The 52588-nt window shown below is 37.0% G+C and carries 88 protein-coding genes and 1 tRNA gene (2 of these 89 running past the window's edge); 5 read left to right on the top strand and 84 right to left on the bottom strand.

The window, feature by feature from the left end:
* The 49 genes from IGI87_RS01245 to IGI87_RS01005 all read right to left on the bottom strand — a co-directional run.
* Positions 1–290: the 5' portion of a LysM peptidoglycan-binding domain-containing protein gene (locus tag IGI87_RS01245; protein ID WP_438736082.1), read on the bottom strand. Its footprint begins 952 nt before the window's first position; 290 of the gene's 1242 nt are visible here — the first part of the coding sequence; the start codon lies at positions 288–290; its stop codon lies off the left edge, out of view.
* Complete coding sequence (locus IGI87_RS01240; protein WP_002417568.1) at positions 291–524, bottom strand: phage holin; 234 nt, start codon at positions 522–524, stop codon at positions 291–293.
* Positions 517–738, bottom strand: a complete 222-nt coding sequence (locus IGI87_RS01235) for a hypothetical protein (protein WP_002374005.1) — start codon at positions 736–738, stop codon at positions 517–519. Before IGI87_RS01235 ends, IGI87_RS01240 begins: the two co-directional genes overlap by 8 nt.
* 33 nt (positions 739–771) lie before the next feature.
* The gene (locus IGI87_RS01230) at positions 772–909 is read right to left on the bottom strand and encodes an XkdX family protein (protein ID WP_438736081.1); all 138 of its coding nucleotides are present in this window, start codon (positions 907–909) and stop codon (positions 772–774) included.
* The gene (locus IGI87_RS01225; RefSeq protein ID WP_002414602.1) at positions 909–1283 is read right to left on the bottom strand and encodes a hypothetical protein; all 375 of its coding nucleotides are present in this window, start codon (positions 1281–1283) and stop codon (positions 909–911) included. The genes IGI87_RS01230 and IGI87_RS01225 overlap by 1 nt, the downstream gene beginning before the upstream one ends.
* Before the next feature lie 14 nt (positions 1284–1297).
* Positions 1298–1822, bottom strand: a complete 525-nt coding sequence (locus IGI87_RS01220; protein WP_438736080.1) for a hypothetical protein — start codon at positions 1820–1822, stop codon at positions 1298–1300.
* Positions 1822–2139, bottom strand: coding sequence for a hypothetical protein (locus tag IGI87_RS01215; protein WP_002369975.1), 318 nt, complete (start codon positions 2137–2139; stop codon positions 1822–1824). The genes IGI87_RS01220 and IGI87_RS01215 overlap by 1 nt, the downstream gene beginning before the upstream one ends.
* On the bottom strand, positions 2132–2449 hold the full coding sequence (locus IGI87_RS01210; RefSeq protein ID WP_002414600.1) for a hypothetical protein: 318 nt from the start codon (positions 2447–2449) through the stop codon (positions 2132–2134). Before IGI87_RS01210 ends, IGI87_RS01215 begins: the two co-directional genes overlap by 8 nt.
* On the bottom strand, positions 2442–3350 hold the full coding sequence (locus tag IGI87_RS01205) for a phage baseplate upper protein (protein ID WP_438736079.1): 909 nt from the start codon (positions 3348–3350) through the stop codon (positions 2442–2444). Before IGI87_RS01205 ends, IGI87_RS01210 begins: the two co-directional genes overlap by 8 nt.
* Before the next feature lie 16 nt (positions 3351–3366).
* A complete protein-coding gene (locus tag IGI87_RS01200; RefSeq protein ID WP_438736078.1) occupies positions 3367–6177 on the bottom strand; it encodes a phage tail tip lysozyme in 2811 nt (936 codons plus the stop codon).
* The gene (locus tag IGI87_RS01195; protein ID WP_438736077.1) at positions 6174–6899 is read right to left on the bottom strand and encodes a phage tail protein; all 726 of its coding nucleotides are present in this window, start codon (positions 6897–6899) and stop codon (positions 6174–6176) included. Before IGI87_RS01195 ends, IGI87_RS01200 begins: the two co-directional genes overlap by 4 nt.
* Positions 6899–10834 carry a phage tail tape measure protein gene (locus IGI87_RS01190; protein ID WP_438736076.1) on the bottom strand — a complete coding sequence of 1312 codons (3936 nt, stop codon included), beginning with the start codon at positions 10832–10834 and terminating at the stop codon, positions 6899–6901. Before IGI87_RS01190 ends, IGI87_RS01195 begins: the two co-directional genes overlap by 1 nt.
* Positions 10835–11017: 183 nt before the next feature.
* Positions 11018–11368, bottom strand: coding sequence for a hypothetical protein (locus IGI87_RS01185; protein WP_010783998.1), 351 nt, complete (start codon positions 11366–11368; stop codon positions 11018–11020).
* Positions 11369–11417: 49 nt separating this feature from the next.
* Positions 11418–11675, bottom strand: a complete 258-nt coding sequence (locus IGI87_RS01180; protein WP_105208536.1) for a collagen-like triple helix repeat-containing protein — start codon at positions 11673–11675, stop codon at positions 11418–11420.
* Between the two features lie 74 nt (positions 11676–11749).
* Complete coding sequence (locus IGI87_RS01175) at positions 11750–12325, bottom strand: hypothetical protein (protein ID WP_010783996.1); 576 nt, start codon at positions 12323–12325, stop codon at positions 11750–11752.
* A gap of 2 nt (positions 12326–12327) precedes the next feature.
* Positions 12328–12768: a hypothetical protein gene (locus IGI87_RS01170; RefSeq protein WP_105208535.1), complete on the bottom strand. Its 441-nt coding sequence runs from the start codon at positions 12766–12768 to the stop codon at positions 12328–12330.
* Positions 12752–13123, bottom strand: coding sequence for a hypothetical protein (locus IGI87_RS01165; protein WP_198999150.1), 372 nt, complete (start codon positions 13121–13123; stop codon positions 12752–12754). The genes IGI87_RS01170 and IGI87_RS01165 overlap by 17 nt, the downstream gene beginning before the upstream one ends.
* 4 nt (positions 13124–13127) lie before the next feature.
* Entirely contained in the window at positions 13128–13505 is a 378-nt protein-coding gene (locus tag IGI87_RS01160; protein WP_105208534.1) for a phage head closure protein, read from the bottom strand.
* Entirely contained in the window at positions 13492–13803 is a 312-nt protein-coding gene (locus tag IGI87_RS01155; RefSeq protein WP_438736075.1) for a hypothetical protein, read from the bottom strand. The genes IGI87_RS01160 and IGI87_RS01155 overlap by 14 nt, the downstream gene beginning before the upstream one ends.
* A gap of 47 nt (positions 13804–13850) precedes the next feature.
* Entirely contained in the window at positions 13851–15047 is a 1197-nt protein-coding gene (locus IGI87_RS01150; protein WP_438736074.1) for a phage major capsid protein, read from the bottom strand.
* An 11-nt stretch (positions 15048–15058) separates the two neighbouring features.
* Positions 15059–15721: a head maturation protease, ClpP-related gene (locus tag IGI87_RS01145; RefSeq protein WP_010828492.1), complete on the bottom strand. Its 663-nt coding sequence runs from the start codon at positions 15719–15721 to the stop codon at positions 15059–15061.
* Complete coding sequence (locus IGI87_RS01140) at positions 15690–16883, bottom strand: phage portal protein (protein ID WP_438736072.1); 1194 nt, start codon at positions 16881–16883, stop codon at positions 15690–15692. The genes IGI87_RS01145 and IGI87_RS01140 overlap by 32 nt, the downstream gene beginning before the upstream one ends.
* Before the next feature lie 15 nt (positions 16884–16898).
* Positions 16899–18557, bottom strand: coding sequence for a terminase TerL endonuclease subunit (locus IGI87_RS01135; RefSeq protein WP_010783988.1), 1659 nt, complete (start codon positions 18555–18557; stop codon positions 16899–16901).
* Positions 18550–18873 carry a P27 family phage terminase small subunit gene (locus IGI87_RS01130; protein ID WP_010783987.1) on the bottom strand — a complete coding sequence of 108 codons (324 nt, stop codon included), beginning with the start codon at positions 18871–18873 and terminating at the stop codon, positions 18550–18552. Before IGI87_RS01130 ends, IGI87_RS01135 begins: the two co-directional genes overlap by 8 nt.
* Positions 18874–18976: 103 nt before the next feature.
* Entirely contained in the window at positions 18977–19273 is a 297-nt protein-coding gene (locus IGI87_RS01125) for a hypothetical protein (RefSeq protein ID WP_010783986.1), read from the bottom strand.
* The gene (locus IGI87_RS01120; protein ID WP_010783985.1) at positions 19273–19611 is read right to left on the bottom strand and encodes an HNH endonuclease; all 339 of its coding nucleotides are present in this window, start codon (positions 19609–19611) and stop codon (positions 19273–19275) included. Before IGI87_RS01120 ends, IGI87_RS01125 begins: the two co-directional genes overlap by 1 nt.
* Positions 19592–19855: a hypothetical protein gene (locus IGI87_RS01115; protein WP_438736070.1), complete on the bottom strand. Its 264-nt coding sequence runs from the start codon at positions 19853–19855 to the stop codon at positions 19592–19594. The genes IGI87_RS01120 and IGI87_RS01115 overlap by 20 nt, the downstream gene beginning before the upstream one ends.
* A complete protein-coding gene (locus IGI87_RS01110; RefSeq protein ID WP_139926640.1) occupies positions 19848–20168 on the bottom strand; it encodes a hypothetical protein in 321 nt (106 codons plus the stop codon). Before IGI87_RS01110 ends, IGI87_RS01115 begins: the two co-directional genes overlap by 8 nt.
* Positions 20161–20394, bottom strand: a complete 234-nt coding sequence (locus tag IGI87_RS01105) for a hypothetical protein (RefSeq protein ID WP_438736069.1) — start codon at positions 20392–20394, stop codon at positions 20161–20163. Before IGI87_RS01105 ends, IGI87_RS01110 begins: the two co-directional genes overlap by 8 nt.
* A gap of 654 nt (positions 20395–21048) precedes the next feature.
* Positions 21049–21121: transfer RNA gene (locus IGI87_RS01100), tRNA-Asn, on the bottom strand.
* Positions 21122–21399: 278 nt separating this feature from the next.
* Positions 21400–21609 (bottom strand): hypothetical protein, encoded by a 210-nt coding sequence (locus IGI87_RS01095; protein ID WP_438736068.1) that lies wholly within the window; start codon positions 21607–21609, stop codon positions 21400–21402.
* A 99-nt stretch (positions 21610–21708) separates the two neighbouring features.
* The gene (locus tag IGI87_RS01090; RefSeq protein ID WP_438736066.1) at positions 21709–22209 is read right to left on the bottom strand and encodes a peptidoglycan recognition protein family protein; all 501 of its coding nucleotides are present in this window, start codon (positions 22207–22209) and stop codon (positions 21709–21711) included.
* Positions 22210–22504: 295 nt separating this feature from the next.
* Complete coding sequence (locus IGI87_RS01085) at positions 22505–22996, bottom strand: ArpU family phage packaging/lysis transcriptional regulator (protein ID WP_438736065.1); 492 nt, start codon at positions 22994–22996, stop codon at positions 22505–22507.
* Positions 22997–23068: 72 nt separating this feature from the next.
* Entirely contained in the window at positions 23069–23545 is a 477-nt protein-coding gene (locus IGI87_RS01080) for a DUF1642 domain-containing protein (RefSeq protein ID WP_438736064.1), read from the bottom strand.
* An 11-nt stretch (positions 23546–23556) separates the two neighbouring features.
* The gene (locus tag IGI87_RS01075) at positions 23557–24015 is read right to left on the bottom strand and encodes a hypothetical protein (RefSeq protein ID WP_438736063.1); all 459 of its coding nucleotides are present in this window, start codon (positions 24013–24015) and stop codon (positions 23557–23559) included.
* A 16-nt stretch (positions 24016–24031) separates the two neighbouring features.
* Positions 24032–24280, bottom strand: coding sequence for a hypothetical protein (locus IGI87_RS01070; protein WP_438736061.1), 249 nt, complete (start codon positions 24278–24280; stop codon positions 24032–24034).
* Positions 24281–24748 (bottom strand): class I SAM-dependent methyltransferase, encoded by a 468-nt coding sequence (locus tag IGI87_RS01065; RefSeq protein WP_438736060.1) that lies wholly within the window; start codon positions 24746–24748, stop codon positions 24281–24283.
* A gap of 144 nt (positions 24749–24892) precedes the next feature.
* Positions 24893–25036, bottom strand: coding sequence for a hypothetical protein (locus tag IGI87_RS01060; RefSeq protein ID WP_438736059.1), 144 nt, complete (start codon positions 25034–25036; stop codon positions 24893–24895).
* Positions 25036–25791, bottom strand: a complete 756-nt coding sequence (locus IGI87_RS01055) for a hypothetical protein (RefSeq protein ID WP_438736058.1) — start codon at positions 25789–25791, stop codon at positions 25036–25038. Before IGI87_RS01055 ends, IGI87_RS01060 begins: the two co-directional genes overlap by 1 nt.
* Positions 25791–26222 carry a RusA family crossover junction endodeoxyribonuclease gene (locus IGI87_RS01050; RefSeq protein WP_438736056.1) on the bottom strand — a complete coding sequence of 144 codons (432 nt, stop codon included), beginning with the start codon at positions 26220–26222 and terminating at the stop codon, positions 25791–25793. The genes IGI87_RS01055 and IGI87_RS01050 overlap by 1 nt, the downstream gene beginning before the upstream one ends.
* A gap of 7 nt (positions 26223–26229) precedes the next feature.
* Entirely contained in the window at positions 26230–26529 is a 300-nt protein-coding gene (locus tag IGI87_RS01045) for a MazG-like family protein (protein ID WP_173973544.1), read from the bottom strand.
* Between the two features lie 4 nt (positions 26530–26533).
* The gene (locus tag IGI87_RS01040) at positions 26534–27421 is read right to left on the bottom strand and encodes a DnaD domain protein (protein ID WP_438736055.1); all 888 of its coding nucleotides are present in this window, start codon (positions 27419–27421) and stop codon (positions 26534–26536) included.
* Positions 27422–27473: 52 nt separating this feature from the next.
* Positions 27474–28460: a hypothetical protein gene (locus tag IGI87_RS01035; protein WP_074653926.1), complete on the bottom strand. Its 987-nt coding sequence runs from the start codon at positions 28458–28460 to the stop codon at positions 27474–27476.
* Positions 28457–28957, bottom strand: a complete 501-nt coding sequence (locus IGI87_RS01030) for a hypothetical protein (protein ID WP_438736054.1) — start codon at positions 28955–28957, stop codon at positions 28457–28459. Before IGI87_RS01030 ends, IGI87_RS01035 begins: the two co-directional genes overlap by 4 nt.
* Before the next feature lie 96 nt (positions 28958–29053).
* Entirely contained in the window at positions 29054–29281 is a 228-nt protein-coding gene (locus IGI87_RS01025) for a hypothetical protein (protein ID WP_142666252.1), read from the bottom strand.
* A gap of 94 nt (positions 29282–29375) precedes the next feature.
* Positions 29376–30119, bottom strand: a complete 744-nt coding sequence (locus IGI87_RS01020; RefSeq protein WP_438736053.1) for a hypothetical protein — start codon at positions 30117–30119, stop codon at positions 29376–29378.
* A 12-nt stretch (positions 30120–30131) separates the two neighbouring features.
* Positions 30132–30533: a hypothetical protein gene (locus tag IGI87_RS01015; protein WP_438736052.1), complete on the bottom strand. Its 402-nt coding sequence runs from the start codon at positions 30531–30533 to the stop codon at positions 30132–30134.
* A 243-nt stretch (positions 30534–30776) separates the two neighbouring features.
* Complete coding sequence (locus IGI87_RS01010; protein WP_438736051.1) at positions 30777–30965, bottom strand: hypothetical protein; 189 nt, start codon at positions 30963–30965, stop codon at positions 30777–30779.
* Between the two features lie 10 nt (positions 30966–30975).
* Entirely contained in the window at positions 30976–31689 is a 714-nt protein-coding gene (locus tag IGI87_RS01005) for a Rha family transcriptional regulator (RefSeq protein ID WP_438736050.1), read from the bottom strand.
* Positions 31690–31739: 50 nt separating this feature from the next.
* On the opposite strand from IGI87_RS01005, the gene IGI87_RS01000 reads away from it, so the two are divergent.
* Positions 31740–31916 (top strand): hypothetical protein, encoded by a 177-nt coding sequence (locus IGI87_RS01000; RefSeq protein ID WP_438736049.1) that lies wholly within the window; start codon positions 31740–31742, stop codon positions 31914–31916.
* Here IGI87_RS01000 and IGI87_RS00995 read toward each other — a convergent pair.
* Both IGI87_RS00995 and IGI87_RS00990 read right to left on the bottom strand, forming a co-directional pair.
* Positions 31909–32037 carry a hypothetical protein gene (locus IGI87_RS00995; RefSeq protein WP_438736048.1) on the bottom strand — a complete coding sequence of 43 codons (129 nt, stop codon included), beginning with the start codon at positions 32035–32037 and terminating at the stop codon, positions 31909–31911. The two genes, IGI87_RS01000 and IGI87_RS00995, sit on opposite strands and share 8 nt — an antisense overlap.
* A 36-nt stretch (positions 32038–32073) precedes the next feature.
* Positions 32074–32409: a MarR family transcriptional regulator gene (locus IGI87_RS00990; RefSeq protein WP_438736047.1), complete on the bottom strand. Its 336-nt coding sequence runs from the start codon at positions 32407–32409 to the stop codon at positions 32074–32076.
* Between the two features lie 61 nt (positions 32410–32470).
* Here IGI87_RS00990 and IGI87_RS00985 point away from each other — a divergent pair, with 61 nt between their 5' ends.
* The gene (locus IGI87_RS00985) at positions 32471–32731 is read left to right on the top strand and encodes a hypothetical protein (protein WP_438736045.1); all 261 of its coding nucleotides are present in this window, start codon (positions 32471–32473) and stop codon (positions 32729–32731) included.
* 149 nt (positions 32732–32880) lie between these two features.
* Here IGI87_RS00985 and IGI87_RS00980 read toward each other — a convergent pair whose 3' ends face one another.
* Entirely contained in the window at positions 32881–33099 is a 219-nt protein-coding gene (locus tag IGI87_RS00980) for a helix-turn-helix transcriptional regulator (protein WP_438736044.1), read from the bottom strand.
* Between the two features lie 139 nt (positions 33100–33238).
* Here IGI87_RS00980 and IGI87_RS00975 point away from each other — a divergent pair, with 139 nt between their 5' ends.
* The 3 genes from IGI87_RS00975 (at position 33239) to IGI87_RS00965 (ending at position 35745) form a co-directional block, all read left to right on the top strand.
* Positions 33239–33958: an XRE family transcriptional regulator gene (locus IGI87_RS00975; RefSeq protein ID WP_438736043.1), complete on the top strand. Its 720-nt coding sequence runs from the start codon at positions 33239–33241 to the stop codon at positions 33956–33958.
* Between the two features lie 207 nt (positions 33959–34165).
* Positions 34166–34552: a hypothetical protein gene (locus IGI87_RS00970; RefSeq protein ID WP_438736042.1), complete on the top strand. Its 387-nt coding sequence runs from the start codon at positions 34166–34168 to the stop codon at positions 34550–34552.
* A gap of 56 nt (positions 34553–34608) precedes the next feature.
* A complete protein-coding gene (locus IGI87_RS00965) occupies positions 34609–35745 on the top strand; it encodes a tyrosine-type recombinase/integrase (RefSeq protein ID WP_438736041.1) in 1137 nt (378 codons plus the stop codon).
* A 114-nt stretch (positions 35746–35859) separates the two neighbouring features.
* Here IGI87_RS00965 and IGI87_RS00960 read toward each other — a convergent pair whose 3' ends face one another.
* The 32 genes from IGI87_RS00960 to rpsJ all read right to left on the bottom strand — a co-directional run.
* Entirely contained in the window at positions 35860–37035 is a 1176-nt protein-coding gene (locus IGI87_RS00960) for an amidohydrolase (protein WP_438736039.1), read from the bottom strand.
* A 15-nt stretch (positions 37036–37050) separates the two neighbouring features.
* On the bottom strand, positions 37051–38250 hold the full coding sequence (locus IGI87_RS00955; protein WP_438736038.1) for a hypothetical protein: 1200 nt from the start codon (positions 38248–38250) through the stop codon (positions 37051–37053).
* Positions 38247–38480: a hypothetical protein gene (locus IGI87_RS00950; RefSeq protein WP_104855118.1), complete on the bottom strand. Its 234-nt coding sequence runs from the start codon at positions 38478–38480 to the stop codon at positions 38247–38249. The genes IGI87_RS00955 and IGI87_RS00950 overlap by 4 nt, the downstream gene beginning before the upstream one ends.
* Positions 38481–38525: 45 nt before the next feature.
* Complete coding sequence (gene rplQ / locus IGI87_RS00945) at positions 38526–38909, bottom strand: 50S ribosomal protein L17 (protein ID WP_002356228.1); 384 nt, start codon at positions 38907–38909, stop codon at positions 38526–38528.
* A gap of 73 nt (positions 38910–38982) precedes the next feature.
* Entirely contained in the window at positions 38983–39921 is a 939-nt protein-coding gene (locus tag IGI87_RS00940; protein ID WP_002356227.1) for a DNA-directed RNA polymerase subunit alpha, read from the bottom strand.
* 80 nt (positions 39922–40001) lie between these two features.
* Positions 40002–40391, bottom strand: a complete 390-nt coding sequence (rpsK, locus tag IGI87_RS00935) for a 30S ribosomal protein S11 (protein ID WP_002356226.1) — start codon at positions 40389–40391, stop codon at positions 40002–40004.
* Positions 40392–40418: 27 nt separating this feature from the next.
* Positions 40419–40784, bottom strand: coding sequence for a 30S ribosomal protein S13 (gene rpsM, locus IGI87_RS00930; protein WP_002356225.1), 366 nt, complete (start codon positions 40782–40784; stop codon positions 40419–40421).
* Between the two features lie 19 nt (positions 40785–40803).
* On the bottom strand, positions 40804–40920 hold the full coding sequence (gene rpmJ / locus IGI87_RS00925) for a 50S ribosomal protein L36 (protein ID WP_002288710.1): 117 nt from the start codon (positions 40918–40920) through the stop codon (positions 40804–40806).
* A 32-nt stretch (positions 40921–40952) separates the two neighbouring features.
* The gene (gene infA, locus IGI87_RS00920; protein ID WP_002356224.1) at positions 40953–41171 is read right to left on the bottom strand and encodes a translation initiation factor IF-1; all 219 of its coding nucleotides are present in this window, start codon (positions 41169–41171) and stop codon (positions 40953–40955) included.
* A gap of 210 nt (positions 41172–41381) precedes the next feature.
* The gene (locus tag IGI87_RS00915) at positions 41382–42032 is read right to left on the bottom strand and encodes an adenylate kinase (RefSeq protein WP_002356223.1); all 651 of its coding nucleotides are present in this window, start codon (positions 42030–42032) and stop codon (positions 41382–41384) included.
* Between the two features lie 86 nt (positions 42033–42118).
* Positions 42119–43417, bottom strand: coding sequence for a preprotein translocase subunit SecY (secY, locus tag IGI87_RS00910; protein ID WP_104855117.1), 1299 nt, complete (start codon positions 43415–43417; stop codon positions 42119–42121).
* On the bottom strand, positions 43418–43858 hold the full coding sequence (gene rplO / locus IGI87_RS00905) for a 50S ribosomal protein L15 (RefSeq protein WP_002356221.1): 441 nt from the start codon (positions 43856–43858) through the stop codon (positions 43418–43420).
* 47 nt (positions 43859–43905) lie between these two features.
* The gene (rpmD, locus tag IGI87_RS00900) at positions 43906–44085 is read right to left on the bottom strand and encodes a 50S ribosomal protein L30 (RefSeq protein ID WP_002356220.1); all 180 of its coding nucleotides are present in this window, start codon (positions 44083–44085) and stop codon (positions 43906–43908) included.
* A gap of 14 nt (positions 44086–44099) precedes the next feature.
* Complete coding sequence (gene rpsE / locus IGI87_RS00895; RefSeq protein WP_002356219.1) at positions 44100–44600, bottom strand: 30S ribosomal protein S5; 501 nt, start codon at positions 44598–44600, stop codon at positions 44100–44102.
* Between the two features lie 20 nt (positions 44601–44620).
* Positions 44621–44977, bottom strand: coding sequence for a 50S ribosomal protein L18 (rplR, locus tag IGI87_RS00890; protein WP_002356218.1), 357 nt, complete (start codon positions 44975–44977; stop codon positions 44621–44623).
* Between the two features lie 160 nt (positions 44978–45137).
* Entirely contained in the window at positions 45138–45674 is a 537-nt protein-coding gene (gene rplF, locus IGI87_RS00885; protein WP_002356217.1) for a 50S ribosomal protein L6, read from the bottom strand.
* Between the two features lie 31 nt (positions 45675–45705).
* Positions 45706–46104 carry a 30S ribosomal protein S8 gene (rpsH, locus tag IGI87_RS00880; RefSeq protein ID WP_104855116.1) on the bottom strand — a complete coding sequence of 133 codons (399 nt, stop codon included), beginning with the start codon at positions 46102–46104 and terminating at the stop codon, positions 45706–45708.
* A gap of 35 nt (positions 46105–46139) precedes the next feature.
* Positions 46140–46325: a type Z 30S ribosomal protein S14 gene (locus IGI87_RS00875; RefSeq protein ID WP_002356214.1), complete on the bottom strand. Its 186-nt coding sequence runs from the start codon at positions 46323–46325 to the stop codon at positions 46140–46142.
* Positions 46326–46343: 18 nt separating this feature from the next.
* Positions 46344–46883, bottom strand: coding sequence for a 50S ribosomal protein L5 (gene rplE / locus IGI87_RS00870; RefSeq protein ID WP_002356213.1), 540 nt, complete (start codon positions 46881–46883; stop codon positions 46344–46346).
* A gap of 25 nt (positions 46884–46908) precedes the next feature.
* The gene (gene rplX / locus IGI87_RS00865) at positions 46909–47220 is read right to left on the bottom strand and encodes a 50S ribosomal protein L24 (RefSeq protein WP_002356212.1); all 312 of its coding nucleotides are present in this window, start codon (positions 47218–47220) and stop codon (positions 46909–46911) included.
* Between the two features lie 35 nt (positions 47221–47255).
* Complete coding sequence (rplN, locus tag IGI87_RS00860) at positions 47256–47624, bottom strand: 50S ribosomal protein L14 (RefSeq protein WP_002356211.1); 369 nt, start codon at positions 47622–47624, stop codon at positions 47256–47258.
* 57 nt (positions 47625–47681) lie between these two features.
* Positions 47682–47948, bottom strand: a complete 267-nt coding sequence (rpsQ, locus tag IGI87_RS00855) for a 30S ribosomal protein S17 (protein WP_002359348.1) — start codon at positions 47946–47948, stop codon at positions 47682–47684.
* Positions 47949–47971: 23 nt separating this feature from the next.
* On the bottom strand, positions 47972–48160 hold the full coding sequence (gene rpmC, locus IGI87_RS00850; RefSeq protein ID WP_002383858.1) for a 50S ribosomal protein L29: 189 nt from the start codon (positions 48158–48160) through the stop codon (positions 47972–47974).
* Positions 48150–48584 carry a 50S ribosomal protein L16 gene (gene rplP / locus IGI87_RS00845; protein ID WP_002356208.1) on the bottom strand — a complete coding sequence of 145 codons (435 nt, stop codon included), beginning with the start codon at positions 48582–48584 and terminating at the stop codon, positions 48150–48152. The genes rpmC and rplP overlap by 11 nt, the downstream gene beginning before the upstream one ends.
* Positions 48585–48586: 2 nt before the next feature.
* The gene (gene rpsC / locus IGI87_RS00840) at positions 48587–49243 is read right to left on the bottom strand and encodes a 30S ribosomal protein S3 (protein WP_002356207.1); all 657 of its coding nucleotides are present in this window, start codon (positions 49241–49243) and stop codon (positions 48587–48589) included.
* 66 nt (positions 49244–49309) lie between these two features.
* Complete coding sequence (rplV, locus tag IGI87_RS00835; protein ID WP_002356206.1) at positions 49310–49657, bottom strand: 50S ribosomal protein L22; 348 nt, start codon at positions 49655–49657, stop codon at positions 49310–49312.
* Between the two features lie 21 nt (positions 49658–49678).
* A complete protein-coding gene (gene rpsS, locus IGI87_RS00830; RefSeq protein ID WP_002356205.1) occupies positions 49679–49957 on the bottom strand; it encodes a 30S ribosomal protein S19 in 279 nt (92 codons plus the stop codon).
* Positions 49958–49999: 42 nt separating this feature from the next.
* Positions 50000–50830, bottom strand: coding sequence for a 50S ribosomal protein L2 (gene rplB, locus IGI87_RS00825; RefSeq protein ID WP_002356204.1), 831 nt, complete (start codon positions 50828–50830; stop codon positions 50000–50002).
* Between the two features lie 39 nt (positions 50831–50869).
* On the bottom strand, positions 50870–51160 hold the full coding sequence (locus IGI87_RS00820) for a 50S ribosomal protein L23 (RefSeq protein WP_002356203.1): 291 nt from the start codon (positions 51158–51160) through the stop codon (positions 50870–50872).
* Positions 51160–51783: a 50S ribosomal protein L4 gene (gene rplD, locus IGI87_RS00815; RefSeq protein WP_002356200.1), complete on the bottom strand. Its 624-nt coding sequence runs from the start codon at positions 51781–51783 to the stop codon at positions 51160–51162. Before rplD ends, IGI87_RS00820 begins: the two co-directional genes overlap by 1 nt.
* A 25-nt stretch (positions 51784–51808) precedes the next feature.
* Complete coding sequence (rplC, locus tag IGI87_RS00810) at positions 51809–52438, bottom strand: 50S ribosomal protein L3 (protein WP_002356199.1); 630 nt, start codon at positions 52436–52438, stop codon at positions 51809–51811.
* A 21-nt stretch (positions 52439–52459) separates the two neighbouring features.
* On the bottom strand, positions 52460–52588 hold the end of the coding sequence (rpsJ, locus tag IGI87_RS00805; protein ID WP_002389727.1) for a 30S ribosomal protein S10. The gene runs 180 nt beyond the window's last position; the window shows 129 of its 309 coding nt (coding positions 181–309); its start codon lies off the right edge, out of view — the gene reads right to left on this strand; it ends in the stop codon at positions 52460–52462.

Raw genomic sequence — 52588 nt, 5'->3', positions numbered from 1 at the left:
GCATTTTCGTAGGTAAGGACATTTTGCCACCATACATACGTATGCGCGCGTTTACCTTGAGCAATCGTACTAGCTACTTGACTAGAATAAGTAACTTGATCATAAATTCCATAGTTATTTTGCCCACCAATTTGTGAAATTGAGAATTTATCATGTGAATAACCAAATGTTGCTTGATATCCATTCCAAATAGACAAATCAACGCCTTGGTCTCCTTTTGCAGCAAATGTACTAACTGGCGCTAAAAAAAACAGGCCTACCAATAATGTTACTAATAGTTTCTTTTTCATCTATTTGTCTCCTTTTCTATCTGATAATCCAGGTGTTGTATGGTCTGTCACAATTCCTAAAATAGTTAATACAACAAACACTGCATTGATAACATCTAGCAATTGCTGATTAATCACATCAATTTGAAATTTATACCCAAAAGGAACTGCAACTACTTGAATAAGTAACAAAACTGCAGGAATAAGAGACAACCAGAATTGTTTATTTTTTATTCTTGATTTCCAATCAATCATTTTTATTTCCTCCAATTCCTCGAAAGAGGGTTTTATTTTGTTCTTCCAATCGACTAATGCGCACCTCATGGTTATTTAATCGGTCAACAGCTTGTTTTAGTTCTTTCATGCTATCCTCTAATTGAGAAAAGACATGATAAAATTTCATTAATGCGAAGATAATTCCGCCTAAAAATGTAATCAGCGCTAACCATTGTTCTAGTGTTAAGTTCATCCTGCACCTACTTTCTACTCACAATAAAACCGCTTAGCTTTTGCTAAACGGTTCACCTGTCATTTTAGTAAATTCATCTTCTGTAATACAACTAGGCACAAATTCTGCAACCTGATCTGGAGTAAACAGGCCCCAGTCATACATTAGCTTGATGTCATCGTATGAATACATTATTTTGCACCTCCGATTTGCTCTTTAATCGCATCAATTTCTTTAGTATTTTGAAGCGACGTAAGCATAGTCTTAGAATTGATTTGTGCAAGCGATTCTGCTTTAGCAGTTAGTTTTTCATTTGCTTGTTTTAACTCGCTATTTGAAACTTCTAAGCTATTCGCAAGATTTTCTAATAAGTTTAATTTTTTAGAATAATCTTGCGTGACTGCTTCTTCCCATTTTTGTTCTGAAAAATTAAAGAATTGTGACTGTTCATTGCCCAAACCTCCAAGCGGTTCAATCTCTACAAAAGGTAAAGACGTTGGAAAATTATCCTCCACTTCGTGTTTTTCAAACCCCATTGGATATAATACTTTGTATATTACTTTCATTTGCAATTTCCTCCTTATACTGGCCACGCATCTGGTGTTATCCACATTCCTGACACGTAAGAACTTCCGTTACCAGACTTTACTTGCACAACACTTGATTGATCAATATAAGCACGGGCATCGGCTGGTTGATTTGCGTTTCTAACAAGCGAAAGTGCTGTTTGCGCAGGATACCCTTGATCACGTTTGTAACCTTTCGGAATGTTAATGATCCAACGTGTCTCTGTTCCGCTTGGCCAAGTATCACATTTAAAGTTAAATGTTAGAAACACTATATTTCCAATTCGAGTCAATTTTCCGTTTACATCTGTGATATTTGTTGTATCACTTCTATCAGCCATTGTTATCGCACGCTCAATCATGCCAGCTTGGACGGTTAATCCTTTAAATTGTAAACCATCTTGAAAATTCTTTGTTCCTAAAATTGTTTCATTTCCAGTCGCTTTAACAAGTTTTCCGTCAATTCCATCCAACCCATCAACGTGTGTTTTCATATATTTAGCATTACCATTTTCTTTTAACTGAACGATATCTGCCATTATGCGTCACCTACCTTTTCAAATGTAAAAACTGGTAATGCATCCAGTTTTTCTTTATCCATTTTAGACATTAAACCATCTTTTTCAGCAGTAGCATTGCCAGGAAGTGTTGGAATGATGGTTGTGTCAGGCAACGCTTTTACATCTGAAGCAGTTAAAACAACTTCACCTGTATGACCATTTACAGACGAAACAGTCCCTGCTCCAGTACCACTAATCTTTCCATCTACAAATTCATTCAATCCAACAACGCCAGCTGTACTAGTCTGTACGTCAATAGCTACGCCATCTTTTTTCACTACGTATAAATCAGGCATTTAATTCTTCATCTCCTTTTACTTTTTCAAACTCAACACCAGAACCACCTAGTTTTCCAGCTTCATAATCGGCTAAAATTAGTTTGAATTTTTCATATTCTTCTTGAGAAATCATAATCCCATCGTTAGGTAAATCTAAGTCTGCACGCGTAATAATAACTGCTCCAGTTTTTCCGTTAACAGATAAAACTTTTGCCTGTCCGCTCATTATCTCTGATAAACCAAGGATTGCTGAAAAATGTGTAATAGGAAAAAACTGACGTTTAATACCATTTTCATCAGTTTCCATCATTCTTTTAGCATCAACCATTATTTACACCTTCAATCGTAAAAACATTTTGTTTTGGATCATCAACTGTCGCTATGATTAACGCCCCTTCTTCTATTGGAAAATTGACTGTTCCGACAACTTCTGCTTCATGATTCTTAGAAAATGAATCATCCTCTAAAATTTCTAACGTGTTTACATTGCCGAATTTGATGGTGTATAGCCGTTCTTCTAATCTCTGATACAAATAATCCATATCAGCCAATAAACGTTCAGAAATTGAATTATGGCGCACTCCTTGTATGTCTACACGTGCATCCATTAATTCGGCTAGCATTGTTCCGCCTGGATCAACAGTTTTTAAAATATCTTTGATTGATTCGAACCATTTTAGATAATCTTTTTCTTGGCCGTTCCGCCAAGCTTCGAATGTATCTTGTTGATTTTTGCGCCACTTTTCAAACTCTTCTTTTCTAGCGTTCATCCATGCTGTGAAGTCGCCTTTATTTTCATTGATAAAAGCGGTCATATCAGCTATCAGATCCTCGATTGACTGCCAATACGAACCCATTTCACCTTCTGTTTTAGAAGCAGCATTCACAACAAAGTAAGAAAAGTTCTGCGTTGAGCCAATTAGATTGTCGCCTTTATGAATACTGAAGTATGCTTCCTGTCTGTGCAATGACTGCATAGAATATTCATCAAAGGTATACTGGATAATCCCTTTTTTGGCATTCACAATTTTTGCTGCTCGTTGAATCGGATATTTATTATCAATAACTGATTCAAAAAATACTTCGCAACCTGTTAAATCAAGTGGCAAAGCATTTTCAACTAATATAGCTTCTAAAACTTCGGTATTTCGGTTCCCTTGCCGTACATTTTGTATACCAATGTAATTATAAGGTTCCGTGGTGCTTAGTGTCGCTTGCCATTTAACCATTTGTTTGCTCCTTTCGTTATTTTGGTGGTATAACAATTGATTGAATCGAATTAGCAAAATATAATCGGTCATATTTTGCGACAATTTGACCTTGCTCGGCATTTTGTTCTATGGTTTGGATACGTCCGTTCTCTAAGCCATAAATCACGCCTGTGTGACCATATGCGGGGTCTACTGTCCAACCAGTTCCCCATTGTCCACTTCGTCTAATATTGACGATAGCTCCCACGACTAAATCTTTATACGTAGGATTTGAAATCACTTTCCAACCAACCGCATTCCAATCATACGCTTCGCCAATATCTGCAGCAGATGATGTATCACCAATTACATGTGACAATCCATAAATTGTACCTGCACCTAAACCACAGCCACCCATAAAACCAGAATATTCGGCTGGAACTGCGTAACATTGGCCATTACCTAACCATTTCCCCATTAAGGTCTCTAAATGCTCTATCCCAGCTTTTCCTGTCGCAGTTGAAGCTTTCAAATCTTTAAATTTGTCATACCACGTTTGCGCATAGGTTTGTCTTTCAGGATGAGCTGCCGCTGGTCGTTCAAAGTTTAATTCAAACGCATAAGCAGCGGTTTTAGGCGAGATAACAACTTTAAATTCATCAACTGATAATGGACTTACTTGTCCTAACCATTGGCCATTGAACATACACCAATTAATTAATTGGGCTTGAGCTAATGAAGTCCTATAGTCTTGTTTGATACCAGCAGCAGCAATTAAGCGTTGTACGTATTCTCGTCCATTCCAAGTTGGTGCGCCTACCAATGGATACGCTGAACCATCCCATTGAACCCACCCATAACCAGGACCGCTGTTTTGTTCTGTATCTGGATTCATATTAGGACCAACTTCTCCTTGTACATTTCCGAGGATACCTGCAGCAGCTGCTTTGCTGTATCCGTTAGCTAAAAGGTAACTCCATAAGTCCCAAGCAAATTTATCTGCATCACTTGTAACTTCGGATGGATAACCACCTGTACCAGCTCCAGAACCGCCACCGCCATTTTGACCAGGGATAACTTCTTTACCTTGTAAAAACATTTTATCTGCATATATCGTTGAAGGAGTACCGCCTTTACCGATAAAATAAAAATGATTTCCCAAATGAAACTGATTTTTACCAGATAAGACAAGTCCTGTACTTTTTTCGTTTGATAATCCGATTGTGTTATAGGAACTATCACCAACTAGTAACAATGCTTTGCCATCTGTAACGACTGGATTTCCGTTAACATCGTTTAATTCAGGAAAAGGATTTCCTTTTGTTCCCATTGTGCCAACATGACTATTACCATTCCAAAATTCCATCCCTTTTTTAGTCAATTCCATTATTTTAGTTTTACCGTTCCATGCTTGTAAAGCGCCACTTGCAAGCCTCAAAATATCTCCATAAGCATTGAATGATGTTTCAAAAATGTCTGCTCTAATTTTCCCAGCCCCTATAAAGTTTGCATTAAATACTCCATCTATTGTCCAAGCGGTCTCAAATTTTTGAGGATTCCATCCATTCTTGCTAAAACCAATACCTGACTTATTCATTCTTAACACTCTTTTTGCAGTCTTAATATCTGGAGTATCCATAATAAGAATGTCTGAAGGTCTGTTTTTAGGCCAATGTACAACATATCCTCCATCATTACCTGTAATCACTTTTGAAGCGTTCAGTAAATTTTCATAAGCAGTTTCTTGTACTTCCTCAACTTTTTTTAATGTTGCTTCAACTGCTTGCTGAACGGTGCTAGTGTAAAAACCTAAATCATTTCCAAGAACCATATCTTTATAAGCGCCAATTCTTGGGTACCAGTTATATTCAATCATTCGCTCTTCTAACGTAATATCTTGTTTTTGAAGCTTTCCATGTACTGAGTCTCCTAGTTGCAGTTCAAAGAGATCTTTGTATTCAGCATATTCGTCAGTAGAAGCTAAATCTATAATTGATACTTGATGACTTACTTTCGGTAAATGAATTTTCTTTTTACCGAACAGTTCATTTTCCGCCCATTTTTTCAATTCCTCTTTAGATTTACATTCAGAATTTGTATACTTCCCAATAACTCGATTACTATCAGTTACAACAAATCCTTTTGGCTGAACATACTTTAAAATAATTGGATTTTTTTCTGAATCATAGTCTCCATCAGGTACAGCACCTATTAGATATAAACTATTAGGACATTGCTCTCCAGAAGTAGTTTCAACAATGCTATCTAAATTTAATCCAAAGTCTATTGCAAAACCTCTGTCTTGCCCTAATCGTTTTGTTAATTTGATTTCAAAATTATCAACATCTAATTCTGCATTTGCTACCCCAACTAAGTTCTGTGCTTGGTTATTGCTACCTATTAGCGCATCCATTGGGTAGTTTTCTTTAATAGTGAATTGATGTACCTCTTCGAAATCGGCAAAATAATGAAATGGTTGCTTAAATGCTAATGAGTTTTGAATTTTATTCATAATTTCATCAGCGCCTAATCGATCAGCAAACATATATTCAATAAAATTACGATTTGTATCAAACGAAATATGATTTGCTGTGAAACTAATTGTGGTTAAGGTTTTCTCGTTAATTTTATTTATTCTGAATAGTTGCCATGTTTTGTTTGGAGTGTAAGCTTTAAGGATTGAACCTACAGCCAATTTTTCTGAATGTTGCCCACTCAAGCTATAAACCCCGGTTAAAACGAATCTGCCATTTATAACTCTGTTTATAATAGGTTCATCTTCAAAATCAGGTAAAAACAATCCGTTATGATCAAAATCAATTTCATCTTTGTCATATAGTTTGATGTCATTTATTTTTTCGCTCATATCCATACACTCCTATTCATCATACGAATTGTTTTTACTCCTTGTATTTTCAAAATATTCTTTCCTGGATTAAGAGTTGGTAATTCTCCATAAGTTTTCAAAAAGCTTCTGTTTTGTATAGCCAATCTTTTTTCACTATCTATCGTGATTACTCCATCTTTTTTTGGATTCTTCACTGTGAAGAGCGCTCCGTTTGTTTCTATTTTAAGTTCATTTCCATTTGATTCTACTTCAAATAAAGGTCTGGCAATTTCTGTCCCAGGGTCTTCAATAATATTTACTCCATTTTGCAATGAAACAAAGTATTCTCTTAATGTACGTTTAAACGGTTGACATTCAAAATTAACTGTAAATCGCCAAAAAGCGCCCATTTCATTTGTGTACGGTCTAGGCTGGCCATTAAAAGTTACAATGGCTTCCCTATACTTATCAGGATCTGTGTGTAGAATTAATTTACCGCTACCGCTTAACCATCGTTTTACATCTTCTAAACGGTCAAATTCAACTAATTGCATCTCTATTGGATAATCAAATGAATCGTAGTCTCCGAAACTTCTATGCAATTTCCCACTTTTTCCTAAAACTTTAATCGAGTCAATTACCTTTGGGGCTGTTATCTCTGAAAGCTCTTCATTTATAAAGCAATCCATATCTTTATAAGAATGAATATTTCTGAAAACAAACCACGGGCATGAACAGCTATGCCAATAATCTTCCGCCATCAGAATACACCTCTCAGTCCTGCATTTGCTAATTCTGCAGCAGTTTTCATTTTTCTATTAAAATGATCATATTCAGACATACTGTTCGTGTTTAAAGATCCCACATTAACTGTTTGATGAACTTCTCCTGATCTCGTATTCGAGGCCAACAATTCCATAAATTGATTCATCATTTCAGTCATCTGCCGTTGAGAACTATTTACTTGATTCGACTGTGACATCTTTATTCGTGCTGCTTCGACTAAACCTTCTAACAAGGGCGCTGTAATATCTTTATGACTTAAAGACTGCATAATTTCTTGCCCAATCATTCCTAGTGTATTTTTGTTCAAAGGAAGCGCTGCTTCTCTTCCTGCTTCACCTATACCTTGTAGTCTCCCACCATGTTCTCCAAATATTGTCGGTGTATTAAAAATTCCACCTTTGGCACGCCAATCAATATTAAATTTAGGTACAGATACACTTTTTCCAAAAATTTTTTTATCTTCGAAGTTTACTGAAAAGTGTGGTAGTTTTATCCGACTAAAAAACCCTAAAATTTCATCGACCATTTGTCCAACAAAATCTTTAGCTGTTCGTATTGGACCCATAATAAATTCTTTGACCGCTTCAAATTTTTCAGCAACCGTTGACACTACTCGCCCAAATGTGTCTGAAACAGAAGACCATATATTTGAAGCTGTTTCAGTGATTCCGTTTTTAGCAGAAGTAAATTTATCAGACATTGTCTCTTTAATTCCTTGCCATTTTTCTCCTGCAGTATCTTTTGTCCTTCCAAACCAATCAGTCAGTCCAGACCATATTTCACTTGCCTTATTAACTACCCCATCCTTTGCATCAGACATTGGTTGAAATATATTGTCTTTTACCCCTTGCCAAAGGTTACTTGCAATTTGTAGTATTTCATTCCACTTCTCTCCTAACCATAATCCTAGCTCGGAAAACTTCATCATAACCCAATCGTAGGCAGCTCCTATCGGTGTGAGAATCGCTTGTTTTATACTTTCCCAAAAAGTAGTTGCTAGTGTAGTAAACTCTGTCCATTTATTGCTTAGCCATAAGCCAAGTTCTGTGAATTTTCCAACTAACCAATCATACGCTTCCTGAATTGGAGAAATTATCTTATCTTTAATGAAATTCCATGAAACTTCTGCTGCTTTTTTGATCCCTTCCCATGCTAAAATAGCTCCAACTTTAATCCAACCCCATATAAATTCTAAGGTTGCCTGTACTAAAGAGATAGGAACCATAATTACTCTACCTAAGAACTCAACAATGGGGCTCACTGCTTCAACTAAGTTATTCCAGCCGTTCACCGCGCCTTCTTTAATAGATTGCCATTTTTCAGAAAACCATTTTCCTATGTTTGTAAGAGTATCTGCTATTTTTTTTGTGAAAGATTGCCAAATATTACTAATCCCTTCAGTGATATTCTTCCAGCCTTCTTGTGCACCTTTTGAAATATTGTCCCATGTATCAGAGAACCACATCTTGATTCCATTCCATGTAGATTGTATTGAGGATGTCATTTTCTCCCATACTTCTGATGAAGACTTTGAAATGTTTTCCCATGTTTCTGAAAAGTATTGAGACAGTCCATCCCAGAATTTATGAAACCATTGTCCAAGACCTGCAAAAAATTCTTTTATTTCATCCCAATATTTATAAATAAGAAATGCGACAGCAGCGATTGCTGCTCCAATGACTAATGGCCATCCTACAACCGCACTCACTATGGTTCCTAGAGCTGGCAATAGAGTACTTCCTATCCATGTTGCTACGCCTGCCAAAGCCCCTCCTTCAGCAAATAATCCAACTATAGCTCCTATCGCCGTCGCTATCTTTCCAATAATAATCAATACTGGACCCAAAACAGCCACTATTGTGATAATCGACATAATGAATCTTTTCATTTCAGGGCTTGCATTTGAAAATGATTTAGCCAAATCACTTAAGACATTTAGAACTGGTTGTAAAGCATCTAATGCATCCGTTAGTGCATCCATAAATGGACCACCGAACTCGATTGCTAAATCATTTACTTTATTTTTTAAAATTTTCACCTTGGATTCGAAAGTTTCATAACGTTTTGAAGCTTCTTCTGTTAATGCTGTGTTTTCTCCCCACGCATTATTCCCTCGGTCGATAGCACTTTTAAATACATCACTTGCACCAGCTGCGCGAAGTAAACTATCACGAAGGCGTACTTCTGTTATTCCCATATCATCTAAAACAGCAATTGCTGATTGCCCATTTTCTTCTGCTTTTCCTAACCCTTCAATAAATTTGATAATGGCTCCTGAAGCATCCTCCTTGAAAGCTTTAGAAAATTGTTCAGCAGACATTCCTGCGACTTCGGCAAAATCATTTAATTTACCTGATGCATCGGTAGCTTCTTTATGCATTGTTTTTAACTCTTTGCTAGTCAATCCCATTGCTCCAGCAGTATTTTTTAGCTCTTTCCCACCGTTTCTAACAGCGTTAGAAACCTGTTCCATAGATACTCCAGTCTGTTGGCTTAAGCTTTCTAAACCGGAAAACGCATTAGCTCCATTCTCGACAGCTAATTGCATTTCAACCATAACTTTTGAAAATGCGGAACCGCCTGCCTCAGCTTCAATACCTACGGAGCTCAAAGCTGCCGCAAAGCTCATAATTTGAGCCTCGCTCATTCCAACCTGGTGGCCAGCCCCTGCAAGGCGCAATCCCATTTCTGTAATTTCTGATTCAGTTGTTGCAAAGTTATTACCCAAATCAACAATTACAGCACCTAACTTATCAAACTCCGTTTGTGGCATTCCTGTAATATTAGCTAAACGTGCTAATGCAGTTGCAGCTTCATCTGCACTCATATTAGTTGATTCACCTAGATCAATCATCGTGCGAGTAAAGCTTAGTACATTTTCTGTCTTAATACCTAATTGACCTGCATTTTCTGCCACTTCACTTATTTGTGCAGCGCTTGCAGGCAATGTTTTAGACATATCACGAATGCCTTTTTCTAAATCATTATAAGAGATTGTCACTTTCCCATTCGCATCAGTTGCTTCGTCTACTGTTTTTTTAACACCAGCAAACGCTGATTCAAAATCGGAAGCTGCTTTAACAGAAAATCCAACGCCAGCCACAATAGGTGCTGTAACACCCATTGTCCACTTTTTTCCTATGTTTGAAACCGAGCTACCAACATTCTTTGCTTTTTCACTAAACTGACCAACTTTATCTGTGGCTTTCGCGTATTCGTTAGTAAATTCCACACTGGCTTTTTTGGCTTCCAACAATTCTTTCTCTAATTTGTCTACTTCGGTAGAATTATCTCCAAACTGAGCTTTAGAAAGTTTTAACTGTTCCTCTAGGTTTGCTACTTGTTCTTTACTATTTTGCATAGCTTTTGCCAAGTACTCTTGTTTGACTTTTGCTTTGTCTGATTCTTTGGCATTATTTCCTAATTCAGCTACCTGTAATTCATACTCTTTACGCAGTTTTTCAGAAGAAGAGACCAGTGTTTCTTGGCTTCCTTTTAATTTATTTAATTGCTGTGCTCGATCTGATTCTTTGCTTTTTGCTTCTTCTAATTTTTGAGAAGTTAATTGTATTTTATTTGCAATTTGTTGCTCAGATATTTCTGCTGATCGAAGCTGTTTTTCCATTTGTTTTACAGCATCTGAATTTTCACCAAATAGAGTTTTGCTTTCTGATAAAGCTTTTCTTGTTGCTTCTGTTTTTTGTTTTGCTAAATCATATTGCTTTTCCAGATTAGATAATGTTGAGGCATGCTTTTGACTTTCTGAACCTGTCATTTTCAACTGTTCTTGTTCTAGCTTTAATTCTTGCCGTAAACTCTTTGCAGAGTTCTCCATTTCTTTAATCCCGGACTTGAATTCTTTATTAAATACCTTAAAAGTTACCGTTGTTTCATTCTTATTTCTAGCCACGCTTGCTCCTCCTTTCCTCTTCTGAAGTTTTCCATTGCTCATAAGCAACTTTATTCATCGCTATACTATGAACAGAGCCAAGGGGCAAATGAATTACATCATGTTCGTTAATATCGCAAAGAACTACATAATAACTGTATAAATCTTCAACCGTATGAATATGGATTGTTGGAATTGACTGGCTTACTTTTTTTTCGTTGTTTTATTTTTGAACCCTTTTGAAAAATTACTTTTTTCTTCTTTTTGGATAACAGAGGTAAACACTTCTGCTAACTCAACAAAATCAAAAATGTACTTTTCTGCTAATTCGTCATAGGTCATTCCATCTGGGTTTGCTGTTTTGTACGCAAGATATAAAGCGTTAAACATATCTGTTTCATCTAGTTCTAACTCTTTACCCTGGCTTCCCATCATAGACTTAATGACGTTCTTCAACGAATAACCTGTCTCCTTTTCGAATTGGAACATAGTTAGCATATTAACATTGGGATTGATTGTAACTATTTCTCCACCATTTAATGTAATTTCTTTCATTTTGCTATTCCTCCTAAAAAAATAAGGACAGCTTTTGCTGTCCTATTGTTTATTGTGTTTTAGCTTCTTCTAAAGATTTTACCCGTGCTACTAACGAATCAAATGCTTCTTTAGTAACTTCACTGTCTTTTCCTGCTGGCCCTTGTGGTCCAGTTTCACCTTTTTCACCAGGATCACCTTTAGGACCTTGTTTCCCTTCTGGAATAGACTTAATTTTTTCTTCTAAAGTAGTAACATCATCAACTAATGTATTATGGTGTTCTGCTTTGATTTCGTCTTGTGCTTGTACTTTTACCGATTCCACCATGCTCTATCATCCTTTTTTATTTATAATTTTGTTTTTCATTGTATTTGGCCCCGCTGTCGTATTTAGCGGGTGCATTAGGGTGTCACTTGTTCTTTCACTACATCTGAATCAAAGTTTTTATGCCATTGTTCAATAAATTCTTTTTTACTATCTTCATCTAACAAAGTTTCATAATAAAATTTACCATTTTCATCAGGTAAGGCTGTTGCTTCAATTTCTACATTTGCTACTTCGTCAGAAGAAGTATCAATTGTAAATTTAAATCCTGTTGATACACTTACTTTAGGAAAAGCAATCATTTTTGTAATATCATCAAAATCATCCTTAATATCTGCAGTTAATGTAAACTCTTCTCCACTACTATCTTCCCCATAAGCGTAAACACCAGGCTTCAATCCTTTATCACTCATCCCAAATAAACGGCGTAATACATCTAGTTTTACAAACCCAGAAATATTAACCTTCATTTCTGTTGGTTTACTCATTTTTTTCTTTGTAACACGACCACATTTTGCAGTGATCTCCGAAATTTCTGTCTCACCGCTTAATACTCCAGTACAACCAAATGCCGTTGATAAACTTTCTTTTTTAAATTTAACTCCCACATTGGCAATGCTTACTGGATAAAATTCTTCATAAATTGTTGCCATAACTAGTTACCTCCTATGTTTTTATTGATTTCATTTATTAGCGCTTCGTTTAGATCTTTAGTAATTACAGGAACTTCTTTCTCCATCCCTTTACGCATGAATTCCTGTGGAACTTTTCCAATTGATGTTCCTATTCCTAAGTCAGGATATTTTAGGTATTCGAATCTCTTCTGCGGCCGTTCTTTAAATCCTAAATTCATATAGTCTATTTTCAGCGAATTACTGAATTTAGCATGTTTACGCTTCATGATCCGATTCTTTACATCTGAAACAGGCATTCCTGAAATAATTGTTTTTGCAGTCATTTCTGCACTTTTTGTTCGTAATACTTGATTAATGATTTTTTCAGAAGATCCCGGGATTTTCATCATATTTTCCCGAAGCTTATCCAAATCTACAAACTCAACATCCCACGCGGTACTCGTATTAAATGCTGCACTCATATTTCAGTCTCCTTAGAAAGAAAAATTCAACTTCATCTACATAATTATCCTCTTTGCCAACTTGTATCGAAGTTTTATTAGAATATTGAAAAGTATAAAATTTTCTCTGCTCCTTCTCCAACGTTGAAATGACATCCAAGCAGAACTCATCTAAATCATCCCTATTTTGAGAGTAAAAACGTAACAATACGACTTGGTTTAGTTGTGATTGTTCAGAAGTTAAAACAAATCCTCCAGTTTCATAAATAAAATAGTTATATCCACCTGTTTCTTCTTCGATTTCTGATAATGAATCTTCGCCTACTTGATCCTCAAAAACGAGAAGTCCAGATAATTCTTCTAAACTATCTACCAAATACTTATTCAGTTTTCTCAGTCGTTGCTTGTTTCTTTCGTTCAGTGGAATCACCTACTTTCCCAAGGTAAAAATAAAGAAAGTTCTTATCTTTATCAATTTTTATTGCTTCGTACTGTTCCTCTTCGATCATGAAAGCCAATTTTTGGTTCATTTTTTTCTTAAGTGAAACCGGGTAGGGTGTTTTTAGTTTAATGTCTAACTGTTTACCTAGGCTCCCACCTAAGATATAGTCTTGCTCTCTAATTGACAAATAACGAAAAAAGAGCTTGCCTTCTTCGACAAACTCTTTTCCGATTCTTTTTTTCTTTTCACTTAAAATATCTTTAAAGCGTCCAAAATAGATCACTCCATCTGTAAATGTTTCCCTAATCCGATCCATAAGATTCCACCTCTTTCAAATGGTTTTGAACTGCCATATCTAAAATAAATGCGGCAATTTCAGAGGCAAAGTTTTTTTCGAAGTCATCCAAAGCATTATTATAACGATAGCGAACGCGTTCAACCAAAAGCTCTATTTCGCTACTTCCTCTCGCGAAAGTCAGCTCTACACCAGATAGATTGAGTAGATACTTTCGTGCACTTTCGATATAGTCTAGCAGCTCTCTATTGGTCTGATCATCTTCCCAACTGATTTTTAAGTTGTCTTTAACTTTTATCAATATCTCTTGATTATCCATATTTCACACCACTATTGTATTTGTCGCCCGTATCATATTGGGCGTTCTCAGGGTGTAGGTTGTTCATCTTTTTTCGTATTTTGCTTCACATTAAATGCCAAATCAGAAGGTACTTTAGAAATATCAAATAGCAAGAAAGATTCATTATTCTTCGGGCGCCCATTTGCATATTGTTTTGCTAAATAAATACGTTCATCTTCTACAAAATGGTACTCATCAGATACTTCAATTTTTTGTGTTGAACCCACTCCCATGAAGTAATCTTTTGCAACTCCAGCAGCCATCTTTCCTTTTGGCATTGAGATTGATTGGATAACTTTAAATGGCAAAGGCAGCACATCCCGAACATATGAGCCATTAGCGTTCAAGAAAGTTGTTGCTGGGAAAAACGTAGTCCAGTAATCATCAGGGTGGACAATTAACATTACTTCTGCTGGTTGTACTGCACGTTTTAATACAGTTGTTGTACCATCTGCTTTTTTTATCGTTACATTCGTTAATGGCACCATGATTTTTTCGCCAATCGTTTTAGGTCCTAAATTTTTTAAACTTTCAGCTTTTTTATCGGCATGAACACCATTTTGAACAGTGTCTAAGTCTTTGATAATCCCAATTGGTTGGTCTTGCCCAGTACCTGCTACAATTGCTTCTTCCAATGCGATATACATTGATTCTGCTAACACAGTTCGAATGTAGCGGTCTAACCATTGCGGTCCTAAATCTAACATCGCTTTACATACTGGAATATAAGCTGATAACTTGAACAAGCCAGTTCGTACTCGTTCGAATCCATTGTCTAACAATTCTTTAATCGGCTCACAAAGTTTACCCCACCAAGCCGGATTTACACCTTTACTGTAAATCCATTCTGTTGTTGCAGTAGTATTCACAAAATTAATTTCGGCTAACAGCGGATGGGCTTGCGTCAAATTCTCAAAGACACGTTCAAAGACTGTTGGTGGTACTAATTGTTCAACTCCGCCAAAACCTTTATTGGCAATGACTTCGTTATAATATTTATTCTCAGAAGCACTTAGAACATTAAGTCCTCGAGCAGCCATAGCCTGATTGTCTAACACTTCATTTTGAGCAACAGATTTTGCTTCCTGAATAATATTTTGTTGAATGCTATCTGCGAAATCTCTCATGGATTTCGCAAGAACTTGTTCATCTTCCTGTTTCATTGCGTTTACTAAATTTTTCTCAATTTCAGTTGAATTTTTTTGCTTATCTAATCGTTCCATTTTCTTTCCTCCTAAATTTGTGCAGCTACTTTCTGCATAGCTGCTGCAATTTTCATTGTTTTATTTTTTTGTTGCTGAATATGTTTTTCAACAATTTCGTTTGTTTCATCTTCTTGTTTTTCTTCTTCAACCAAAGCATCACAGAATCCGTATTGTAGACACTCCTCAGCAGTTAGGAATGTCTCCTCTGCTAACATATCATCCAATTGTTCACGTTCCCCATTGAACCGTTGTAAATAACTTTCAGTGACACTTGAATCAATGGTATCCATATCGCTTGCCGCTTTGCGTAATTCTTCTGCGTTTCCAGCAACAATCGTCCACGCTTTATGGATCATCATCGTGGCATTTTTAGGCATTGAAATTGTATCCCCTGCCATGGCGATAATTGAAGCTCCGCTGGCTGCCAAACCATCTATGAAAATATTAATTTTCGCTTTATGCTGTTTGAGTAAATTACAAATAGCGATACTTTCAAAAACATCTCCGCCCCCAGAATTGATGTGAACGTCTATTTCACTTGATTGAATGTTCTTTAACTGATTTTTAACAGAAATAGAATCAATCTCCGAAAACCATCCTCCAATAGTGCCATATAGATACATTGTTGTTTTTTCTGTTGGTGAGGAACTGTTCACCACTTTAAGTTGCGGTTGAATCTTCACTTTCTCCATTCTCCTCACCTCCCTTCGATTCTTTTCCCCATGTTCTTGCATCTGCATAATTTTTCGTAATAAACCTACGTTGTGACCACTCTTCTTCGAACGGCTGACCGCCCATAAATTCTAGAACATCATCTATAGAAAAAGCACCAATAGACAAGAATTTGTCTAAGGAACTTGCTAAATCTTGAATAGTCAAAATTTTTAATCTTGAGGTATCTATTTTTAAATAGGTTCGTTCAAGATATTCATCTTTGGTGTATAGTTTTGCATTAATTTCTGTTTCTATGATATCTAAAATTGGAATCACAGCGAACATCAGTAATTGATTTATTTGTCCTTCTGTCTCTACTGCATCACCTTTTAGTAGTCCTACCGGAACATGAAAAGTTCTTGCCACCAACTCATAGATACCATCAATTTGTTTTTTTATATCATCAACCGAGTGGCCACTTCCGCTATTTTTACCTTGCTGAGACATATCTATCAATTCATATTTTTCTTGTAATTGAAAAATCGCCCCCGCATTATCTGCTTCTAACCAAGGTTTCATTTGTCGATTTATCATATCATCAACAGCTTTTTGATGTTTATCTGTTTGTGTTCGAAAAAAATCGCCTTTCATTACATATCGCTTGGCATTGGAGCGCTTATAAACATTCATGGTCGCCATTAGCAATTTTCCATAGCTTTCATAGACGGAATCGATTAGCGCTCGCAAATTTACGTCGTAATACTTGAAGTACCACACATCTTTTTCTTGCAGAGTTTCCCGCAATGTCATTCCGTTTGCAGAAATTCCTGAATACAAATTTTCTTTAAACAAACGCTCTTCTCTTGTATAGGTATCAGCTACAAAATACTGTCCACGTAGTTGGAAAACCAAGCATTCATTGTTATATAGCAACTCGTAAATAATGCGTTTTAAAAATTGCTTTTGACTTTGATTTTGATTCGGTTGCACATTTAGAGCATAAAAATCATCCTTACGTGTTTTTTTGCCTTTTTCAAAAGTATTAAAGTCTGCTTTTAAAGCGATATTTGCGATTAAATCGATACACGAATGAATCGCTAAGCGTTTGTAAACGATATCTGCACTTAGTTGCTCGCACAACTTCGCGTCACTAAGCGAAAAATGCGTATCCCCTCGTTTAAACCAGTCGAAAATCCCCAAAATGTCACATCCTTTCTAAAATACAATCGGTTTGAATTCAATATTTTCGAAATCTACATTGCTATAGTCTTCTAAATCGTCATAAAAATTGAGTGCATGTAAAAAAGCGTAGAACCCATCGGTTTTACGCTTCTCTTTATCTATTTTTTTATATTCTTTATTTCCGTTTGATAAATAATCTACGTATACATTACCAACATACCAACGCATCAGAGCATCATCACCGAAAACTAAATTTTGATTAATAAACAAGTCATCGACTAACGGTGATAACTTACTATGTGTGAAGTTACCTGTTCGGACTATTTCAACCTCGAACCCAGCTTCTTCAAGTTTCGGTTTTAGAATGGTCGCTCGGTATGTATCCATCGAGATCTTTTTGATATAGTAATCCTGTGCTTGTTCTAAAAACCATTTCACGATTTTATCTGGATCAATTGATTTTCCATAGACAATTTCCGCCAAGTTATTATCTAACGCTATTTGTACAATATCTTTATTAATATCTTGCAATTCTAAGGCAGCATAATGAATGAACGTGTGTTGTAGCCAAATAGCCTTACCATCTGCTTTTCCTAATACCCCTACTGAACAGAAATCTCGAACGTCAGCAAAGTCTACCCCACCAATCACTTCAGAACCTTTCATCGATTCTGGAACTTTTTGATTTGTGGCTAAACGATCTTCATAGCTTGCCACAGCTAGCCGTGTATCTTCTACCGGACGGTTCATTCGTTTGGTCATGAATTCCATTCGAATCGCAGCACTTACCTTTGATTGATTGTATTCTTCACGCATTTTTTGCATAAGTGTTTCATTGTAAGGCAAGGAAGGATTAGCTTTCTCCCAGTTTGCTATCTCAGAAACTTCATCGTCTGAATCTAATCGACAAATAAACGGAAATAGTGTACTTTCTTCAATACCGATTTCTCCATTTAATATCATACGAGACTGTTCCTTTAAGTCATCTAGTGGACCGCCTCGAACATTACCATCTGTCGAGATATGAAATTCTCGATAGTCCTTAATTTTCCCGCCACCAGAAGTAAAAACCTTGATAGCATCGTAGTTATCATATTCATGTTCTTCATCGAATATGACACAGCCAGGTCGCTTACCATCTTTCGTTCGAGCATTTGAAGTATTGTAGAGTAGGCGGCTCTTTGTTGTATTATTTTGTATTTCAACCTTTGATCTATAAAAAGCTTTCTCTAACTTTTTAAAGTTTTTTGGTTCGTCTAGCACGTTAATGACATCAATGAAAGAAGTTTTAGCTTGTGTTTCACTCGTCGCCACTATATCGATATCATAATGTGAAATGCCATGCTGTTTAGTCATCATAAAAAAACTATTCCATGAGAGATAGCCATTTTTTCCGCCACCTCGCCCCATATATATAAAGTAACGATTAAATACTAAATTCCGAGAACTTTTCCACCTTAATCCAAAAATAAAGCAATTTAAAAATTTTTGCCATGGGTATAATTTATAAGGAAAATACTTCTCTGGTAGACGAACACTATTTTCAATCATTTCCTTGTCAAGGTAAACATCTTCCCGCGCCAATACCTTTTGCACAAAATCTACTAATTGATGTTGTTCTTTGCATACTTTTAGCTCACCAGAACGGATTAAATCAAAATAATATTCAATGTATGGATGGTTATTAGACATCATCGCCTTCCTCCTCTACTTTCGGTTCATCTACTTTTAGAGCGTTCAAGATTTCCGTCATACGTTTTGAGATTTTGTTGACCTCAACGACGGCATCATTTTTCTTATAGCCGGTCTGTCCGCCTCCATTATTGTATTGAACGATTGTTCCATTTTTTCGGATATTTTGCATAAGCGATTCTTTGATATCCCAAAACGAACAGTAATCTTCTACTAAATCAACCCAAAAGCTCTCTGTTTTACCTGATTCTTCTAATTTAGTGAGCAAATCTGTTTTGATTGCTTTCCTAATTTTTTGTGCTTTTGTTAGTGCCAAATGACACCACCCCCTCTCACGTGTGCGCGAGAAAATATTTTTTCCGATGACCCCTTCCCGTTTCCCGTTCCCCCAGAAAGAGTTCAAAAGTTTTGAAGGGGGGCTACTGAACAATTTTCAGGTAGTCTGTCGCAAATTGAATATAAAAAAATATTTCTTCTCTTGAATAATCAAAATACTTTTGTACTTTTTCAACATCTAATCGTTCTTTTACATCGCTTGGTTTCAGCTTATGACAACGATTATCGTTCACTACATCTCTTACCTGTGTATAGCGTAGGTAAGCTAATCGCTTAAACGAAGAATAAATATCTCGCTCTATACTATCTCGGTCTTTCTTACTAGCAATGATCAGCATTTCCTCAGTGTTGTAACTTCTACCATTATCTTCAATTAACATTACCAACACTCCTTACTATCGAAATTAGCGAACTGCTTTATCTTATTTTTATTTCCGTATGTTCCAAATCGATTGTGCTCTTTGTTATGACAAACAATACAGATGCTCTCTAAATTATTTAGTTCTAATGCTTTCTCAGGATACAGCTTTACTTCTTTAATATGATGCACATTCTGCGCTCTACTGTATTTCCCTTTACGTTTGCATTCTTGGCATTCGTAGTTATCACGCTTCAATGCTTCTAGCCTAATCTTTCGCCATTCCTTTGATTTATAGAAAGGAATCATACGATTATCGTCAATTAGCTTTCTTAACCATTTAATTGTCTGATTGTCCATGATTAATTATTTCCTTATAATATTCTTCAGCTAGAATTCTTTGAAACAACGTTACTTGTTCGAAGGTAAGTGACTCTGCATCAACATTAATTTTTTCCAACACTTTTACATTCATCGGTTGAATAAGCATGTTTTGCATAATAACTGTAAGCAGCGCACCTATTTCTTTAGTAGTTAGGTGATGGTTAGCAAATAAATTAATAATCTCTGTTTGTAATTTTGTTAACTCCTCTTGTCTATTCATAGTTTTTCTCCTTCAATGTGGCGCCATTTTTAGAATACCAATTCACTGTGTCTTTCAGATTAGGCAACGTATGAGACAACAGTGTAATTGTCAAGATTGATTGATTAGATGATAAGTCGTTTATGATATTCACATGACAATAATTTCCGCTCCACACGGGTTTTACTTCTTCTTTGACTACTTTACCTTCACCGTTTCGTAAAGTATTCTTTACCCAATAGCGACTATGTTCTCTTTCAATTGCTTTCTTATAAACATCAGCCAATACACTAGGAACTCTAAGTTCCAATATAGCTTCATTAAAGTCATTCATGATAACTCACTCTCCTTATATTCTCTTGTACATGCTTGTCATTCCAACACCCATGACCGCAATATACCAACTTGCAATATTCAATTTCTTGTGGTGTAGCTTCTCGTGTCATTTCAATGATGGAATATGCCTTCTTAATCTGCACCGACATTACTACCCGTTTATGTTGGTTTTTCATGGGTTTCGGATAATGGTGGTTCAGGGATATGTACCAATAATTATCCATCCTTCATTCCCTCCAAACAAAAAAGAAGCCATCAAGGCAATCTCTTTTATTCTTTATTGTTATTTGTTATAATTCTACTAGGTAGCAACTCCTTTTATTTTTATCAGCACCTCATGTAATTCATAATTCAATGAAAAGACACACAATTTGCTACCTAACCGCTAGTATGTCACCACTAGCGGTTTTTATATGCATCAGACAAGACAATTAACGAATGATTTGCTATAATTTATTTACGGGTAGCGACATACTATATAAAGCTTTTTTCACACTAATTATCCTCATATCGTACTAGCTACCTAACCACCCATGATTAATTTCACTGGTGGTTTTTTTGTTGTTCAGTAAATATAGTTACTAACTCATCATCTGAAGCTCGATTGCAATTAATGTAAAAAACAAACATATAAATGTTTTACAATTTTTTTATATTTGTTAGAATTTTTACAGGCAGGAACTCCTTTGTGATGAATTTAGATTTTGCGATTTAAAATTCTATCAACAAGTCTTACTATAACTGCCTAGCCGCTAATTCTTCGTTGTTAGCGGTTTTTTTGCTTATAAAAGAGACACCCCGCAAGCGGATGCCTCTTCGTGAAGGGTAGAAACATCTATTGATGTTTCCTAATTTATTTAAGCAGCTTATGCTACTTACTAGAATAACGAGACTCGAACTCATGACCCTACGATTAACAGTCGTATGCTCTACCTACTGAGCTATATTCCATTGAAGTGCCACTTCCTCATTGTGAAATATAATACAATATGTATAATCTAAAATAAGGAGGTGAATAGTATGCCATTTTATTTTTTTAACAATAATACCGATAATCACAATCGTCATGAAGTTCATACTGAAGAATGTAAATATTTACCTGACGTTTTGAACAGGACCTTTCTCGGATTAGAAGATAACTGTAAAGATGCCATCTCTAGAGCTAATAGAGAATATCCCACAAAAAATTTTGACGGTTGCTTTTATTGTTGCTATTCATGCCACAAAGGTTAATTAAATTGAGGAGCGGTTTTATCTGCTTCTCTATTTTTTTGTACGATTAATCTATAATTCTCTACTGAGTGATACTCAATTACTTGTTCCAAATGCTTTTTGTATTCTTTACACACAGCATCTTTTTGAATCAATTCCAAACGTTGCTGTTCAATGATGCTGATCAATTCGTCTTTACTTAATCCATTATAATTTTGTTTTAACATTACGTGATTTCCTTTCAAAACTTAATTTAATTATTGGCACGACAGGAGACGAAGGTATTTTTGAATAAAAAAAGCTGCATAAACATGCAGCTTAGTTTGTTATACCTCATTAACTCTTCGAATAATTTCTTCTAATCTAGGAATCAATGATGGACCTGGACATTGAGTGCTTTCAGGAGAGTTTCCCTCTGCACATTGGTGACCCACAATTTTCATTTTTCTGTTGTACCGTTTGTTAATATCCTTAATTAATTTGACTAATGAATCTACAGTTGCATCGCTTACTTCCCATTTAGGTTCTCTCGAAATATTACAGTTTTCGATGCCAATAGAATAAGAATTAGCTTTTCCAGCATGCCATGCTCTTTTCTCTTCGCCTACGTAAGCTCGAATCTCTCCTTTTGGACCAATCCCGTAGTGTGCAGACGCTTCTCGCTCTCTCCACACTTCTGGCACAGCGTCGTAATCGGTCATTGCCATATGGTGGATCACTACTGTCGTAATTTCTGCTCCATCTCGACTATTCCAACGGTCATCACCTGGATTTACAAAACTTTCAAATTGGTATGGCGTAGCTAAGGGACTAATAACAGGTTTCATTGAAACATCTCCATTCTTTTATATAGTTTATGCATTTACTCCAAATAAAGAAATATTTTCTTTATTTGTTTATAAATATTTATAACTATTTGTGTCACTTGCAAACTTGTAGAAAAATAAGAGAGGAATTTCACCTCACTTTTTTTTAAAGTATAGTCTGCAAGTGACCATCGAAAGACAAAGTAAACGGTGACTAAACGAGAAAGTGTGTAATGTGTCCATTTCTTTGACTTTCGATACTACCATAATACACCGGTTTTCGAGTTAAAAACCCTAAATAATCCCTAAAAAAACCCTAATTTTTTTGAACTATCAAATTTTCGTAATGATAGGCTTCCGCAAATTCAATTAATGCATTGTCTTTTAGCTTCTCAATATTTTTAATGCTGTAGCTTATCTCTTCCACTTGGCCAAACTCGTTTTCACGATACACTTTTATTATTCTACTTAGCTTAGCCATGCTGTATGGATTCGGTACACAATAGGAATAGTATAATATTTCTCTCGAGACATCAGGCAACGATTTTAACGTATGTTCTATCGCTCTGACTTGCTCTCTACGTTGTTTAGCTGCGTCAATTGATGCCTTAGACGTATTTCTAAATAAATGAACCATGCTTTCCTCAGCATTATTTCTGTTACTATGATGTCGTGGCATATCAGATAATATAGGAGATTGCAAATGTACTTTTACACCACTCATTCGTTGTAGGCTTCGACAATTTTTTAATAATCTACGAACTTTATCTTTTGTTTTTTTGTAATCAATTTCAGGTACCAACGTCATAGCCTTGACTCCCCCCATGTGGTATAATATTCGTGTCAGGAATATTACCAACGGTCGGAGGAATCCGGCTTTTTATTTTTTGCCCTCCACCATCACAGCAAATGGCCAATAACGCTCGTCAATTGCTTTGATTTCTTGTTCAGTATGCTTTATCCCACCGTCTGCATTATTCAAATAACCAATTTCTGGTAATTTCACATAATAAAGTGGTTCTTCCTTGACTTCGTAGCCGTTAATTACAGCTTGATAAAAATCATTACTATTTTTTCCATACCAATTAATTACTGCTGATAATTCAGAATCTTCACATGTTCTACCATCGCTACCGTAATGATCTGCCCACGAGCATATTTCATAAATAGGGTCTTCATTTTCTCTAATAAACTTATCAATAATTGGCGGCACGACGACTTTTTTCGGTTCGTCTAATTTCTTCGCTAAATTGAGTGAAGCACAAACGCCTTCACAAAAGCCTTCGTGGTAGTCAGATTTGCTTACTTTTACAATCGATAAACTTTCTAAGTTATCAATCAATTCTTGTTTATTCATCTCTGTCCCTCCTAAAGCAAGCTACCACCGATTAACAATACTTCGCCGTTTTCTTCAAGATTTTCCAATTGATTGAAAGCTTCTTCTGCGCCAGTCTTGTCACCCTCTTCAGTATGACTTTTAGCAAGTATTTTAAACGCTTCGTATTTATCAATTGTTTTCATATCATCGAAAAATTCTTTTTCGTCTTCTACTTCGCAAACAATATCCTTGTAAAGTTTTAAACATTGTTTTTCATCTTCAGCAGCGATTAATGCAAAATAAGGTTCTTTAATTTCGTAAAATTTCATGTGTTTCTCCTCCTCAGTTTTCACTCTAAATAAACGACCTTCACCAGAAGACTCAAGCGGATTTCCAAATTCATCCACTATAACAAACGAATTTTCTAGATAATCAATTGAATCTACTTCAAACCACACAGGATAGCCAACGGACATATCATGCATCCATACTTCTATTTTTGGGATCATTTTCTTCAGTCGCTTTCTAAATGTTCACTCTTTCGTTTTTAGTAATCTCTTCTAATAATTTTTCTTGCTGATTTTCAAAATCTGCTAGAAGATGTTTGATTTCATCTGCTAGAACAACAGCGCTGTAGTTATCCGTTACAAAATGCGCATACGCTATGTCTTTCACAAATTTGTGAAAAATAATGAAATTATCTATATACTGCTTTTCAGCATCGTAACCTTCTTTTTTTGAAAATTTAGGTCGTTCATTAATATATTTAGCCATTCATTCTTCGCTCACTTTCATGAACACTAACCAGTGCGTTTTTGCTCTTTTATTTCCGTATAACGGCTTATAATCAATTATGCTTAATATTTCAGATAGCTTGATTTGGTCCTCATTCCACTTAAAAACTAACGTCCCATTGGGCTTCAAAACCCTCATACACTCACGAAAACCTTTTTGTATATCTTCTTTCCAAGTTTTCCCGTTTAACTTGCCATATTTTTTGGCCAACCAGCTGTTATTGCCACACCTCAATAAATGCGGAGGATCAAATACAACATGATAGAACGAATTATCATCAAACGGCATATTTCTAAAATCTGCAACTAGATTAGGATTAACATCGATGAAGTGTCCACTGTCTAATTTTTCGTAATGTGCTCTGTTGTCCATAAACAAAACTTGTTCGTTTTGCTTATCAAACCAAAACATTCTGCTACCACAGCAAGCATCAAGTATTTTTTTCATAATTTCAAAGGAGTAAAGAATTCTTTGTGGTCGACCAAACCTCCATACCTCCTCTGTTATTTTTTTAGTGTTTTTAATTCGTTCCTGACATCATTTCCTTCACGATTACATACTGGGCACGGTTTAGCTTTCGCATGTCCGTATTTATCCTTCGTCCAGACAACTCGTTCTCCCTTGCATTTTATGCACGTCATCGTTTTTACCTCGCTTATTGTATGTGCCGTTTGCGATAGCTTTTTCTTTCAGTCTGCGGTTTTTCTTTTTTATCTTCGAACGTTTTTTACCCATTAATTTTTTACCGCCTTTGTTAAATCAAAGCCTAATGCTGTCGGATACCCTTCTACTTCTTCTGGTTCAACATGGTAACGATAATTCTCAATATCCATTCCACTGGCTTTAGCTACCTTCTCTAAAATGCTCCCTGACCAGCTTTTTCGGTAACCTGCTTTCCTGTTTGATTTAGGATTTACACAACTTCTAGCGCCTTCGTCTGTCGCTTCACACGGAATGACGAACAATGCTAATCTAGATTCATCTAAATACAATTGGACCCATTCAGGTTTATTTAGTCGTCTCACAACTGGACCGCTCAAAGCTAGTCCACTTTTTGAAATCGTAATACACTCTTTTCCTTCTGCTCCAAATGTTCCTGGTAATAATAAACTTGCTGTATTGATGTTAAATTTCATGTGCTTGTTCTCCTCTACTTTGTTATTTTGTTTTCTCTTAATTTTATTTTCTATTTCATTCGCCATTCGCCAATTTTGAAAGGTTGTTGTGCCTAGCCCTAGGGCTTTCTTAATGTCTTTTACTTGATAGCCCAAATCCAACAAGCGTTGGTATTCTTCTTTCGTCAGCTTATCAGGATCTAGCCTTGGCAATGGTCGCTTATCACCTATGCGATCAGAATTTAATAACGTAGACAACCGCTGGACCTCTCTCACGATTTCTGGATTGTTCATCCAAGTATCGTCGTCGCCTGTCAGAGAAAGAATTTTATGTCGAATGGCTTGTTTTTTTGCTTTGAGTATATTGTTTGCCATTATTCCCCCTCCAATCTCATGATTTCAATTTCTGTTCGTGGATTTAAGCTATAGAGCTTTTGACATACCATCACAGCTATTTGACCATCATTTTTGTACAAAATGCCTTCAGCAGCATCTGTGACTGCTTTGAAATAATTATCGAGGTCTGGTTTTTTGTCGCAATATTTGCGCTCTGATTTCACGTCTAACCGTTTCTGTTTATTGCTCAGGGCAGATTTAGGCGGATGGATATAAAACGTCACATGTGCGAAAATTGGTCCTTTTTCAATCAACTTTGCTCTTGATTTACGAAGATAATTCTTTACTTGATTTTTGTATTCTTTCATCGCTCGATCTTCGTAGGTTTGAACATAATTTCCACGTCTAGCGAATCTCGGACGACTTTGTGGCTTTGGCTCAATCGGTAGACTAATTCGCATTTCTACCACCTCAGCCTTACAAGTCGGCTTCTTTAACGAACACACCATTAACATTTTTCCCTTTACGATCTTTAATCTCGTTATACGCTTGGTTCAGACATTCGTATAAATCCATATCATTTTGCATAGCGAGAATGACTAGTGTCACAACAACATCACCGATACCATCCCTTAAATCATTTTTGTTATTTCTTGCTAATGCTGCTGCGACTTCTCCCACTTCTTCAATCACTTTTAACATTTGCTTTTCAGGTTCTGCGATATCTAAATTTTTTTCTCTTGCCCATTCTTCCACTAGTTTAACTAATTCATCCATGTTTTCATCCTCCTAATAGTTCTTGCATTTGCCGTTCTAAATTAGCCTGTTCTTCGTCAGAAAGAGGCACGTCTTCTTGCATACCTTCCCAATTTGGCAATTTTTCTTCCCTAACTGGTTTCTTTTGATAGCCGCTGCGTCCAGCTTTTTTTTGCTCTTCAAACATTTTCCGCGCTTTTTCAGCATCCTCGAGTGTTTTTATGTCACGTTTCGTCCAATTGTTCAGGATGGCTTGCACATATTTTTTCAATCCTTGCATTTCCACACTGTTTTCATAAGCTAGCTTGAATGCATACAAAACCAACTCTGGTCCCCATTCTTTGATCCATGGACCTAGTGCGCCTTGTAAAAGTCCTGTAGGTGCTTTTTTCCAAGCTTGCTGAATAAACTCGTACACTCCGAGGTCATCTTGATGATCATTTATGTTTTTGTTTATATTTATGTTTTGTTTATGTTTATATAATGTGCTACTGTTGCGCAACTGTGTTGTACACTTTTCCGCTACTGTTGCGCTACTACTTTGTAAACTGTCTTGTACACTCTCTTGTAAACTATTTGACGTAGAAAGTTTACGTACATCTTCTTGTAAACTATCTTGTACACTATCTGATGTATAAAGTTTACATATATGGTAAGAAGTTGCTTTTCTTCCATTGGTTTGAAAATCAATTAATCCTAGTTGTTTTAATACATTTCGATTTTTATTTATTCCTTGGCGTGAAAGACCAGCTAGAGTTTCGAGCGTTTGATTACTTGCCGTAAACCACTCACTCCATCTTGTTTTATTGTTTATGCTCATCAATGCGCGCCATAAAGCAATTTGTCCAGATGAAAGTCCCTGGTTGTACATTAAATAATCGTCAAACGCTAAAATCTGCTTAATATAGTCCATCATCGCACCTCCTTGGATGAGAGGGAAAAATACCCTCTCTATTTATTTGCAATTAAAATGGTAAATCATCGTTAGAGATATCAATTTCTTTTCCATTAAAAGGAGGATTTGAATCATCAAACAGGCTTTCTTGTTCTGCTGGTAATTCCATTTCCTTTAGGTAAGCGATACAACGCTCTGCTTGCTCTTTATTGTAGTTTTTGTAGCCACCTAATTGGCGCTCTTTCATAAACACTTCTTCTGACAAGCCCTGTTTCTGGCTAATGGTTTGAATGAATTGCTCAATGACTTCTAATTGATGTTCTCCAGCACGTTCGCTAGTTGGTTTATTTGCATAATCATTTGTTGATTGTGTTTCGGCTTCAGCCAAAACCATTGCCGCGGCTTGCTTCATCGCATCATCTTTCGCATTCTCTTTCAACCACTTAAGATAGCCTTTATCTTCTTGCTTGATTTCGCCTAATGTTTTTCCTTTATGTTTACCAAACGTTACTTTGGTTGACGATGCATCCCCTGTATTCATCGTTTCTATTTGTTCACGCTTAGCGAAGTCTTGTAAATCTTCCATATCCTGAGTAAACACTTCAGATAAACTAGCAATCGTTAGCGTAGCATCAATTTGTGCTCGTTTTTTCGCCATTTTCAGGCAGGTATTGGCCAAAGTGAATGGGTCTTGCTTAATATATTTTTTCTCTTTCGTGTTACAATGCCCCATCCCTTCCGTGATTTTCTGTCCGTTTTTCGAAAGGGTACACTTGATCGTATAGGCGAAGAAACCTTTATCATAATCTTGAATCCGTTCAATTTCTTCGTATTCGCTTGTTACTCCAAACAACATCTGAATTTTTTCGGCTCCTGGTTTTAATAGAGTAGGCTTATTTGTTCCCGGAATTACACCAAAGTCTTGTCCGCTCTTCAAATTGTTTTGTACGACTGTTTGAAAGTTTGCGATTGCCTGTAGTTGTTGCGTTACTTTTTCAAGGTTTGCATCCATGATCATATCCATGGAACTATTTTTTGTCGTAATTTCTGTTGTCATCCTTTTTTCACCTTCACTTTCACTTCAACGCCTTTTACATTTACTTTTAAATTGGGGATAATACATCCATTATCATCAATGACTTGATTGTCCTCTGTTAAATGGAAGACGCCATCAGCAATTAATTTCTTGAAGTCATTCTGGATAGGTTTATATTCCGTCGCTTCTTTAATAAGTCCTGGATGTTCTTGTCTTAGATATTGAATAAACGGTTCTTTTTCTTCCTTGTCTTTTGGTAACTGTAATTTATAATTGGCTGGGCGAGACAAGTTTGGTTGTTTCTTGGTTAAAACAAAACTCTCTGTTTCTACTTTTCCATCTTCTCCCATTTGCTCTAAAATTAACGTTTTTAACGTTTCAATCTCTTGTTGGTATTCTTTGTCAACAGTCTCTCTAGCTGCCTGTAATTCCATTATTTTTCGCGTGTACTCTTTATATTTCAAGCCTTTTTCTTGTTCAAGCTGTTCAAGATGTCTTGTCAATTCCTCTAAGGTCATTCGTCTTCCTCCTCGTCAACTTCCCATGTTGGCTCTAACACTTCTTTTTCTTTTGGGGGCTCTTGTCTTGCTCCTAATGAATCAAATTCAGGCATACTACCACTCCCATACTAGTTTAGCTTTTGTGTCGTCCTTGTGATCTAAAATGTCAATTCCCTCAAGTTCTAAAGAGGCTCTAAACTGATGTGTAAGTCCTCTTTTACGGACCACTACGCTCGTTTGTCCATAGCTTGAAGCTGTGTGGATGGCTTTAACTACTTCATTTTGTTCGTATGCCAACATATTTTCATGAATTGAATCGTTTAATCCGGTAATATCAATCATTGCTTTCCCTCCAAAACCATATATGTTATAATATGGTTACTATAATTTGTTTTGTTGACCAACAAGGACGGCTATCCTTGCTGGTCTTTTTTATTTAGCCAATAATGACAACATGACCCTCTTTAATTTCTGTTTCTAATTCACCAGTTAGATAATTTAAAATACTTTCAACCGCTTCGTTCTTCCATAGTCCTCCATCAGCTTCAAACAATGCGCATTCGCCTCGTTTATTAATTCTAAATACAAATGGGCTAGCCGGTTGTTCTACTTCTAAAAACGTTCTGTACGGTCGTAATTCAGCCGGGCTTGGCACTTCTGCTTTTGTTAATGTAGCGGCACCTTCTTTTACCGTTACTTGTTGCGAGATACCGTTATCGGTCAGGTCACCCCCACCTTCAATTCTAATTGAACTTGCACAGGCAAGAATCGCTGATGCGTCCAAATCTCGTTGGATGAGTGATTGAACATTGATAATAAAATCTTCCGAATCCATGAATCGTCGATAAGGAAACTTATCCAATAATAGATTTGCTTCAATTAAACTTTCTCTCTTTCGGTCTTCGTCTAGTCTAGATAAAACACTAACTTTTGTTGGCCCATCAATATGAATCAAGAGACCTAAACCACCTTTGTACTTCTCAAAATTTGATTTCAGATACCCTACTAACCCTGAGAGCGAATTTACGATTAACGTTTCTGCACGCTTAATTGGCGTAAGTTCTTCTAAGTGCGCTTTATTTTTGTCATAAAAGGTTTTCCCTTTTTCCAAATAAATAACTTCTTGCCCATCTCGTAACTCAACTGCATACTTCAATGCTTCTCTTAAATCTTCTGCCATCTTAGTTTCCTCCTAGTTTTGTTTAAATTTTTTAATATTTGAATGTTCTAGTTTTGTAATAGGTGTGCCCTGGTCATCCTTTAACTCTGAATCTTCTGGATCGAAATAGGTTTGTCCTCGTTGTCCACTTTTCAACTCATTCGCTACAAGTTTTCCCTTTTCATCTCGTCCAATTAGTACCCGTGATGTAACTTCATCTCTAGGGACCAGTTTAGATTTAACGACAGCGTTCATAACAAAATCTTCTCGATACTCATTAGGCTTAATATCTAACGTAATGGTTATCTGCCGTTTTTTAGTTGCATCAGTATTAGGGTCAAGAATATTTTCGACGACGGTATGCATTACATGGTTGAATTGCTCTTGCAATGCGCCTTCGTTTATTTCACTTAGTAAAACTTGCTTGTTCTTCATTCGTTTTTTCCTCCTAGTATGTGTTATAATTTAATTCATCAGATTATTTTTGCGACTTACTGCTTGCCGGCTTGAGTCGCTTTTTTGTTTATCGACATAGCATTACACCCGCTAAACAAGCAAGTAAAGTAATATTCAGTAACACACTTGCATAGCAGATTGCTTGTACACGTCTTGCTCTATAAAGCGGATTTGCCGATAGAGCTGCTAAACCTTTTTTATTCATCTTCATTTTCCCCTTTCTTACAATCTTTGAACTTTATTTTCTAGCTCCATTTCACGTAAAAATTCCAACTCGCTTTGCATCCTCGATAATTCCTTATCCGTCAGTCTGCCAGATTTCTTTAATGCTTCTCTGTCTATTTGAATCATGCGGCGTTCAGCTTGGATTTGTTCATATATCCATTTTTGCTGTTCTTCGTTGTAGGACATGCTAACCTCCCTACGCTATGTCGTTTAAGTCTAAACTCATTTGTCTTACAACTGTTTTTGTGGCTGTGGACGGCTCCCAGTCATTGATATATTCAATTACGATTGGATAATGTTTTTCCCTTAATTGTGATCGAGTCCCCACGCCGGTGATTTGCTTAATACCTGAATTAATATCTTTGTATAACTTGCCACGCTGTTCCTTTGTGATTTTCCCAAATCCTCTTGCAACTTCTGCTACTCGTTGATGAACTCGACGTGATAAGTAGCTATAATCATCTGCACCGATTTTTTGATTGTCTTTTAAGTCGGCTACTTCTTTTTCTATTACATCTACACGCTCATTTGTTTCTTCGTTTGCTGATAAAGCAAGCATTGCTAGTTCTCTTTTGGAAGTTGGTAGTTTGGGCTGTTGAATTTCTTTTTCCATTTGATTAAAAGCCTCAATATATTTCAGTTTGAATTCCAACACTTTTTGAGTGTTATTAAAACCTAATACCGCTAGCGTAAATCCATCTCGATTCATATAAACAACACGGTAAGCCTGTTTGTTTTGTGGATGAATATAAGTGTCTTCACAAAATAGGTCTGCATATTTTTGTGCAAGCCCCTCTTTCAAATCATCAATTGCTTTTAAAACAGCTCTATGTTCTTTTCCGAAAGTTTCAGCAACTTGTAAACTACTTGTGACCGCTTGTTGGTCTTTCATAATTACTAAATTTGTCATTTTGTTTGTTTCCTTTCTGGTATAATTATTTTGAAAGCGAGGTGAAAAATATGTCTTTAACTAACGAACAACGTGCTCATGATTTGGCTATTGCGTCATTGCCTTTTGCAAGATCAATAATTCAACAACGAAACCAAAATGGTGAAGATATTGTTTTTGATGTTTATCTTGAGTACAAAAAATTATATGAAGCTTCTCTAGAAGCTATGACAAGAGATTTTAAATAATCTTTTGCCCGTTTAAGAACAGTCCAGTGATACTATTACTGTTTTTATCCTCTTGACTACTTCCGATAGTTGAGAGGATATTTTTTATTTCTTGCTCAGTTCCTTCGATTGTTATCTTCATGTTCTGTTTCCTCCTTAATTAGTTTGCTTGTATTTGTTACATTGCTCGCATTTTCCAGTTAAGCTTATCTTGATAAATCACCTTACCATCATGAATAGCTTTTACTTCTTCTGCTTGACTACCATCGTATTCGTTTTCTTTCCCTCGCTTACCAATAGGCTCAACGTTATACTTTTTCAATATTCGATGAACGTGTCCTTTTGAACATCCCCACTTGTCTGCAAGTTCCTGCAACGTGAAAAACGTTTGCTTTGATTTAGCGAAGTAAGTTTCTTCTGTTTCTTTTAACGCTTCCTCTTTTGTGGTCTGAGCCATTCCACGCCAACCAAGGAGCATCATTTGTTCATATTCCGTTACTTCAATTATTGGCATCTGAGCCACCTCCTATGTTGCTTGTATGATATAATTCATCTAGAAAGTGAGGTGAATTATTATGAATATCAATAGCGAATTAAAACATGAGTACCATTTTAAAGACAACGGTCATTTTATCGAAACACCCTTTGTGCAAAGTGATGAAGATGCGAAGCACAATATCATTAACACTTCATCATTTAAAGGAAGTTTCATTGAATACTCAAACGGAGTATGTGTATTGGTAGTTTCGGGTGTCGCCGAAGGTAAAGTAACCTACTATACAAATTATCCGTTAAAAGAAATTAGCCCTAACCGTTTTGAGTTTAATCTTTCTTAAATCCAAAACCATGTAACGACCATTCCCACACACCATTATTCACGGGAATGGTTATTTTATTTTCTTTGTCATTAACGTTCATTTTCGTACCTCCTATGATGATTTTTTAAGCTGATTCTTCCGATCACAATTGGCATTGTGATTACCTCCTACGCCAGTTGTTTGCTCTTCGTGTACTTGGTAGGCAAAAAAATTTCCTCCATATTTTTTCCGTAATGAGCAGCGATTATAAACATTTCGTTACTTTTAAATTGATTATTTCCTTTTTCTTTAAGACGATAGCTTTCTTCGCTGACACCTATTAATTCGGCTAATTCTTTTTGTGTATCCCCTGCTTCTTTTCTGATTTTATATAAATTCCATTGCATTATTAGTTCCTCCCTTCGTTATCTATAAATCCATGGTACACGAAACGCAAACTAAAGTCAATAATAAAGTTTGCTTTTCGTGTATTTTTTTGTTGCACCCAAAGTTTTTTTGAGGTAATATAAACTTAGGTTAAGGGAGGTGACTGAAATCAAAGTAGAAAATTTATCTCAATATATAGGTAATAGAATAAAATTTTACCGAGTTAAAAGAAAAATGACCCAAGAAGAATTAGCGAATCGTTTAGGTACAAAAAAAGCTACAATATCTAATTATGAAACTGGTTATCGTTCTCCTCAGCAGGATATGCTATTTGAACTGGCAAGAGTATTAGAAATTTCCATAAACGACCTATTCCCGGCAACTCAAAAATCAAAAGAAAACAATTTTATAGAAACAATCTACAAAAAACTAGAACCACCTAGAAAAGAAAAAGTCTACAATTATGCTGAAAAACAACTACACGAACAAGAAACAATCAATAATAAAGTTATTCCTCTTGTCGGTAAGTCCGCAGCAAATCCTGCTGTATTAGAATATGGCGACATAGATATTGAACAGCAATCATTCGCTCATGTACCAGATAATGCTGATTGCGCTATTTATATCCAAGGTGATTCGATGGAACCGTTAATAAAAAATGGGAGCATTGTTTTTTATAAGAAACAATGTGATGTTGAAAATGGCGAAATCGCAATCGTAGAGATCGATGGTGACGGGGTTACATGTAAGAAGCTTATTAAGGACTACGAAAATGAACGTATCATATTGAGGTCTATTAACAAAAAATATGATGATAGAGTTCTGAAATGTGAAGAAATTAGAATTATTGGTAAGGTGGTTACGCCTGATAAAGATTAATATATCTTAAATATTATTTATAGGAGGTCACAATGGAGATAACAATCTTATTAACTTCGTTAATTTTTTTCGTCATTTTTTGTGTTTTGTTGGTTCAAGATATATATCAAAAGAAATTTTCAAAAAAAACAAAGTGGATATTTCTCTTATTTAGTATAGTAATGTATATTGCTCTTACTATCTACGGAAATATTGTAGGGAGATAATATGAAAAGATTATTGAGAAATTTGTTTTTGGTAGCTATCGCTTTCCTGTTTTTAACAGCATGTAGTCAAAAACAAGAAGGCAAGAATGTTTCTGATAGCTCACTTAGCCAAAATGAGCCTTCAGAAAAACAAAAAGATTTACTTGTAGCCTATACTCAACAAGAATGTGAAGATAGAAGTATAGACCTAACTTATCAAGGACCAGATTCTTGGAATGTAGCAGTGAATGAGATTAATGGGAAAAAATTATGGATTACTACTACTAAAGACAAGAAGTATGGCAGAGTTAAAACTATTTATGAATGGGATGGGCAAAAAGATTCTGGCGCCTCCCTTATTTATCTTCTTGCCAGCGGAAATGAATTAGTAAATAAAATGAAAGACTAGCCTTCGGGCTTTTCTTTTTCAATCAGTAAGAACATATATTCGAGGAGCTGATTAACGTGGCTAATATCAAAAAATACACAAAAAAAGATGGATCAACTGCCTATATGTTTAACGCATATTTAGGCATTGATCCATTAACTGGTAAAAGTAAGCGCACTACAAGACGCGGGTTTAGAACACAGAAAGAAGCGAAATTAGCGCTTGCACAGTTGCAACTAGAGATTGAGAATGGTAGTTTCGTTAAACAGGATTACAGTCGTTTTAAAGATGTTTATGAGCTTTGGTATGCTCAATATGTAAATAGTGTAAAAAAAAGCACTGCTCAAAGAGTTGAGTATTATTTTGTTAAACAGATACTACCAATTTTCGGAGAACTTAAAATAAACAAAATAACCCCTGCCTTTTGTCAAAACGCAGTTAACGAGTGGTTTTCTACATCTCGTAGTTGTTCGGCTTTAAAAATATATACTTCAAAAGTTTTTGGGTTCGCTATTAATCAACATTTAATAACTGATAATCCAATGAATAGAATTATTATGCCTAGAAAACAAAGAACACCTCCAAAATTAAAAGAACAGAAATTCTTGGATAAGGAACAATTGAATAACCTTTTGTCCGTGATTCAGTCTAATGAAACATATCAGTCTTTTGTTATGTTTAGATTATTGGCTTTTACTGGGATAAGAAAAGGCGAGCTGCTAGCCCTAGTTTGGGAAGATATTAATCTTCAGGAAGAAACATTGTCAATTAATAAGAGTGTCTCATCATTAATTGATGGTCCAATAATTACTAGTACAAAAACGATAGCTTCCGAAAGAAAAATATCCATAGACCCACCAACTCTAGACTATCTTAAAATATGGAAACTAAAACAAAAAAAGTTGCTTCTTTCTAGAGGAATAAGAGTTAAGTCTAACGATAGACAACTTATCTTTAGTAATCAAAAAAATGAAATTCTTTATCATAATTATTTAAAGGAGATTATTGATAAATATCCTGAATATCAAATAACCGTACATTCTTTTAGACATACACATTCATCTCTATTATTTGAAGCCGGGGCAAGTATTAAACAAGTTCAAGAACGATTAGGACACGCTGATATAAAAACAACTTTAGATATCTACACTCATGTGACTAAGAGTGCAGAAAAAGACACACCGAATATCTTTTTGAAGTATATGAATTCATAGTATGGTATTCATTATGGTATTCAATATACAATATACACTTAAAATATACTGATTTAACATGCTTTTAATAAGATAGTTCTTGTTCTCATAAAACAAGAAGTTACTGATTTTCTTTTAGAAATGTGTCTTCAAATATTCAAACGCATATTGGGCATATAACTCAGCACCCATTGCCATCGCATCTTCATCAATATTAAAACGACCATGGTGATGTGCCCATTCCGTATCTTTTTCTGGATTACCACTTCCCACTAAGGCAAAACAGCCAGAAGCATGTTCAGTATAATAACTGAAGTCTTCACCACCAGTTGTCGGCTCTTCTTGTCTTAAGGCCGCTTCACCAAAATTTTCCTTAATTAGTGCTTGGGCAAACAAGGCATCCTGCTCATCATTAATCACTGGCAACGTTCCATATTGATAATCTAACGAAGCCGTCCCACCGTAGATAGCAGCTGTTTGTTCCGCATAGCGTTGCAACGCCTGTTCTACTCGATTACGCGTTGCTACACTAAAGCAACGAACGGTTCCTTCTAAACGTGCATTCTCAGCAATCACATTAAAACGGGTCCCCACATCCATCCGTCCAATCGTGACAACTACTGGATCTAAAGGATCTGTCTCCCGAGAAACAATCGTTTGCAGATTCATCACGAAAGAAGAAGCTATAACTGTCGCATCAATACAAGCGTTGGGCATCGCACCATGGCCACCACGGCCTTTAAAATCAACAGAAAAAATATCCGCGGATGCGAAACTTGAGCCCACTCGACACGAAGCGGTTCCTACAGGCATTTGTGACCAGATATGTAAGCCAAATACATCATCAACACCGGTCATTGCGCCTTGCGCAACCATTGCTTTAGCGCCTTGCGCATTCTCTTCAGAAGGTTGAAAAATTAACCGTACCGTTCCCTGAAGTTCTTCTTGAATTTCTTTTAATACTTTAGCCGCTGTTACTAACATCGCGGTATGAGAATCATGCCCACATGCATGCATCTTGCCAGCTTCTAAAGATTTATAAGCTAAATCTTCATTTAATTCCTGTACAGGTAAGGCATCCATATCAGCCCGCAGCGCAACCACTCGGCCTGGTTTGCCGCCCACAATTTCAGCAATTAAACCCGTCGGTTCTGTTTTGCGATAAGTAATTCCCAATTGATCAAGAACTTCCGTGACTTTTTCTGTCGTTCGAAATTCTTCAAATTGTAATTCTGGATGTTGGTGTAAATCCCGTCGAAAAGCAATCATTTCCTGTGCATGCTGTTTGACTAGTGCTTTGATTTTTTTCATACTTACGCCCCGTTTCTACAAACTTAATAAAATACTTGAAAAAATACCCGCTAAAATAACCGAAACAATGGTGACTGTTACGAAACCTGCCACTAACATCGGTGGCATTAAATGGCTCGTTAAAGCCGCCTGTTCTTGTTCATCTTCTGTCAATGATTGAATCACTTCATTAGTAATAATATAATCGGCTGGAAAGCCATATAAAGCTGTCAACGAAACAGCGAATGCCATCTCTTTACTCACACCTAATATACGACCAACAATTGCTGAAAAGATGTACATCCCGATAACACCAATCACAATAATCCCAATCATTGGTAAAAATAAATCCATCAACATTTCAGGTGTGGCTTGTTTTAAGCCATCAAAGACAAAAAGCATTAACCCTAAAATCGCAAAACCAAAGCTATTTGCTTTCTGCAATGGTTGCTTTTCTAAAAAGCCTAAAGACGTTGCAATCACACCAAAACATAAACACAACACAAAAGGACTAATCGTCACAAACGGTGCCGTCCACACAGAAACATAATAAGCGAGTGTGGCAACTAAGGCTAAACGTAAAATTCGTGAATAATCTGTATGATATCGTTTTGGTACTTTTTCAAATAGTTTAGGCACATCTGGTTCTGCTCCTGTTTCTTGCCCCTCTTGTTCATGAAGCGGCTGCCATGTGCCTGCTCGGTATTCTTGAAGCTTCCGCTTTCCTTCTTTTTTTAGAACAATTGAAGTTAAGGGATAACCTGCAAACCCTTGAATGACATAAATTAAAATTGCCAAAACTGAAAGTGAGGCTAAACCAGCTGATTGAGCCGCTTCTGACATTACTAATGAAGAAACTAAACCTCCTACTAACGGCGGGATTGCAACTAAAACTGTTTTTAAATCAAAAACAAAAGTCCCTACAGCTAACAACAAGGCAATAATGCCCAGAATACCTGACAAAGCAATCACAATCGTTTTCCATTGATTAACCAATTCTTTAACAGAGAGCAAAGTGCCCATATTAGTAATCAACAGATACATTAATAAAGTGGCCACCACTGTAGGAATTCCTGCCACTTCCACAATATTTTGTGGAAAAATAGTCCAATAACCAAGAATAAATAAAACACCACAAACAAAAACAGATGGAATCCAAGCTTTTGTTTTGATAGAAACCACATCACCAATGTATAAAATAACCATCAGCAACGAAAAAGCAAACATTTGCGTCATATAATTCCCCCTTCTACTAAATCAGATTGTTTAATTATCTGAAAATTCCAATTAATAATCAGTATAACAAACCGCAAAAGCTTCTGCAATGCTTTTAAGAAACAAAAAAGCTTTGAGAAAACAGCGTTTTCCCAAAGCAAAAAAAAATCACCTTTATATGATGAGTGCTCCCCTGCTAAAGCCATCTTTAGCAGGGAAAGCAGAGCTAGACTCGGAGTCGCCTCCAACATCATAACACTCTAAAAGAAACATCTATAAAGTGATCGGTTTATTAATTATTTAACAAATTCGATAACTACCATTGGTGCTGCATCGCCGCGTCTTGGTTCTGTCTTCAAGATACGAGTGTAACCACCTTGGCGTTCCGCGAAACGAGGTCCTAAATCGTTAAATAGCTTTTGTAAAGCTGATTCAACAACGATAGACTCATCTTCTTCACGAACACTAGCAACTTCATTACGAACGAAAGTAGCTGCTTGACGACGTGCATGAAGATCTCCACGTTTACCTAAAGTAATCATTTTTTCTACAGTTGAACGTACTTCTTTCGCACGAGCTTCAGTAGTTACGATGCGTTCGTTGATGATTAAATCAGTTGTAATATCACGTAGCATAGCTTTACGTTGGCTTGATGTGCGTCCTAATTTACGGTAACTCACGTTGGGTTCCCTCCTTCGTTTCTGTTCTCACGAGCCACTGCTGTTAAGCAGGACTGGAAACTTCGTAAAAGTCTTAATCGTCCTTACGTAATCCTAATCCTAGATCATGCAATTTAAGTTTTACTTCTTCAAGAGATTTACGACCTAAATTACGTACTTTGATCATTTCTGGTTCGGATTTGTTTGTAAGTTCTTGTACAGTATTAATGCCTGCACGTTTTAAACAGTTATATGAACGAACTGATAAATCAAGTTCTTCAATCGTCATTTCTAGCATTTTCTCTTTTTGAGTTTCTTCTTTTTCCACCATGATTTCAGCGTTTTTCGCTTCGTCAGTAAGGTTTACAAAGATATCTAAATGCTCAGTCATGATTTTCGCAGCTAAACTTAGTGCTTCTTGAGGAATGATTGAACCATCTGTCCATATTTCCATTGTTAATTTGTCGAAATCATCACGACGACCAACACGTGTATTTTCTACTTGGTAGTTAACACGACGAACGGGTGTGTAGATGGAATCAACTGGAAGTACACCGATTGGCATATCTTCTTTTTTGTTTTCGTCTGCTTGAACATAGCCACGACCAGGTTTCACTGTTAAGCGAGCATGGAAAGTAGCTCCTTCAGCAACACTACAGATAACTAAATCTTTATTTAGGATCTCAACATCACTGTCCACGATAATATCGCCGGCAGTCACGGTAGCGGGTCCTGTAATATCGATCTCAAGGGTTTTCTCTTCTTCAGCATATAATTTCAATGCTAAGCCTTTAATATTCAAAATAATTTGTGTTACGTCTTCTCGTACACCTGGAATGGTTGAGAATTCGTGTAAAACACCATCGATTTGAATATTCGTAATTGCAGCTCCTGGTAAAGAAGACAATAAAATACGACGTAGAGAGTTACCTAAAGTAGTTCCGTAACCGCGTTCTAATGGTTCAACGACGAACTTACCATAATCTCTATTTTCATCAATTTTTTCGATTCTTGGTTTTTCAAATTCAATCATTCTTATCTATACCCCTTTCAAAACGAAAAGTGTCTTGTTCAATGACGTTCCTAATTCAAACTCAGAATGAGTGGCGCTCATTAAACACGACGGCGTTTTGGAGGGCGGCATCCATTATGAGGAACTGGAGTCACGTCACGAATTGCAGTCACTTCTAAACCTGTTGCTTGTAATGAACGAATTGCTGCTTCACGTCCAGAACCAGGTCCTTTAACTGTTACGTCTACAGTTTTAAGTCCATGTTCCATTGCCACTTTAGTTGCGGCTTCTGCAGCCATTTGAGCGGCAAAAGGAGTTGATTTTTTGCTTCCTTTAAAGCCTAATGATCCTGCTGATGACCATGCTAATGCATTACCATGTGTATCAGTAATCATTACGATTGTATTGTTGAATGTAGAATGGATATGTGCTACACCTGATTCTATATTCTTTTTGACACGGCGTTTACGACTAACTTTTTTTGCTGCCATGAAGTTCTAACCTCCTTCACTTAGGAATTATTTTTTCTTGCCTGCTACTGTTTTAGTAGGGCCTTTACGAGTACGTGCATTATTTTTCGTGTTTTGTCCACGAGTTGGTAATCCACGACGGTGACGGATTCCACGGTATGAACCGATTTCCATCAAGCGTTTGATGTTTAAGTTCACTTCACGACGAAGATCCCCTTCAACTTTTAACTTATCAATTTCCGCACGAATCGCATCTGTTTGTTCGTTTGTTAAATCACGTACACGAACATCTTCAGATACGCCAACGTTTGCTAAAACTTTTTTAGCTGTAGTGTTACCAATACCATAAATGTAAGTAAGAGAAACTACTACACGTTTGTCACGAGGGATGTCTACTCCTGCAATACGAGCCATTATTCGTTACACCTCCTAATTATCCTTGACGTTGTTTATGTTTTGGATTTGCTGGGCAAATAACCATAACACGTCCTTTACGGCGAATTACTTTACAATGTTCACACATTGGTTTTACTGATGGTCTTACTTTCATGATAATACCTCCTGTGGTTTTACGGAGTACAATTATTTAAAGCGATAAGTAATACGGCCACGCGTTAAATCATACGGTGATAATTCAACTGTTACTTTGTCACCAGGTAAGATACGGATGTAGTGCATACGGATTTTACCTGAAACAGTAGCAAGAACTTGGTGTCCATTTTCTAGTTCGACTTTAAACATTGCATTCGGCAAAGTTTCGACGACTGTACCTTCGACTTCAATCATATCTTCTTTTGCCACGCACAGTACCTCCTTGTACTTGTTTCGCGTTTTCACACGATAAAACGGCGGAAACTCCAGCTCCCACCTAGAAATTCTCAACTAACTTCGTTATTCATTTTGATGTCACAAAACTGTAGAAGTCGGACTGATATATTCTACCATATTTAGTTATGTTTTGGCAAGAGAAACTGAATACAACAACAGGGTTAAACTGCGGGCAATTGGAAATTAGTTTTCGTCAATGATTTTTTTCACATCAGAAAAAACAGTATCGATTTCGCGATTGCCATCGATTGTATGCATCAAGCCTTGTTCTTTATAGAAAGCTAAGATTGGTGCGCTACTTTCAATGTTGACTGCCAAACGATTTTTAACCGTTTCGGGCTTATCATCTTCTCTTTGGTAGAACTCATGTCCGCCACAGCGATCACAAGTGCCTTCAACTTTTGGCGGGTTGAATAATTTATGATACGTTGCGCCACATGTGCGACAGATGAATCGTCCAGCTAAACGCTCGATTAATACATCTTCTTCTACATGGATGTCAATGACAGCATCAATTTTTTTGTTTAATTCTTTAAGCATTGTATCTAATGCTTTTGCTTGATCCAGCGTACGTGGGAAACCATCTAATAGGAATCCTTTGTCTGTGTCTGGTTCAGCAAGGCGTTCTTTAACAATTCCGTTTGTTACTTCGTCAGGAACCAGTTCACCTTTATCGATATAAGATTTCGCTTCTAGGCCCAAGGCAGTTTCATTTTTCATTGCTGCACGGAACATATCTCCAGTAGAAATATGTGGAATGCCATACGTATCAATGATTTTTTCTGCTTGGGTGCCTTTACCTGCTCCAGGTAATCCCATTAAAATGAGGTTCATATATTCTCCTCCTAATTTTAAAGACCGGCTTATGAAGCTAGCCATATGTGAGAATGGTGCTGAGGTAAAACCTCAACACTCGATTCTTACTTATTGATAAAGCCGACATATTGACGTTTCATCATTAATCCTTCTAATTGTTTCGTTGTTTCTAATGCAACCCCGATAACGATTAGTAAACTTGTTCCACCTAAACCGATTGATTGAGGTAAATTCCAAACCATTTGCGCAATAATTGGAAGTAAAGCAACAAGTCCTAGGAAAATTGAGCCGACAACACTTAATCTCATTAACACGCCAGATACATATTCTTCTGTACCTTTACCTGGTCGCACGCTTGGAATGTAGCTTCCTTGTTTTTGTAAGTTTTCCGCTAATTTCTCAGGGTTTACTTGAACAAATGCATAGAAGAACGTAAACGCAACGATTAGGACAGTATAGATGATTGCCCCTGGAACTGTGTTATAACTGAAGATTTTTGTCATAATGTCATACCAATTTTCACCAGCGAATTTTGATGAGAAAGCTTGTAAAATGGCATTTGGTGTTGCAATTAACGAGCTGGCAAAGATAACTGGAATAACCCCAGCAGCATTTACTTTTAATGGTAAATAACTACTTGTTGGTGCACCAGAAACACGTTTTGTATATTGGATTGGAATCTTACGTTCTGCTTGTTGGAAGAACGTTACGACTGTAACAATCACCAAAACAGCAATAACTAAGATTGCAATGAAAATAACAGATTGCCAAATACGAGAAGACTCGATATTGACGAAGTAATCTTCGTAGATTTCTTTGACTGCTCCTGGCAAACGAGAAATAATCCCGGCAAAGATAATCATTGAAACACCATTTCCGATTCCTTTTTCTGTAATTTGTTCACCCATCCAAGTCACAAACATCGTCCCAGCAGTTAAAATAACTGCAATCATCACAAAGGTACCTAAGGTTGGATTGTTGACAATCCCAGTTTGACTTAAGCTATTAAAACCAGCAGTGATCCCCATTGACTGAGCCACACCCAAGACAATCGTTAGATATCTTGTTGCTTGATTTAATTTCTTGCGCCCAACTTCCCCTTGTTTTGACCATTCGACAAATCTAGGTACAATATCCATTTGCAATAGTTGAATAATAATAGATGCTGTAATGTATGGCGAAACCCCCATCGAGAAGATAGAGAAGTTTTGCATTGCACTACCACTCACCATATTCAACATATTCAAAAATGGTAAGCTACTTAAATCAGACAATCCCTTTGCATTCACCCCGGGCACAGTAATGTGCGCACCTAGGCGAAATACAAACAAGATTAAAACTGTAAATAAGATTTTTGATCTAATGTCTTTGACTTTAAAGGCGTTCTTTAATAGCTTGAACAATTAGATCACCTCGATTGAACCACCAGCAGCTTCGATAGCTTCTTGTGCTGATTTCGAGAATTTAGCTGCTTTCACAGTTAATTTTTTCGTTAACTCACCATCTGCAAGAACTTTGATTCCTGCTTTTTCGTTTTTAACGATTCCTGCTTCTTTTAGGACAACAGGAGTTACTTCTGTTCCATCTTCAAAACGGTTTAAAGTATCTAAGTTTACAACAGCGTAGTCTTTACGATTAATGTTCGTAAACCCACGTTTTGGTAAGCGACGGAATAATGGAGTTTGACCCCCTTCAAATCCTAAACGAACACCACCGCCTGAACGGGCTTTTTGCCCTTTTTGTCCACGGCCAGCTGTTTTACCATTACCAGATGAAGTACCACGTCCAACACGGTTACGTACTTGGCGTGAGCCCTCAGCAGGTTTTAATTCATGAAGTTTCATAGGTTTGGCACCTCCTTAAGCAATCTTCTATTACAAATCTATAAATCTTAAACTTCTTCTACGTCCACTAAATGTGAAATAGTGTTAACCATGCCTTTGATTGCTTCATTGGCAGGTTTTGTAACAGTACTATTCACTTTACCTAAACCTAACGCTTTAACTGTAGCACGTTGGTTTTGAGGACGTCCGATAACACTGCGTTTTAAAGTAATTTTTAATTCAGCCATTATTTTTGTCCTCCTTAACCGATAATTTCTTCTACAGATTTACCGCGAAGTGCTGCCACTTCTTCGGCACGTTTTAATTGTTTTAGACCTTCAACAGTTGCGCGAACAACGTTAATAGGTGTGTTTGAACCTAGTGATTTAGATGTAATATCTGCTACACCAGCTAATTCCAATACGGCACGAACTGGTCCACCAGCAGCTACCCCAGAACCTTCTACTGCAGGTTTCATAAGGATACGGCCGCCACCAAATACGCCAATTACTTCGTGCGGGATAGTAGAACCAACCATAGGCACTTCAACTAAGTTTTTCTTCGCGTCTTCGATTGCTTTACGGATAGCTTCAGGTACTTCTTGTGCTTTACCAGTACCGAAACCAACGTGTCCGTTTTTGTCACCGACAACAACTAAAGCTGCGAAACGTAAACGACGTCCACCTTTAACAACTTTTGTTACACGGTTGATCGCTACAACGCGGTCTTCTAATTCCAAATGTTTTGGATCAATATAAACCATGAATGGTGTTCCTCCTTCTCCTAAAATTCTAGTCCATTTTCACGAGCAGCTTCAGCTAAAGCTTGCACGCGGCCATGGTAAAGGTATCCACCACGGTCGAAGACTACTTTTTTGATGCCTTTTTCAGCGGCACGTTCAGCAACTAGTTTACCAACAGCTGCAGCTGTTTCTGTTTTTGTTCCACCTGAAATTTCTTTATCCAAGGCAGAGGCACTTGCTAGCGTCACACCCGCTACGTCATCAATGACTTGCGCGTAGATGTTTTTGTTAGAACGGAAAATGTTCAAGCGTGGGCACTCAGCAGTACCAGAGATTTTGTTACGTACACGACGATGTCTCTTTTGACGTGTTTTGTTTTTATCTGGTTTTGTAATCACAATTTTCACCTCTTTGATTTAATGTTTACTACTAATATTTCAAGCAGTCAGCAGATTACGGAAAAGAGAAGCTGGCAGACAAGACAAAAGCATTTTATTGGAAAAATCCCATAAAATGACAGTTGCTTGTTGTTGACTTCTGTTTTCTACACAGCTGTTATTATTTACCAGTTTTACCTTCTTTACGGCGTACAAATTCACCAACATAGCGAATCCCTTTGCCTTTATAAGGTTCTGGAGGACGAACGCCACGGATGTTAGCAGCTAATTCACCAACAACTTCTTTGTTGATGCCTTTAACGATAACTTGTGTGTTCGCAGGTACTTCAAATGTTACGCCTTCTGGTGCTGTCATTTCGACAGGATGAGAATAACCAACGTTTAAAGTTAATTTGTTGCCTTGTACTTGGGCACGGTATCCGACCCCGATAAGTTCAAGTGCTTTTTGGAAACCTTCAGAAACACCAACAACCATGTTGTTGAAGTTTGCACGAGTTGTTCCGTGAATTGTTTTCATTTCTTTTGAATCGTTTGGACGAGTGAATGTCACTTCGTTTCCTTCGATGTTCATTTTGATATCAGAAGAAAATTCGCGTGTTAATTCACCTTTAGGTCCTTTAACTGTAATGTTGTTTCCGTCTTGCTTGATTTCAACACCAGCAGGAAGAACAACAACTTTATTACCAATACGGCTCACTTAGAGACACCTCCTTGTGTATTTTTTAGAATTACCATACGTAGGCGATTACTTCGCCGCCGATATTTTTCGCTCTAGCTTCTTTGTCAGTAATTACACCCTCTGATGTAGAGATGATTGCAATTCCTAGACCGTTTAATACTTTTGGTACTTCGTCAGCTTTTACGTATGCACGTAAACCTGGTTTAGAAATACGTTTTAAGTTTGTGATAACACGTTCTTCGTTTTTACCATATTTTAGGAAAACACGGATTACGTTTTGTTTGTCATCTTCGATGTATTCTACGTCGCGGATAAATCCTTCACGTTTCAGGATTTCTGCGATATCACGTTTGATTTTTGAAGCAGGTACTTCTAAAGTTTCATGTTTAACCATGTTCGCATTACGAATGCGAGTTAGAAAATCTGCAATTGGATCTGTCATGACCATTGAACTATTTACCTCCTTTATGCGAGTTTACTTGTTTACCAGCTAGCTTTCTTCACGCCGGGAATTTGACCTTTATAGGCAAGTTCGCGGAAGCAAATACGGCAAAGATGAAATTTACGATAAACTGAATGTGGACGTCCACAACGTTCACAACGAGTATATGCTTGTGTTGAATGTTTAGCAGGACGTTTGTTTTTAGCAATCATTGATTTTTTAGCCACGTAGTTCGCCTCCTTATATTATTTTTGGAATGGCATACCTAATTGTGCCAACAATTCGCGAGACTCTTCGTCAGTGTTCGCTGTTGTAACAATTACGATGTCCATACCGCGTACTTTATCTACTAAATCATAATCAACTTCTGGGAAGATTAATTGTTCTTTAATACCTAAAGTATAGTTACCACGACCATCGAAAGCTTTTTTGCTGACACCGTGGAAGTCACGTACACGAGGTAAAGAAACTGTTACTAATTTATCTAAAAATTCGTACATTCTTTCGCCGCGTAGCGTTACTTTCGCACCGATTGGCATTCCTTCACGTAAACGGAATCCAGCGATAGATTTTTTAGCTTTTGTGATAAGTGGTTTTTGACCAGTGATTAATGCTAATTCTTCAACAGCTTTGTCTAAGTTTTTAGCATTTGATACTGCATCACCCACACCCATGTTGATAACGATTTTATCAACTTTAGGTGTTTGCATAACTGAGCTGTAATTAAATTTTTCCACCAATGATGGTGTTACTTCTTTAATATATTTTTCTTTCAGGCGGTTCATTCAGTAAGCCCTCCTTCCGCAATTTTTATTTATCTAAAACTTCACCTGTTTTTTTAGAAACGCGGACTTTTTTGCCGTCGACTTCTTTAAACGCAACTTTAGTAGCTTCTCCGTTTGAAGGATCAATCACCATTACATTAGAAACATGAATTGGCGCTTCCACTTCAAGGATTCCACCTTGTGGGGCTGCTTGGTTTGGTTTTTGGTGTTTTTTAACGACGTTGACACCTTCAACGATAACTTTATCTTGTTTAGGAAACGCTGCTAAGACAACGCCTTCTTTGTTTTTATCTTTACCAGTGATAACTTTTACTTTATCGCCTTTTTTAACAAACATTACTGTTTCGCACCTCCTTTAACGTGGGCTCGAGATTATAATACTTCTGGTGCTAGAGAAACGATCTTCATGAAGTTGTTTTCACGTAATTCACGTGCAACTGGTCCGAAGATACGTGTTCCGCGTGGGCTTTTATCGTCACGGATAATTACCGCAGCATTTTCATCAAATTTGATGTAAGAACCGTCAGCACGACGAGCGCCAGATTTTGTACGAACGATAACGGCTTTAACTACTTCACCTTTTTTAACAACCCCACCTGGCGTTGCTTGTTTGACAGTAGCAACAATAACGTCACCGATGTTAGCAGTTTTACGACCAGATCCGCCTAGGACTTTGATCGTTAAAATTTCACGTGCGCCAGAATTGTCAGCGACTCTTAAACGACTTTCTTGTTGGATCACGATGTGTATCCCCCTTTCAGATTTTGTGCTTCAATCTATTAGGAAATTCTCGTTTTATTAGATAATAACTGCTTCTTCGACTACCTCTAGTAAACGGAAACGTTTTGTAGCTGATAATGGACGAGTTTCCATGATTTTTACGATGTCTCCAACTTTCGCTGTGTTGTTTTCATCATGCGCTTTATATTTTTTAGAATATTTCATACGTTTGCCATAGATAGGGTGGTTTTTCTTTGTTTCAACGACAACTGTGATTGTTTTATCCATTTTGTCTGATACCACGCGACCTTGGTAAACTTTACGTTGATTTCTTTCTTCAGTCATACGCGTTTGGCCTCCTTCCACTATTAGTTAGCTTGTTCACGCAATACTGTTTTGATGCGTGCAATCGATTGACGTACTTCTTTAATACGTGCAGTGTTTTCTAATTGACCTGTTGCTAATTGGAATCTTAAGTTGAACAATTCTTCTTTTAATTGTTTTTCTTTATCTAGCATTTCGGCAGTGGTTAATTCTCTGATTTCTTTAACCTTCATTCGATTCACCACCCATTTCCTCACGTTTTACGATCTTAGTTTTTACCGGCAATTTGTGAGATGCAAGACGAAGAGCTTCACGAGCTACTTCTTCAGGAACGCCTGCGATTTCAAACATGATTTTACCACGTTTAACTGGTGATACCCAGCCTTCAGGTGCCCCTTTACCTTTACCCATACGTACGCCGATAGCTTTACTTGTGTAAGACTTGTGAGGGAAAATTTTAATCCATACTTTCCCGCCACGTTTCATGTAACGAGTCATTGCAATACGGGCTGCTTCGATTTGACGGTTAGTAATCCAGTGAGATTCAGTTGCTTGTAAACCCCATTCACCAAATGCTACTTCTTTTCCGCCTTTAGCTTCACCGCGCATTTTTCCGCGGAATTCACGACGGTGTTTTACACGTTTAGGTACTAACATGATTATTTCCCTCCTTTCTCAGTGTTTTTTTTCGTTGGAAGAATTTCTCCACGATAGATCCACACTTTAACTCCTAGTTTTCCGTAAGTAGTGTCCGCTTCTTCCCATGCGTAATCAATGTCCGCACGTAATGTGTGAAGTGGTACAGTTCCTTCAGAGTATCCTTCTGAACGAGCGATATCCGCACCGTTTAGACGACCTGATACTTGAGTTTTGATTCCTTTAGCGCCAGCACGCATTGCGCGTTGGATCGCTTGTTTTTGAGCACGACGGAAAGCAACACGGTTTTCTAATTGACGTGCAATTCCTTCGCCTACTAATTTTGCATCTAAATCTGGTTTTTTGATTTCAACGATGTTGATGTGAACTCGTTTGCCAGTTAATTTGTTTAATTCTTTTCTTAGGTTTTCGACTTCAGATCCGCCTTTACCGATAACCATACCTGGTTTAGCTGTGTGAATTGAAATGTTAACACGGTTTGCAGCGCGTTCGATTTCAATTGTAGATACAGCAGCATCAGCAAGTTTTGTTGCGATAAATTTACGGATTCTTAAATCTTCGTGTAAGAATTCAGCATACTCTTTTTCAGCATACCATTTCGCATCCCAGTCGCGGATGATGCCTACACGCATTCCAATTGGATGTACTTTTTGACCCACTGATTGTCCCTCCTCTTAAATGTTTAAGCTCTGTTTTCATAAAGAAAACAGCCTATTTCATGAGACTTATTTCTCTGTTACAACTACTGTGATGTGACTAGTACGTTTGTTGATTGGTGAAGCTGAACCTTTTGCACGAGGACGGAAACGTTTCATTGTTGGTCCTTCGTTAACAAATGCTTCAGATACGACTAAGCTTTCAACGTCTAAGTCAAAGTTGTTTTCTGCGTTAGCAACTGCTGACATTAAAACTTTTTCAATGATTCCAGCAGACTTGTTCGGTGTGAATTTCAAGATTGAAATTGCATCCGCAACGCTTTTCCCTCTGATAAGATCGATTACTAAACGTGCTTTACGAGGTGAAGTGCGAACTGTTTTTGCAGTTGCTTTAGCTGATGTAATTTGTTCTGACATTTGCATATCCTCCCCTCAAAATTAGCGTTTAGTTTTTTTATCGTCAGCAACGTGGCCACGATAAGTTCTAGTTGGTGCAAATTCACCTAATTTATGTCCTACCATGTCTTCTTGAATGTAAACAGGGACATGTTTCCGTCCATCATATACAGCGATTGTGAAACCTACGAATGATGGAAAAATTGTAGAGCGGCGAGACCAAGTTTTAATTACTTTTTTCTTTTCGGCACCTTGTTGTGCTTCGACCTTTTTCATCAAATGATCATCGACGAAAGGTCCTTTTTTTAAACTACGACCCATGGTGAACCTCCTCTCAAAATGTACGACACATGGTCAAAAAAATTATTTAGTACGACGACGAACGATAAGTTTGTCTGATTTAGCTTTTTTATTACGTGTTTTGTATCCAATTGCTGGTTGACCCCATGGAGATACTGGTGCTTTACGTCCGATTGGTGTTTTACCTTCACCACCACCGTGTGGGTGATCGTTAGGGTTCATTACGCTACCACGAACAGTTGGGCGTTTACGCATCCAACGAGAGCGGCCAGCTTTACCAATGTTGATTAATTCGTGTTGTTCGTTACCAACTGAACCGATTGTTGCACGGCAAGTTGCTAAGATCATACGAACTTCGCCAGAGTTTAAGCGGATTAATACGTATTTGCCTTCTTTACCAAGTACTTGCGCGCTTGTTCCAGCTGAACGGATTAATTGTCCACCTTTACCAGGTTTCATTTCAATGTTGTGGATAACTGTACCGACTGGAATGTTTTCCAATGGTAATGCGTTACCTACTTTAATATCTGCTTCTGGACCAGATACTAGGCGCATGCCTACTTCTAATCCTTTTGGTGCTAAGATGTATGCCTTAACCCCGTCTTCGTAATGAACTAACGCGATGTTAGCAGAACGGTTTGGATCGTACTCGATCGTTTTAACAACCGCTGCGACGTTATCTTTATTACGTTTGAAGTCAATCACACGGTATTGACGTTTGTGACCGCCACCTTGGTGACGAACCGTAATGCGACCGTTGTTGTTACGACCGGCATTGTTTTTTAATGGCTGTAACAATGATTTTTCTGGTGTTGAAGTTGTGATTTCAGCGAAATCAGAACTTGTCATGTTACGACGTCCATTTGTGGTAGGTTTGTACTTTTTAATCGCCACGTCTTATTTCCCTCCTACGTTGATATTGTTCAGGACTGCTTATTCAGCAGCTTCGAATAATTGAATTTCTTTTGAATCTTCAGTTAATGTAACGATCGCTTTGCGACGTTTTTTTGTATAACCTGCATATTTACCCATGCGTTTAAATTTTGGACGCACGTTTAAGATGTTTACGTTTGCTACTTTAACATCGAATGCTGATTCAACAGCTTGTTTTACTAAAGTTTTGTTTGCGCGAGTGTCCACTTCGAAAGTATATTTCTTTTCGTCCATAGCTAACATGGATTTTTCAGTGATCACTGGGCGTTTGATTACGTCTAGTAATTCCATTATGCAAGCACCTCCTCAATTTGAGTAAGAGCTGTTTGTGTTGCCAAGACTTTGTTAGCTGACACAACATCTAACACACTAACGTTATCAGAAGTTACTACAGAAACGTTTGGTAAGTTACGAGCTGATAAAGCTGCAAAGTCGTTACCATTTTCTAAAACAACTAATACTTTAGTATCGATAGACAAGTTAGCAAGAACTTGTTTGAATTCTTTTGTTTTTGGTGCATCGAAGCTTAAACCTTCTACTGCTACCAAGTTATTTTCAGCAACTTTATCTGATAATACAGATTTCATTGCTAAGCGACGAACTTTTTTAGGAAGTTTGTAGCTGTATGAACGCGGTGTTGGTCCAAAGACTACGCCACCTCCACGCCATTGTGGTGAACGGATTGAACCTTGACGAGCACGACCAGTTCCTTTTTGACGCCATGGTTTGCGGCCACCGCCACGAACAGCGCTACGGTTTTTAACTGCGTGTGTTCCTTGTCTTAATGAAGCACGTTGCATGATGATTGCATCATAGACAACACTTTCATTAGGTTCGATTCCGAAGATTTCTTCATTTAAAGTGATTTCACCGTTTTGAGTTCCATCTTGTTTGAATAATGCTACATTCGGCATTCCTTAGTTCCTCCTTTCCCTACACTTATTTAGCTTTCACAGCTGATTTGATTGTGATTAAAGATTTTTTCGCTCCAGGAATGTTTCCTTTGATTAAGATAACATTTCTTTCTACGTCCACTTTAACAACTTCAAGGTTTTGAATTGTTACGCGGTCGCCACCCATACGGCCGGCTAGTCGTTTATTTTTAAATACACGGTTAGGCGCTACTGGACCCATTGACCCAGGACGACGGTGATAACGAGAACCATGAGACATAGGTCCGCGGCTTTGGCCGTGACGTTTGATTGCCCCTTGGAATCCTTTACCTTTCGTAGTACCTGTAACATCAACAACGTCTCCTGCTTGGAAAACATCTACTTTGATTTCTTTACCTACTTCATATTCTCCTAGCTCAACATTCTTGAATTCTTTAATGAAGCGCTTAGGAGCCGTGTTTGCTTTTGCAACATGACCTTTCGCAGGTTTGTTTGATAAAACTTCACGTTTGTCTTGGTAACCAACTTGGATAGCTTCGTATCCGTCAGTTTCAACAGTTTTTACTTGTAAAACCACGTTTGGCGTAGCTTCAACTACTGTTACTGGAATTAATTCACCAGACTCAGTAAAGATTTGTGTCATTCCCACTTTTTTCCCTAAGATTCCTTTGGTCATGAGTACACCTCCATCTTAATTTTATAGTTTGATTTCAATATTAACACCAGACGGTAAGTCAAGCTTCATTAGAGCGTCAACTGTTTTTGGTGTTGGGTTCACAATGTCAATTAGACGTTTGTGAGTACGCATTTCGAATTGTTCGCGAGA

The organism is Enterococcus sp. DIV1444a (assembly GCF_051712125.1).
GTDB classification, from domain to species: Bacteria; Bacillota; Bacilli; order Lactobacillales; family Enterococcaceae; genus Enterococcus; species Enterococcus faecalis.
Note: the sequence above shows the minus strand (reverse complement) of the source record. Positions and strands in the feature narration are given on the sequence as shown.

Coding starts and splice junctions, on each gene's coding strand:
- IGI87_RS01240 (WP_002417568.1), bottom strand. CDS start 524: ATGATTGATTGGAAATCAAGAATAAAAAATAAACAATTCTGGTTGTCT.
- IGI87_RS01235 (WP_002374005.1), bottom strand. CDS start 738: ATGAACTTAACACTAGAACAATGGTTAGCGCTGATTACATTTTTAGGC.
- IGI87_RS01230 (WP_438736081.1), bottom strand. CDS start 909: ATGTATTCATACGATGACATCAAGCTAATGTATGACTGGGGCCTGTTT.
- IGI87_RS01225 (WP_002414602.1), bottom strand. CDS start 1,283: ATGAAAGTAATATACAAAGTATTATATCCAATGGGGTTTGAAAAACAC.
- IGI87_RS01220 (WP_438736080.1), bottom strand. CDS start 1,822: ATGGCAGATATCGTTCAGTTAAAAGAAAATGGTAATGCTAAATATATG.
- IGI87_RS01215 (WP_002369975.1), bottom strand. CDS start 2,139: ATGCCTGATTTATACGTAGTGAAAAAAGATGGCGTAGCTATTGACGTA.
- IGI87_RS01210 (WP_002414600.1), bottom strand. CDS start 2,449: ATGGTTGATGCTAAAAGAATGATGGAAACTGATGAAAATGGTATTAAA.
- IGI87_RS01205 (WP_438736079.1), bottom strand. CDS start 3,350: ATGGTTAAATGGCAAGCGACACTAAGCACCACGGAACCTTATAATTAC.
- IGI87_RS01200 (WP_438736078.1), bottom strand. CDS start 6,177: ATGAGCGAAAAAATAAATGACATCAAACTATATGACAAAGATGAAATT.
- IGI87_RS01195 (WP_438736077.1), bottom strand. CDS start 6,899: ATGGCGGAAGATTATTGGCATAGCTGTTCATGCCCGTGGTTTGTTTTC.
- IGI87_RS01185 (WP_010783998.1), bottom strand. CDS start 11,368: ATGAAAGAAATTACATTAAATGGTGGAGAAATAGTTACAATCAATCCC.
- IGI87_RS01180 (WP_105208536.1), bottom strand. CDS start 11,675: ATGGTGGAATCGGTAAAAGTACAAGCACAAGACGAAATCAAAGCAGAA.
- IGI87_RS01175 (WP_010783996.1), bottom strand. CDS start 12,325: ATGGCAACAATTTATGAAGAATTTTATCCAGTAAGCATTGCCAATGTG.
- IGI87_RS01170 (WP_105208535.1), bottom strand. CDS start 12,768: ATGAGTGCAGCATTTAATACGAGTACCGCGTGGGATGTTGAGTTTGTA.
- IGI87_RS01160 (WP_105208534.1), bottom strand. CDS start 13,505: ATGGATCGGATTAGGGAAACATTTACAGATGGAGTGATCTATTTTGGA.
- IGI87_RS01155 (WP_438736075.1), bottom strand. CDS start 13,803: ATGGATAATCAAGAGATATTGATAAAAGTTAAAGACAACTTAAAAATC.
- IGI87_RS01150 (WP_438736074.1), bottom strand. CDS start 15,047: ATGGAACGATTAGATAAGCAAAAAAATTCAACTGAAATTGAGAAAAAT.
- IGI87_RS01145 (WP_010828492.1), bottom strand. CDS start 15,721: ATGGAGAAAGTGAAGATTCAACCGCAACTTAAAGTGGTGAACAGTTCC.
- IGI87_RS01135 (WP_010783988.1), bottom strand. CDS start 18,557: ATGTCTAATAACCATCCATACATTGAATATTATTTTGATTTAATCCGT.
- IGI87_RS01125 (WP_010783986.1), bottom strand. CDS start 19,273: ATGTTAATTGAAGATAATGGTAGAAGTTACAACACTGAGGAAATGCTG.
- IGI87_RS01120 (WP_010783985.1), bottom strand. CDS start 19,611: ATGGACAATCAGACAATTAAATGGTTAAGAAAGCTAATTGACGATAAT.
- IGI87_RS01115 (WP_438736070.1), bottom strand. CDS start 19,855: ATGAATAGACAAGAGGAGTTAACAAAATTACAAACAGAGATTATTAAT.
- IGI87_RS01110 (WP_139926640.1), bottom strand. CDS start 20,168: ATGAATGACTTTAATGAAGCTATATTGGAACTTAGAGTTCCTAGTGTA.
- IGI87_RS01105 (WP_438736069.1), bottom strand. CDS start 20,394: ATGGATAATTATTGGTACATATCCCTGAACCACCATTATCCGAAACCC.
- IGI87_RS01095 (WP_438736068.1), bottom strand. CDS start 21,609: ATGTTAAAACAAAATTATAATGGATTAAGTAAAGACGAATTGATCAGC.
- IGI87_RS01090 (WP_438736066.1), bottom strand. CDS start 22,209: ATGAAACCTGTTATTAGTCCCTTAGCTACGCCATACCAATTTGAAAGT.
- IGI87_RS01085 (WP_438736065.1), bottom strand. CDS start 22,996: ATGACGTTGGTACCTGAAATTGATTACAAAAAAACAAAAGATAAAGTT.
- IGI87_RS01080 (WP_438736064.1), bottom strand. CDS start 23,545: ATGAATAAACAAGAATTGATTGATAACTTAGAAAGTTTATCGATTGTA.
- IGI87_RS01075 (WP_438736063.1), bottom strand. CDS start 24,015: ATGATCCCAAAAATAGAAGTATGGATGCATGATATGTCCGTTGGCTAT.
- IGI87_RS01070 (WP_438736061.1), bottom strand. CDS start 24,280: ATGGCTAAATATATTAATGAACGACCTAAATTTTCAAAAAAAGAAGGT.
- IGI87_RS01065 (WP_438736060.1), bottom strand. CDS start 24,748: ATGAAAAAAATACTTGATGCTTGCTGTGGTAGCAGAATGTTTTGGTTT.
- IGI87_RS01060 (WP_438736059.1), bottom strand. CDS start 25,036: ATGGGTAAAAAACGTTCGAAGATAAAAAAGAAAAACCGCAGACTGAAA.
- IGI87_RS01055 (WP_438736058.1), bottom strand. CDS start 25,791: ATGGCAAACAATATACTCAAAGCAAAAAAACAAGCCATTCGACATAAA.
- IGI87_RS01045 (WP_173973544.1), bottom strand. CDS start 26,529: ATGGATGAATTAGTTAAACTAGTGGAAGAATGGGCAAGAGAAAAAAAT.
- IGI87_RS01040 (WP_438736055.1), bottom strand. CDS start 27,421: ATGGACTATATTAAGCAGATTTTAGCGTTTGACGATTATTTAATGTAC.
- IGI87_RS01035 (WP_074653926.1), bottom strand. CDS start 28,460: ATGACAACAGAAATTACGACAAAAAATAGTTCCATGGATATGATCATG.
- IGI87_RS01030 (WP_438736054.1), bottom strand. CDS start 28,957: ATGACCTTAGAGGAATTGACAAGACATCTTGAACAGCTTGAACAAGAA.
- IGI87_RS01025 (WP_142666252.1), bottom strand. CDS start 29,281: ATGATTGATATTACCGGATTAAACGATTCAATTCATGAAAATATGTTG.
- IGI87_RS01020 (WP_438736053.1), bottom strand. CDS start 30,119: ATGGCAGAAGATTTAAGAGAAGCATTGAAGTATGCAGTTGAGTTACGA.
- IGI87_RS01015 (WP_438736052.1), bottom strand. CDS start 30,533: ATGAAGAACAAGCAAGTTTTACTAAGTGAAATAAACGAAGGCGCATTG.
- IGI87_RS01010 (WP_438736051.1), bottom strand. CDS start 30,965: ATGTCCTACAACGAAGAACAGCAAAAATGGATATATGAACAAATCCAA.
- IGI87_RS01005 (WP_438736050.1), bottom strand. CDS start 31,689: ATGACAAATTTAGTAATTATGAAAGACCAACAAGCGGTCACAAGTAGT.
- IGI87_RS01000 (WP_438736049.1), top strand. CDS start 31,740: ATGTCTTTAACTAACGAACAACGTGCTCATGATTTGGCTATTGCGTCA.
- IGI87_RS00995 (WP_438736048.1), bottom strand. CDS start 32,037: ATGAAGATAACAATCGAAGGAACTGAGCAAGAAATAAAAAATATCCTC.
- IGI87_RS00990 (WP_438736047.1), bottom strand. CDS start 32,409: ATGCCAATAATTGAAGTAACGGAATATGAACAAATGATGCTCCTTGGT.
- IGI87_RS00985 (WP_438736045.1), top strand. CDS start 32,471: ATGAATATCAATAGCGAATTAAAACATGAGTACCATTTTAAAGACAAC.
- IGI87_RS00980 (WP_438736044.1), bottom strand. CDS start 33,099: ATGCAATGGAATTTATATAAAATCAGAAAAGAAGCAGGGGATACACAA.
- IGI87_RS00970 (WP_438736042.1), top strand. CDS start 34,166: ATGAAAAGATTATTGAGAAATTTGTTTTTGGTAGCTATCGCTTTCCTG.
- IGI87_RS00960 (WP_438736039.1), bottom strand. CDS start 37,035: ATGAAAAAAATCAAAGCACTAGTCAAACAGCATGCACAGGAAATGATT.
- IGI87_RS00955 (WP_438736038.1), bottom strand. CDS start 38,250: ATGACGCAAATGTTTGCTTTTTCGTTGCTGATGGTTATTTTATACATT.
- IGI87_RS00950 (WP_104855118.1), bottom strand. CDS start 38,480: ATGTTGGAGGCGACTCCGAGTCTAGCTCTGCTTTCCCTGCTAAAGATG.
- IGI87_RS00940 (WP_002356227.1), bottom strand. CDS start 39,921: ATGATTGAATTTGAAAAACCAAGAATCGAAAAAATTGATGAAAATAGA.
- rpsK (WP_002356226.1), bottom strand. CDS start 40,391: ATGGCAGCAAAAAAAGTTAGTCGTAAACGCCGTGTCAAAAAGAATATA.
- rpsM (WP_002356225.1), bottom strand. CDS start 40,784: ATGGCTCGTATTGCAGGAGTAGACATCCCTCGTGACAAACGTGTAGTA.
- rpmJ (WP_002288710.1), bottom strand. CDS start 40,920: ATGAAAGTAAGACCATCAGTAAAACCAATGTGTGAACATTGTAAAGTA.
- IGI87_RS00915 (WP_002356223.1), bottom strand. CDS start 42,032: ATGAACCTCATTTTAATGGGATTACCTGGAGCAGGTAAAGGCACCCAA.
- rplO (WP_002356221.1), bottom strand. CDS start 43,858: ATGAAACTTCATGAATTAAAACCTGCTGAGGGCTCACGCCAAGTACGT.
- rpmD (WP_002356220.1), bottom strand. CDS start 44,085: ATGGCTGAATTAAAAATTACTTTAAAACGCAGTGTTATCGGACGTCCT.
- rpsE (WP_002356219.1), bottom strand. CDS start 44,600: ATGGTTTATATTGATCCAAAACATTTGGAATTAGAAGACCGCGTTGTA.
- rpsH (WP_104855116.1), bottom strand. CDS start 46,104: ATGGTCATGACAGATCCAATTGCAGATTTTCTAACTCGCATTCGTAAT.
- rplE (WP_002356213.1), bottom strand. CDS start 46,883: ATGAACCGCCTGAAAGAAAAATATATTAAAGAAGTAACACCATCATTG.
- rplX (WP_002356212.1), bottom strand. CDS start 47,220: ATGTTTGTTAAAAAAGGCGATAAAGTAAAAGTTATCACTGGTAAAGAT.
- rpsQ (WP_002359348.1), bottom strand. CDS start 47,948: ATGACTGAAGAAAGAAATCAACGTAAAGTTTACCAAGGTCGCGTGGTA.
- rpmC (WP_002383858.1), bottom strand. CDS start 48,160: ATGAAGGTTAAAGAAATCAGAGAATTAACCACTGCCGAAATGCTAGAT.
- rplP (WP_002356208.1), bottom strand. CDS start 48,584: ATGTTAGTACCTAAACGTGTAAAACACCGTCGTGAATTCCGCGGAAAA.
- rplV (WP_002356206.1), bottom strand. CDS start 49,657: ATGTCAGAACAAATTACATCAGCTAAAGCAACTGCAAAAACAGTTCGC.
- rpsS (WP_002356205.1), bottom strand. CDS start 49,957: ATGGGTCGTAGTTTAAAAAAAGGACCTTTCGTCGATGATCATTTGATG.
- IGI87_RS00820 (WP_002356203.1), bottom strand. CDS start 51,160: ATGGAATTACTAGACGTAATCAAACGCCCAGTGATCACTGAAAAATCC.
- rplD (WP_002356200.1), bottom strand. CDS start 51,783: ATGCCGAATGTAGCATTATTCAAACAAGATGGAACTCAAAACGGTGAA.
- rplC (WP_002356199.1), bottom strand. CDS start 52,438: ATGACCAAAGGAATCTTAGGGAAAAAAGTGGGAATGACACAAATCTTT.